Origin of the sequence: Streptomyces sp. NPDC001508 (assembly GCF_040298665.1) — a bacterium.
Taxonomy (GTDB): Bacteria; Actinomycetota; Actinomycetes; order Streptomycetales; family Streptomycetaceae; genus Streptomyces.
The window spans coordinates 1-49,105 of the sequence record NZ_JBEPAP010000045.1; the positions used below are offsets into that span (position 1 = coordinate 1).

The 49,105-nt window shown below is 73.0% G+C and carries 41 protein-coding genes and 3 pseudogenes; 13 read left to right on the plus strand and 31 right to left on the minus strand.

The window, feature by feature from the left end:
* The 14 genes and pseudogenes from ABT245_RS31350 to ABT245_RS31415 form a co-directional block, all read right to left on the minus strand.
* On the minus strand, window positions 1-456 hold a 456-nt coding region (locus ABT245_RS31350), incomplete at its 3' end, for a UbiA family prenyltransferase (RefSeq protein WP_351740187.1).
* A 578-nt stretch (window positions 457-1,034) separates the two neighbouring features.
* The gene (locus tag ABT245_RS31355) at window positions 1,035-2,195 is read right to left on the minus strand and encodes an inositol-3-phosphate synthase (protein WP_351740030.1); all 1,161 of its coding nucleotides are present in this window, start codon (window positions 2,193-2,195) and stop codon (window positions 1,035-1,037) included.
* Window positions 2,196-2,281: 86 nt separating this feature from the next.
* Window positions 2,282-3,610 carry a ThuA domain-containing protein gene (locus tag ABT245_RS31360; protein WP_351740032.1) on the minus strand — a complete coding sequence of 443 codons (1,329 nt, stop codon included), beginning with the start codon at window positions 3,608-3,610 and terminating at the stop codon, window positions 2,282-2,284.
* Between the two features lie 12 nt (window positions 3,611-3,622).
* Complete coding sequence (locus ABT245_RS31365; protein WP_351740035.1) at window positions 3,623-6,124, minus strand: PQQ-dependent sugar dehydrogenase; 2,502 nt, start codon at window positions 6,122-6,124, stop codon at window positions 3,623-3,625.
* 414 nt (window positions 6,125-6,538) lie between these two features.
* Window positions 6,539-7,537, minus strand: a complete 999-nt coding sequence (locus ABT245_RS31370; protein ID WP_351740038.1) for a sugar phosphate isomerase/epimerase family protein — start codon at window positions 7,535-7,537, stop codon at window positions 6,539-6,541.
* A 13-nt stretch (window positions 7,538-7,550) separates the two neighbouring features.
* Window positions 7,551-8,759, minus strand: coding sequence for a Gfo/Idh/MocA family protein (locus ABT245_RS31375; protein ID WP_351740040.1), 1,209 nt, complete (start codon window positions 8,757-8,759; stop codon window positions 7,551-7,553).
* 70 nt (window positions 8,760-8,829) lie between these two features.
* Entirely contained in the window at window positions 8,830-9,888 is a 1,059-nt protein-coding gene (locus ABT245_RS31380; RefSeq protein WP_351740042.1) for a substrate-binding domain-containing protein, read from the minus strand.
* Window positions 9,889-9,905: 17 nt separating this feature from the next.
* On the minus strand, window positions 9,906-10,925 hold the full coding sequence (locus tag ABT245_RS31385) for an ABC transporter permease (protein ID WP_351740044.1): 1,020 nt from the start codon (window positions 10,923-10,925) through the stop codon (window positions 9,906-9,908).
* Entirely contained in the window at window positions 10,922-12,439 is a 1,518-nt protein-coding gene (locus ABT245_RS31390; protein WP_351740046.1) for a sugar ABC transporter ATP-binding protein, read from the minus strand. The genes ABT245_RS31385 and ABT245_RS31390 overlap by 4 nt, the downstream gene beginning before the upstream one ends.
* Window positions 12,440-12,696: 257 nt before the next feature.
* On the minus strand, window positions 12,697-13,878 hold the full coding sequence (locus ABT245_RS31395) for an ROK family protein (RefSeq protein ID WP_351740049.1): 1,182 nt from the start codon (window positions 13,876-13,878) through the stop codon (window positions 12,697-12,699).
* Between the two features lie 621 nt (window positions 13,879-14,499).
* Window positions 14,500-15,198 (minus strand): annotated as a pseudogene (locus ABT245_RS31400) (GntR family transcriptional regulator).
* A 169-nt stretch (window positions 15,199-15,367) separates the two neighbouring features.
* Complete coding sequence (locus tag ABT245_RS31405) at window positions 15,368-16,315, minus strand: beta-ketoacyl-ACP synthase III (RefSeq protein ID WP_351740052.1); 948 nt, start codon at window positions 16,313-16,315, stop codon at window positions 15,368-15,370.
* A 137-nt stretch (window positions 16,316-16,452) separates the two neighbouring features.
* On the minus strand, window positions 16,453-16,581 hold the full coding sequence (locus tag ABT245_RS31410) for an MFS transporter small subunit (protein WP_351740054.1): 129 nt from the start codon (window positions 16,579-16,581) through the stop codon (window positions 16,453-16,455).
* Window positions 16,556-17,890, minus strand: a complete 1,335-nt coding sequence (locus ABT245_RS31415) for an OFA family MFS transporter (protein ID WP_351740056.1) — start codon at window positions 17,888-17,890, stop codon at window positions 16,556-16,558. The genes ABT245_RS31410 and ABT245_RS31415 overlap by 26 nt, the downstream gene beginning before the upstream one ends.
* A 113-nt stretch (window positions 17,891-18,003) precedes the next feature.
* Here ABT245_RS31415 and ABT245_RS31420 point away from each other — a divergent pair.
* Window positions 18,004-18,147: pseudogene (locus ABT245_RS31420) on the plus strand (2Fe-2S iron-sulfur cluster-binding protein); the annotation flags it as partial.
* 7 nt (window positions 18,148-18,154) lie between these two features.
* A complete protein-coding gene (gene fdhD / locus ABT245_RS31425; RefSeq protein ID WP_351740059.1) occupies window positions 18,155-19,042 on the plus strand; it encodes a formate dehydrogenase accessory sulfurtransferase FdhD in 888 nt (295 codons plus the stop codon).
* 124 nt (window positions 19,043-19,166) lie between these two features.
* Here the strand turns inward: fdhD and ABT245_RS31430 are convergent, their stop codons facing one another.
* Window positions 19,167-19,982, minus strand: coding sequence for a LysR family transcriptional regulator (locus ABT245_RS31430; protein WP_351740061.1), 816 nt, complete (start codon window positions 19,980-19,982; stop codon window positions 19,167-19,169).
* Window positions 19,983-20,161: 179 nt separating this feature from the next.
* On the opposite strand from ABT245_RS31430, the gene ABT245_RS31435 reads away from it, so the two are divergent.
* The gene (locus ABT245_RS31435; protein WP_351740063.1) at window positions 20,162-20,881 is read left to right on the plus strand and encodes an SDR family oxidoreductase; all 720 of its coding nucleotides are present in this window, start codon (window positions 20,162-20,164) and stop codon (window positions 20,879-20,881) included.
* 117 nt (window positions 20,882-20,998) lie between these two features.
* Here ABT245_RS31435 and ABT245_RS31440 read toward each other — a convergent pair whose 3' ends face one another.
* Entirely contained in the window at window positions 20,999-22,009 is a 1,011-nt protein-coding gene (locus ABT245_RS31440) for a bile acid:sodium symporter family protein (RefSeq protein WP_351740189.1), read from the minus strand.
* 181 nt (window positions 22,010-22,190) lie between these two features.
* Here ABT245_RS31440 and ABT245_RS31445 point away from each other — a divergent pair, with 181 nt between their 5' ends.
* The 3 genes from ABT245_RS31445 (at window position 22,191) to ABT245_RS31455 (ending at window position 26,371) form a co-directional block, all read left to right on the plus strand.
* Window positions 22,191-23,042 carry a LysR substrate-binding domain-containing protein gene (locus ABT245_RS31445; RefSeq protein WP_351740066.1) on the plus strand — a complete coding sequence of 284 codons (852 nt, stop codon included), beginning with the start codon at window positions 22,191-22,193 and terminating at the stop codon, window positions 23,040-23,042.
* A gap of 490 nt (window positions 23,043-23,532) precedes the next feature.
* Window positions 23,533-25,359 (plus strand): AMP-dependent synthetase/ligase, encoded by a 1,827-nt coding sequence (locus ABT245_RS31450; protein ID WP_351740068.1) that lies wholly within the window; start codon window positions 23,533-23,535, stop codon window positions 25,357-25,359.
* 175 nt (window positions 25,360-25,534) lie between these two features.
* Window positions 25,535-26,371 (plus strand): aldo/keto reductase, encoded by an 837-nt coding sequence (locus tag ABT245_RS31455; RefSeq protein WP_351740071.1) that lies wholly within the window; start codon window positions 25,535-25,537, stop codon window positions 26,369-26,371.
* A 272-nt stretch (window positions 26,372-26,643) separates the two neighbouring features.
* Here ABT245_RS31455 and ABT245_RS31460 read toward each other — a convergent pair whose 3' ends face one another.
* The 5 genes and pseudogenes from ABT245_RS31460 to ABT245_RS31480 form a co-directional block, all read right to left on the minus strand.
* A complete protein-coding gene (locus ABT245_RS31460) occupies window positions 26,644-27,255 on the minus strand; it encodes a hypothetical protein (RefSeq protein ID WP_351740073.1) in 612 nt (203 codons plus the stop codon).
* Window positions 27,256-27,490: 235 nt separating this feature from the next.
* Window positions 27,491-28,402 (minus strand): class I SAM-dependent methyltransferase, encoded by a 912-nt coding sequence (locus tag ABT245_RS31465; protein WP_351740075.1) that lies wholly within the window; start codon window positions 28,400-28,402, stop codon window positions 27,491-27,493.
* Between the two features lie 164 nt (window positions 28,403-28,566).
* Window positions 28,567-28,824 (minus strand): annotated as a pseudogene (locus ABT245_RS31470) (cellulose 1,4-beta-cellobiosidase); the annotation flags it as partial.
* Window positions 28,825-29,148: 324 nt separating this feature from the next.
* A complete protein-coding gene (locus ABT245_RS31475; protein WP_351740078.1) occupies window positions 29,149-29,898 on the minus strand; it encodes a class I SAM-dependent methyltransferase in 750 nt (249 codons plus the stop codon).
* 5 nt (window positions 29,899-29,903) lie between these two features.
* Window positions 29,904-30,209 (minus strand): 4a-hydroxytetrahydrobiopterin dehydratase, encoded by a 306-nt coding sequence (locus tag ABT245_RS31480; RefSeq protein WP_351740080.1) that lies wholly within the window; start codon window positions 30,207-30,209, stop codon window positions 29,904-29,906.
* Window positions 30,210-30,431: 222 nt separating this feature from the next.
* Here ABT245_RS31480 and ABT245_RS31485 point away from each other — a divergent pair, with 222 nt between their 5' ends.
* Complete coding sequence (locus tag ABT245_RS31485) at window positions 30,432-31,292, plus strand: Sco1979 family transcriptional regulator (RefSeq protein WP_351740083.1); 861 nt, start codon at window positions 30,432-30,434, stop codon at window positions 31,290-31,292.
* A 258-nt stretch (window positions 31,293-31,550) separates the two neighbouring features.
* Here ABT245_RS31485 and dnaK read toward each other — a convergent pair whose 3' ends face one another.
* The 4 genes from dnaK to ABT245_RS31505 form a co-directional block, all read right to left on the minus strand.
* On the minus strand, window positions 31,551-33,422 hold the full coding sequence (dnaK, locus tag ABT245_RS31490) for a molecular chaperone DnaK (protein ID WP_351740085.1): 1,872 nt from the start codon (window positions 33,420-33,422) through the stop codon (window positions 31,551-31,553).
* Window positions 33,423-33,556: 134 nt separating this feature from the next.
* Window positions 33,557-33,982 (minus strand): OsmC family protein, encoded by a 426-nt coding sequence (locus tag ABT245_RS31495; protein ID WP_351740087.1) that lies wholly within the window; start codon window positions 33,980-33,982, stop codon window positions 33,557-33,559.
* A gap of 440 nt (window positions 33,983-34,422) precedes the next feature.
* Window positions 34,423-36,501, minus strand: a complete 2,079-nt coding sequence (locus tag ABT245_RS31500) for an alkaline phosphatase family protein (protein WP_351740089.1) — start codon at window positions 36,499-36,501, stop codon at window positions 34,423-34,425.
* A gap of 109 nt (window positions 36,502-36,610) precedes the next feature.
* A complete protein-coding gene (locus ABT245_RS31505; RefSeq protein ID WP_351740092.1) occupies window positions 36,611-37,012 on the minus strand; it encodes a hypothetical protein in 402 nt (133 codons plus the stop codon).
* 84 nt (window positions 37,013-37,096) lie between these two features.
* Here ABT245_RS31505 and ABT245_RS31510 point away from each other — a divergent pair, with 84 nt between their 5' ends.
* A complete protein-coding gene (locus ABT245_RS31510; RefSeq protein ID WP_351740094.1) occupies window positions 37,097-37,870 on the plus strand; it encodes an MBL fold metallo-hydrolase in 774 nt (257 codons plus the stop codon).
* Window positions 37,867-38,517, plus strand: a complete 651-nt coding sequence (locus ABT245_RS31515) for a DedA family protein (protein ID WP_351740096.1) — start codon at window positions 37,867-37,869, stop codon at window positions 38,515-38,517. Before ABT245_RS31510 ends, ABT245_RS31515 begins: the two co-directional genes overlap by 4 nt.
* 89 nt (window positions 38,518-38,606) lie before the next feature.
* Here the strand turns inward: ABT245_RS31515 and ABT245_RS31520 are convergent, their stop codons facing one another.
* The 3 genes from ABT245_RS31520 to ABT245_RS31530 all read right to left on the minus strand — a co-directional run bounded on the left by ABT245_RS31520 (window position 38,607) and on the right by ABT245_RS31530 (window position 42,165).
* Window positions 38,607-39,671, minus strand: coding sequence for an MBL fold metallo-hydrolase (locus ABT245_RS31520; RefSeq protein WP_351740098.1), 1,065 nt, complete (start codon window positions 39,669-39,671; stop codon window positions 38,607-38,609).
* Window positions 39,668-40,915 carry an aminotransferase class I/II-fold pyridoxal phosphate-dependent enzyme gene (locus ABT245_RS31525; protein ID WP_351740101.1) on the minus strand — a complete coding sequence of 416 codons (1,248 nt, stop codon included), beginning with the start codon at window positions 40,913-40,915 and terminating at the stop codon, window positions 39,668-39,670. The genes ABT245_RS31520 and ABT245_RS31525 overlap by 4 nt, the downstream gene beginning before the upstream one ends.
* Before the next feature lie 200 nt (window positions 40,916-41,115).
* Window positions 41,116-42,165, minus strand: a complete 1,050-nt coding sequence (locus tag ABT245_RS31530; protein ID WP_351740104.1) for a hypothetical protein — start codon at window positions 42,163-42,165, stop codon at window positions 41,116-41,118.
* A 254-nt stretch (window positions 42,166-42,419) separates the two neighbouring features.
* On the opposite strand from ABT245_RS31530, the gene ABT245_RS31535 reads away from it, so the two are divergent.
* Window positions 42,420-42,803 (plus strand): DUF2795 domain-containing protein, encoded by a 384-nt coding sequence (locus ABT245_RS31535; RefSeq protein ID WP_351740106.1) that lies wholly within the window; start codon window positions 42,420-42,422, stop codon window positions 42,801-42,803.
* Between the two features lie 49 nt (window positions 42,804-42,852).
* Here ABT245_RS31535 and ABT245_RS31540 read toward each other — a convergent pair whose 3' ends face one another.
* From ABT245_RS31540 to ABT245_RS31550, 3 genes are all read right to left on the minus strand, one after another.
* Window positions 42,853-43,110, minus strand: coding sequence for a DUF6158 family protein (locus ABT245_RS31540; RefSeq protein WP_388714534.1), 258 nt, complete (start codon window positions 43,108-43,110; stop codon window positions 42,853-42,855).
* Window positions 43,111-43,225: 115 nt separating this feature from the next.
* Window positions 43,226-44,845 carry an ABC-F family ATP-binding cassette domain-containing protein gene (locus ABT245_RS31545; protein ID WP_351740112.1) on the minus strand — a complete coding sequence of 540 codons (1,620 nt, stop codon included), beginning with the start codon at window positions 44,843-44,845 and terminating at the stop codon, window positions 43,226-43,228.
* A gap of 537 nt (window positions 44,846-45,382) precedes the next feature.
* Complete coding sequence (locus ABT245_RS31550) at window positions 45,383-46,141, minus strand: histidine phosphatase family protein (RefSeq protein WP_351740115.1); 759 nt, start codon at window positions 46,139-46,141, stop codon at window positions 45,383-45,385.
* A gap of 80 nt (window positions 46,142-46,221) precedes the next feature.
* Between ABT245_RS31550 and ABT245_RS31555 the strand changes: the two genes are divergently transcribed.
* The 3 genes from ABT245_RS31555 to ABT245_RS31565 all read left to right on the plus strand — a co-directional run bounded on the left by ABT245_RS31555 (window position 46,222) and on the right by ABT245_RS31565 (window position 48,888).
* Window positions 46,222-47,745, plus strand: a complete 1,524-nt coding sequence (locus tag ABT245_RS31555; protein ID WP_351740118.1) for a bifunctional phosphatase PAP2/diacylglycerol kinase family protein — start codon at window positions 46,222-46,224, stop codon at window positions 47,743-47,745.
* Between the two features lie 108 nt (window positions 47,746-47,853).
* On the plus strand, window positions 47,854-48,675 hold the full coding sequence (locus ABT245_RS31560) for a class I SAM-dependent methyltransferase (RefSeq protein ID WP_351740121.1): 822 nt from the start codon (window positions 47,854-47,856) through the stop codon (window positions 48,673-48,675).
* Between the two features lie 42 nt (window positions 48,676-48,717).
* Window positions 48,718-48,888, plus strand: coding sequence for a hydrophobic protein (locus ABT245_RS31565; protein WP_351740123.1), 171 nt, complete (start codon window positions 48,718-48,720; stop codon window positions 48,886-48,888).
* Window positions 48,889-49,105: the final 217 nt, after the last annotated feature.

Consider the following 49,105-nt stretch of genomic DNA (forward strand, 5'->3'; position numbering starts at 1 on the left):
CATCGCCGCGGGGCCCGCCGGGGTGTGCTTGAGGACCAGGTCGTACGCCCAGACGGTGGCCGCGAGCGGGGTGGCGACGGTGAGCGCGGGCCGGCCGGCGCGGGCGGCCAGGGTCAGGCCCGCCGCGGTGCAGACACCGGCCGCTGCGAGGGCCGCGGCCGGCCGGATACGGCCGGACGGCAGCGGCCGGTGCGGGCGCTCGGCGGCGTCCTCGGCGCGGTCGGCCCAGTCGTTGAGGGCCATGCCAGCCTCGTACAGGCACAGGGAGGAGCCGATGGCCAGCAGGGTGTGGCGCCCGGGGCGCGCCGACACCGCGGCGGCCCCGGCCAGCACGTCACCGGGCACGGTGAACAGGGCGGGCAACCGCAGCAGTTCGGCCCAGGCCCGCAGCCGCGAATCCCGCCGACCGACACCGCCCCACAGCTGCGAATCCCACCGGCCGGCACCGCCCCACAGCCAGGAATCCCGCCGACCGGCATCGCCCCGCGGCCGGGACGGCGTGTCGGCCGCATGCCCCGTGCTGGGCTCCGCGCTGTCGTCGCTTGTGTGCGGCGGGGTGTGCCGGTGCGCCCGGTCCTCGTCGCCCGGCCCACTCCGCGCCGCCGAGCCACCGGCCCCCACCGCCGGGCCACCGGCCCGCACCACCAAGCCACCAAACCACGCCACCGGGCCACCAGCCCGCACCGCCAGGCCACCAGTCCGCGCCATCCGGCCACCGATCCGCACCACCGACCCACCGATCCACGCCGCCGACCCACCAGCCCGCACCACCGAGCCACCAGTCCGCGCCATCCGGCCACCGGCCCGCACCACCGAGCGACTGGCCCGCACCACCGACCCACCGATCCACGCCACCGACCCACCGATCCACGCCGCCGACCCACCGGCCCGCACCACCAAGCCACCGACCCACGCCACCAAGCCACCAGCCCGCACCACCGACCCACCGATCCACGCCGGCGCGTCACCAGTCCAGGCCGCCGGGCCGCCGGGTCGGGTCGTGGCGATGGGTCGGCGCGGCGACAGCACGCCCCTCAGCATCCGCGCACCTCCGCCGGTCCCCCGGCCGCCCCGGGCGACGGGTCCCGCAGTCGCTCCGCGAAGCGGCTGAGGGCCGTGTGCTGGTCGGCCAGGGACGACGGGGCATCGCCCAGGGGGTCCTTGAAGTAGAAGGCGAGGTCGGTCAGGGGGCCGGTGTGGCCGCGCTCGTGGGCGCGTGCGGTCAGCCGGGCCAGGTCGAGGACGAGCGGCGCGGCCAGCGCGGAGTCGCAGCCCTGCCAGATGGTCTGCAGGACCATGCGGGTGCCGAGGAAGCCGTCGAAGGCGACATGGTCCCAGGCGGTCTTCCAGTCGCCGAGGGCGGGCACGTCGTCGATGTGCACCTCGCCCTGCGGTGTGCCGCCGAGCGTGTCGGCGAGGACCCGTTCCTTGCCGGCGTTCTTGGCGGCGGCCGCCGCCGGGTCGGCGAGGGCGGCGCCGTCGCCGCCGCCCAGCAGGTTGGTGCCCGACCAGGCGCGGACCGCCAGTGCCCGCTGCGCGAACATCGGGCCGAGGACCGAACGGAGCAGGGTCTGCCCGGTCTTGCCGTCGCGGCCCGCGTACGGCAGACCGCTGTTCGCCGCCGCCTCGGCCAGCGCCGGATGGTGCAGACCGGTCGAAGGGGTGAAGTTCACGTACGGGCAGCCCGCCCGCAGGGCCGCCGCCGCGTACAGCGAACTGGGCGGCAGGGCATCACCGGTGGCGGTGGGTTCGGTGGATGCCACGTTCACGACGACGGCACGGTCGAGTCCGCCCCGCCGTACGAAGTCGGAGATGTCCGCGGCGAAGCCGGCGATCACCTCGTCGGGGTCCCGGGTGTCTGCCGGGGCCGGGCCGCCGGGCCTGATCTCGGCGTCGGCCGCTTCGAGTTCGCCCGCGACCGCGGCGGGCAGGCCGTGCGCCAGGACGCCGCCCGCCGCCAGTTGCTCGGCCCGCTTGGGCAGGGGGCAGTCGACCGTGTCGTGCCCGCCGAAGACGAGCGAGGCGAGGGGTGGCAGCCCGCAGTCGGCGAACAGAGGTGTCTCGGTGACCATTGCGGTGGGCGGATGCAGGCCGGCCGCGACGGCGGCGCAGCCCGCGACCACGGTGGTGGCGACGGAACCCCGGGCGCCGATCAGCCACACTCCCACGCGGTTTCGGGAAAGGGACGCGGACATGGGCAGCCTCCTTGTCGTGCGCGAACCCCGGCTAGGACGGGACGAAGACGGCGGGCGGGGGTCCGGCGTCCCCCGCCCGCCGCCGCTCACCTGCCCTGGGCGGGCAGTTCCTTGATCCGGATGTCGCGGAAGGACACCTGGTCGTCGGCTCCGTGGTTCTGGACGCCGACATGTCCGTCGCGCAGGCTCCGGGCCGGATCGGTGTTGGTGAAATCGTTGATCCTCACGCCGTTGAGCCAGATGCGGAGGCGCTCGCCCTCCACACGGATCTCGTACGTGTTCCACTCCCCCGGCGGGTTCAGCGCGCGGTCGCGCCTGTCCAGGTCGGCGGACTGGAAGCCGTAGACGGACCCGGTGGTCTTCTCGGGCGCGTCCGTGGCGTCGATCTGGATCTCATAGCCGTTGTTCACGGCCGACCAAGGGTCGTCGGAGGGCGGGAAGCCCACGAACACACCCGAGTTGTCGTCGCCGTCCAGCTTCCAGTCGAGCTTCAGGGAGTACGCCCCGAAGCTCTGGTCGGCGTACCAGAGCATCCCCATGCCGCCGGTCGAGGTCAGCGTGCCGTCCTCGGACAGGGTGAAGGAGCCCGGGCCCGCCTGGCGCCAGCCGTCCAGGGAGGTGCCGTCGAACAGCGGCCGGTAGCCGTTCTCCGGGCGGCAGTCGGCCTGGGTGTCGCCGATGGCCCAGCGGATGCCGCCCAGCAGGTGCTGCCGGAAGGCGGGTTCGGCGTAGGACTCCTTGGTGTGGCCGGCACCGGTGTAGAAGGCCCGGCCGCCCCGGTAGTCCTGGCACCAGGCGATCGGATGGTCGCCGTTCATGGTGCCGCCGCTGTACGACGACTCGTCGAGCGAGGCGAGGACATGGGCCCGTTCGCGCGGGTTGGAGCGGTAGTCGTACCACTCGTCGGTGCGCTCCCAGGTCCGTGCCAGGCCCGAGGTCGCCGGGTGGGCGCGGTCCTCCACGTCCACCGTGGCCGGCTGGATCGCCGGGTGCGACTGGAAGTAGGCGCCGGCCAGGCCGCCGTAGAACGCCCAGTCGTACTCGGTGTCGGCGGCGGCGTGGACGCCCACATAGCCGCCGCCCTGCCGGATGTAGCCCTCGAAGGCCCGCTGCTGGGTGCGGTCGAGGACGTCTCCCGTCGTGGACAGGAACACGACCGCGTCGTAGCGCCGCAGGTTCTTCGCGGTGAAGGCGCCGGCGTTCTCCGTGGCGTCGACGGCGAATCCGCCGTCCGCGCCGAGTGCCCTGACCGCCGCGATCCCTTCGGGGATCGAGTCATGCCGGAATCCGGCGGTCTTGGAGAAGACCAGCACCCGCTTGTCCTGTGCCGGGTGCGACGAGGCGGGTCCCGCCACGCAGCCGAGGAGGAGGGCCGCCCCGAGGACGGCGGTCGTCAGTCTGCCGGTCGAGCGCATCGCGGTCTCCTCTCAGCCCGTGGTGAAGACGAAGTCGTCGACGTCGAACAGGGCGCCGCCTCCGGTGCTCCCCTTGAAGACCAGGTAGAGCGTGGTGGTGCCCCTCGGTGCCTTCGACAGCGTGGCGGTGACGTCCTGGAAGGTGTCCCAGCCGCCGGTCACCGGCACGGTCGCCGTGCCGAGCAGCTTGCCCGTCGGGGAGCCCGTGCGGACCTCAAGGGTGCCGCCCGCGCCGCCGGAGGACACGCGTGCCGTGATCTGCTCGGCGTCGGACAGTACGTACGGCGTGAAGGAGATCCAGTCGCCGTTGTCGATGTCACCGACCGTCTTGCCGCCGTGCGCGCTGGTCTTGGTGATCACCGAGACGCCGGAGGAGTCACCGAAGTGCTCGGCCTGGCGGTGCCGGGGCTGCAGGACATTGCGGTCGTGCGAGGTGAGCGCGGCCTGGCCGCCGCCTCCGTTGTCGGTGTACTGGGCGTCGAACACGCCGAAGATGTTGGCGTTCTCGTCGTGGCCGCCGTCCGCGCTGGTCCGGATGGTGCCGGAGCAGCCGTTGGCGGAGGTCAGCGGGTGGCCGTGGGTGTCGTGGCCGAGGATGAAGTTGACCGTGACCTTGGAGCAGTCGAGCTTCCTGCCGTCCTCGGGGTCGGTGACCTTCACCTTGAACGGGACGGCGTCACCGAAGCTGAACAGCTGGCCGTCCTTCGGGAGTTGGAGGGTGATGGAGGGCGCGGTGTTGCCGACGACGATCTGCACGCTCGCGCTGCCGGTGCGTCCGCTCGGGTCCTTGGCGGTCACCGTGGCCGTGTAGGTGCCGTTCTTCTGGTAGGAGTGGCTCGGGCTCGCGCCGGTCGCGGTGGCGCCGTCGCCGAAGTCCCAGCTGTAGGTGAGCGCGTCGCCGTCCTGGTCGCTGCTGCCGGCCGAGGAGAACGTCACCTTCAGCGGTGCCCGTCCGGAGGTGCGGTTCGCCGCCGCCTGGGCCACCGGTGAGTGGCCGTCGGTGGCGTTCTCGATGCGGAACAGGCCGGAGTTGTCGTCGCCGCCGAACCAGGAGGTGCCGTAGTCGAGGACGTACAGCGCCCCGTCGGGTCCGAAGGCCATGTCCATCACCTGGGTGCCGGTCCAGGGCACGGGGTTGATGGACTGCACGGTGCCGTCCGCGTCGCTGGCGATGCGCCTGATCCAGCGGCGGCCGAACTCACCGGCGAAGAAGTCGCCGTCGTAGGCCTCCGGGAACTTCACGGGCGAGTCGAGCGCGGCATCGTAGTGGTAGACCGGTCCGCCCATGGGGGATTCGGATCCGTCGCCGAACTCGGGCACGGAGGGGCCGTCGTACGGGAGCCAGGCGGGCTGGGCCGGCGGCAGATCGATCAGGCCGGTGTTGTGCGGCGAGGTGTTCTTCGGTGCGGCGCAGTCGAAGGCGGCGCCGGACGTCTTGGTGGCGAAGTCGTACTCCTTGTACGCCTGGTTGTCGCCGATGCACAGCGGCCAGCCGTAGTTGCCGGGGCCGGTGATCCGGTCGAACTCGACCTGACCGGCGGGTCCGCGGTCGGGGTCGGCAAAGCCGGCGTCGGGCCCGTAGTCACCGACGTAGAGGATGCCGGTTTCCTTGTCGACGCTGAAGCGGAACGGGTTGCGGAAGCCCATCGCGTAGATCTCGGGGCGCGTCTTGGGGGTGCCGGGCGCGAAGAGGTTGCCGTCGGGGACGGAGTACGAGCCGTCGGCGTTCACCTTGATGCGCAGGATCTTGCCGCGCAGGTCGTTGGTGTTGCCGGCGGAACGGCGGGCGTCGAAGGCGGGGTTGCGGTCCGGTCGCTCGTCGAGGGGCGAGAAGCCGTCCGACTGGAACGGGTTGGTGTCGTCGCCGGTCGACAGGTAGAGGTTGCCGTCCTTGTCGAAGTCGATGTCGCCGCCGACGTGGCAGCACAGGCCGCGGGATGCCTGGACGTCGAGGATCTGCTTCTCGCTGGCCGTGTCGAGCGTGCCGTCCGGGTTCAGGACGAACCGGGAGAGCCGGTTGACGCCCTCGAAGGGGGCGAAGTCGGCGGCCGTGCCGGTCTCCGGGGCCTCGCCCGCGGGGGTGTCGAGCGGGGGCGCGTAGTAGAGGTAGATGAAACGGTTGTCGCTGAAGCCGGGGTCGACGCCGACGCCCTGGAGTCCCTCCTCGTCGTGCGAGTAGACGTCGAGCTTGCCGGCGATCTCGGTGTTGCCGGCGGCGTCGGTGAGGCGCAGCGTGCCGTCGCGCGAGGTGTGCAGCACGGAGCGGTCCGGCAGGACGGCGAGCGACATCGGCTCGCCGACCTCCGCCGCTCCCTTGGCGAGGGTGACCTGCTGGAAGTCCTCGGCCGCCGCGGCTGCCGGGTCGGCGACGGCTGCGCCGGCCTGCGGGGCGGTGAGACTGAGGGTGGCGCCCGCGAGCAGCGCCCCGCTCAGCAGGGCAACCGCCTTGCTGAATCGGCGTCGTCTGTGGGTCTCGTTTCCGCGGGTGCGGGTGGTGCGGTGGTTCCCGTGCACGAATGCCTCCAGAAAGGGGCTGGTTGTACGGGGCGGGTGCGGTACGCCGGGATGCGCCGTCATCCCGGAAGAACGGAGAAGTGACAGATGGTGGGCCGGTGCCCGCGCCCCTAGAAGGGACGCGAGGAACTGCGCGACCAGCCACAACGAAGCCGCAGACGACCGACCAGCGCCGGCCCCCACAAGGGACGCGAGGAACTGCGCGACCAGCCACAACGGCGCCGCGGACAACCGACCAGCGCCGGCCCCCACAAGGGACGCGAGGAACTGCGCGACCAGCCACAACGAAGCCGCAGACGACCGACCAGCGCCGGCCCCCACAAGGGACGCGAGGAACTGCGCGACCGGCCACAACGGCGCCGCGGACGACCGACGACACAACTCGGCCCGTCCAGCGGAGCGTCCCGCGGAGCGCTATTTACCGAACGCCGCGTCGAAGGAGGCCGCAGGCGGTTCGAAGTCGAAGGCCTTGAGGCGGGTCAGCGCCTCCGGGGCGCCCTGGAGCCGGTCCATGCCGGCGTCCTCCCACTCCACGGAGACGGGCCCCCGGTAGTCGATGGACCGCAGCATCCGGAAGACGTCCTCCCAGGGGACGTCGCCGTGCCCGGCGGACACGAAGTCCCAGCCGCGGCGCGGGTCGCCCCAGGGCAGATGGGAGCCGAGACGGCCGTTGCGGCCGTCGAGGCGCTTGCGGGCCTCCTTGCAGTCGACGTGGTAGATCCGGTCCCGGAAGTCCCACAGGAAGCCGACCGGGTCGAGGTCCTGCCAGACGAAGTGGGAGGGGTCGAAGTTGAGGCCGAAGGCGGGCCGGTTGCCGACGGCGGCCAGGGCGCGCTGGGTGGTCCAGTAGTCGTAGGCGATCTCGCTGGGATGGACCTCGTGCGCGAAGCGGACGCCCTCCGTGTCGAAGACGTCCAGGATGGGGTTCCAGCGGTCGGCGAAGTCCTGGTAGCCGCGGTCGATCATCGCCTCGGGCGCGGGCGGGAACATGGCGACCAGATGCCAGATGGCGGAGCCGGTGAAGCCGATGACGGTGTCCACGCCGAAGGCCGCCGCGGCGCGCGCGGTGTCGGCGATCTCGGCGGCGGCCCGCCGGCGTACGCCCTCCGCCTCGCCGTCGCCCCAGATCCGGGCGGGCAGGATCGCCTCGTGCCGCTCGTCGATGATGGCGTCGCAGACGGCCTGTCCGACCAGGTGGTTGGAGATGGCCCAGCACTTGAGGCCGTAGCCGTCGAGGAGTTGGTGCCGTGACTTCACGTAGGAGGGGTCGGCGAGGGCCTTGTCGACCTCGAAGTGGTCGCCCCAGCAGGCGAGTTCGAGTCCGTCGTAGCCGAAGTCGCGGGCGAGGCGGCAGACCTCCTCCAGGGGAAGGTCGGCCCACTGACCGGTGAAGAGCGTGAAACTGCGCGGCATTGGCGGGGCCTCCTCAGGCCGCGACGGGCGTGTAGACGGAGTTCTTCTCGGCGCTCTCCTCCACCGCGGCGAGCACACGCTGGACCTGTAGTCCGTCGGCGAAGGAGGGTTCGGGGGCGCTGCCCTCGGCGATGGCGAGCAGCAGATCGCGGGCCTGGTGGACGAAGCTGTGCTCGTAGCCGAGGCCGTGGCCCGGGGGCCACCAGCCCTCCAGGTAGGGGTGGTCGGGTTCGGTGACCAGGATGCGGCGGAAGCCGGCGTGCGTCCGGGGTTCGGTGCCGTCGTGGTAGGACAGCTCGTTCAGCCGCTCCAGGTCGAAGGCGAGCGAGCCGCGTTCGCCGTTGAGTTCGATGCGCAGCGCGTTCTTGCGTCCGGTCGCGTACCGGGTGGCCTCGAAGGAGGCCAGCGCGCCGGAGGCGAAGCGGCCGGTGAACAGGGCGGCGTCGTCGACGGTGACCTCTCCGGTGCCGGCGGCCGACACCGCGGCCAGGCCGCTGCTCGGGCCGGCGGGCAGCGGCCGCTGCCGTACGAAGGTCTCGGTGAGCGCGGAGACCCCGGCCAGCCGTTCGCCCGCCAGGTACTGGGCGAGGTCGACGATGTGCGCGCCGAGGTCGCCGAGCGAGCCGGATCCCGCGTGTTCCTTGCGCAGCCGCCAGGTGAGCGGGAACGCCGGGTCGACCAGCCAGTCCTGGAGGTAGCTGACCCGGACGTGCCGCAGGGTGCCGATCCGGCCGTCGGCGACCATGCGCCGGGCGAGCGCCGTGGCGGGCAGCCGCCGGTAGTTGAAGCCGACCATCGCCACCTGGCCGCGGGCCTTGGCCTGCTCGGCCGCGCGGGTCATCGCGGTGGCCTCCTCGACGGTGTTGGCGAGGGGCTTCTCGCACAGCACATGCTTGCCGGCGGCCAGGGCGGCGAGGGCGATCTCGGCGTGGCTGTCCCCGGGGGTGCAGATGTCGACGAGGTCGATGTCGTCCCGGGCGATCAGCGCACGCCAGTCGGTCTCGGCCGCCGCCCAGCCGTGCCGGTCCGCCGCCGCCCGGACCGCGGCGCCGTCCCGGCCGCAGATCGCGGCCAGGACCGGCCGTCGGGGCAGGTCGAAGACCCGGCCCACGGTGCGCCAGCCCTGGGAGTGGGCGGCGCCCATGAAGGCGTATCCGACCATGCCGACGCGGATCGGTGGCAGTGCCGCCTCCGGCCCGTCCGTCTGCTGCGGCTGTCCCATACGGAAGTCCTCCTGGTCCTCGTCATGTCCGGCGCCGCGGTGGCGCCGTGGGGGTGCGGGGCGGCACCGGTCAGCGGAAGCCCGTGGACATGTACTGGTCGACGTTGTCCTTGTCGACGACGGCCGAGTACAGCGTGATCGACGACGGGATCTCGTACTCGGCGAGACCGCCGATGCCCTTGCTCTGTCCGAGGGCGCGCGCCAGGTCGATCGCCGAGGCGGCCATGGTCGGCGGGTAGAGCACGGTCGCCTTCAGCACGCCGTTGTCCTGCTTGATGGCCTGGAAGGCGGAGAGCGCACCGGCCCCGCCGACCATCAGGAACTCGTCGCGGCCGGCCTGTTCGATGGCGCGCAGCGCGCCCACGCCCTGGTCGTCGTCGTGGTTCCAGACGGCGTCGATCTTCGACTGGGCCTGGAGCAGCTGGGACATCTTGGCCTGTCCCGACTCGACGGTGAAGTCGGCCGCCTGCCGGGCGACCTTCTTGATGTTCGGGTAGTTCTTGAGCGCGTCGTCGAAGCCCTGGGTGCGCTGCTTGGTCAGCTCCAGGTTGTCGATGCCGGCCAGTTCCACGACGCGGGCGTCCGACTTGTCCTTCAGCTTCTCGCCGATGTAGCTGCCCGCGTTGAAGCCCATGCCGTAGTTGTCGCCGCCGATCCAGCAGCGGTAGGCCTGCGGGGTGTTGAAGATCCGGTCCAGGTTGATCACCGGGATGCCGGCGCGCATCGCCTTCAGACCGACCTGGGTGAGGGCCTTGCCGTCGGCGGGCAGGATGACCAGCACGTCGACCTTCTTGTTGATCAGGGTCTCGATCTGGCCTATCTGCGCGGCGGTGTCGTTGGAGCCCTCGGTGATCTCCAGGGTGACGTCCGAGTACTTCTTGGCGCGGCCCTCGGCGTTCTCGTTGATCGCGTTGAGCCAGCCGTGGTCGGCCTGGGGTCCGGCGAACCCGATGGTGACCTGCTTGCCGGGCTTGTCGTCGGCGGCCGGCCGGTCGTTCGCGGCGGGCTTCTCGTCGTCGGCCCCGCCGTTCTCGGTGCTCTCGTTGCTCGTGCAAGCGGTGAGCAGGGCGCCGGCGGAGACCGCGGCGGTCCCGAAGAGCAGTCCTCTGCGGCTGGTGAGCTGTGACATGGCGGTGAACCCTTTCCTCAGGTCGTGCTCGCGGTACGGCGCTGGACCAGCACGGCGGCGACGATGATCGCGCCCTTGGCGATCTGCTGGACGTCGCTCTGCAGGTTGTTCAGGGCGAAGATGTTGGTGATCGTGGTGAAGATCAGGACACCGAGCACGGAGCCGGTGATGGTGCCGCGGCCCCCGCTGAGCAGGGTTCCACCGATGATCGCGGCCGCGATGGCGTCGAGTTCGTACAGATTGCCGTTGGTGTTCTGGCCCGAGCCGGACAGGATGATCAGCAGGAAGGCTGCGATGCCGCAGCACAGTCCGGACAGCAGATAGAGGTAGAGCCGCTGGCGGCGCACGTCGATGCCGGCGAGCCGGGCGGCCTCCGCGTTGCCGCCGACGGCGACCGTGCGGCGGCCGAAGGTGGTCCGGTTGAGCACGAGCCAGCCGATGATCGTCACGACCGCGAAGACCAGGACGAGCGGCGGGATGCCGAGCACATAGGAGTCGCGCTCGCCCAGTTCGAGGATGCCGTCGACGGTCACGATCTGCGTCTTGCCGTCGGTGATCTGCAGGGCGAGGCCGCGCGCCGAGGCCAGCATCGCGAGGGTGGCGATGAACGGGACCAAGCTGCCGTAGGCGATGAGTACGCCGTTGACCAGCCCGCAGCCCACGCCGACGAGCACCGCGGTGAACAGAATGCCGGCGAAGCCGAAGTCCTGGGTGGCCACCGTCGTCGCCCACACCGAGGCGAGGGCGACGATGGCGCCGACCGACAGGTCGATGCCGCCGGAGGTGATGACGAAGGTCATGCCGACCGTGACGACGCCGATCACCGAGGCCTGGGTGAGGACCAGTTGGAGGTTGCGGGTGTCGAGGAACTCGTCCGGTTTGGTGATGCCGCCGACCACGACGAGCGCGAGCAGCACGCCGAGCAGCGAGAGGGTGCGGACGTCGGCGCGGGCCACGAGGGAGCGCCAGGCGGGCAGGGGGCCGATCGGCTGCACCTTGTCGGTGCTGTCCCGCGGCGGGGAGGCGTGCTGCGTCATGACGCCGGGCTTCCTTCCATGACGAGGTCGAGTACGCGGTGTTCGTCCAGTTCGCGGGCGGGTGCCTCGTGTACGACGTGGCCCTCGCGCAGCACCAGCACACGGTCGGCGAGCCCCAGCACTTCGGGGACCTCGCTGGACACGAGGAGCACGGCGAGCCCTTCGTCGGCCAGCCGGCGCACGACCGCGTACAGCTCGGCGCGGGCGCCGACGTCGACGCCGCGGGTCGGCTCGTCGAGCAGCAGCACACGGCAGCCGCGCAGCAGCCAGCGGGCCAGGACGGCCTTCTGCTGGTTTCCACCGGAGAGGGTGCGCACGGGCACGGAGGGGTTGTCGGGGCGCAGCGACAGTTCGCGGGTCGCCGCGCGGGCCGCGCCCAGTTCGGCACGCCGGTCGAGCCAGCCGCCGCGCGAGAAGCGGGAGAGGGTGGAGACGGACACGTTCCGGGTGACGGACTCCTGCATGAGCAGGGCCTGCGCCTTGCGTTCCTCCGGGGCGAGACCGAGTCCGGCGCGGACCGCGGAGCGTACGCTGCCGGGCCGCAACGGGCTGCCGTCCACCAGGACTTGGCCGGTGCTGGGTTTGCGGGCGCCGTAGACGGTCTCCAGCACCTCGGAGCGGCCCGAGCCGACGAGTCCGGCGAGGCCGACGATCTCCCCGGCCCGTACGGTGAGGTCGAGCGGTGCGAACTCGCCCGCCCGGGACAGCCCGCGGACCTCCAGGACGGGGGCGCCGGCGGGCGCGGCGGCGGGCCGCTCGGGGAAGACGTACTCGACGTTGCGCCCCGTCATCAGCGCCACGACATCGCGAGTCGGTGTCGTCTTCGCGGGCAGTCCGCCCGCGACCGCGCGGCCGTCCTTGAGCACCGTCACCCGGTCGCCGATGCGCCGGATCTCCTCCAGGCGGTGCGAGATGTAGACGACCGCCACGCCGTCGGCGGTCAGGGCGGCGACGATGCGGAACAGGTTGTCCACCTCGTCCGGGTCGAGGGCGGCGGACGGCTCGTCCATGACGATGAGCCGTACGTCGTGGGAGAGCGCCCGGGCCATGGAGACGATCTGCTGCTGGGCCGCGGACAGTTCGCCGACGAGCTGGGCCGGGTCGATCTCCGGATGGCCGAGGCGCTTGAGGAGTCGGGCGGCCGAGGCGCGCGCGGCCTTGTGGCGTACGACGAATCCGGCGGCCGTCGGCTCATGGCCGAGGTGGACGTTCTCGGCCACCGACAGGTGCTCCACCAGGTCGAGTTCCTGGTAGATGGTGGCGATGCCGAGGCGCATGGCGGCGATGGGCGAGCGGAGCGTGACCGCCTCGCCGCGCCAGTCGATGGTGCCGCTGTCCGGCTGGTGGGCACCCGCCAGCACCTTGATCAGGGTGGATTTGCCGGCCCCGTTCTGGCCGAGCAGGCAGTGCACTTCACCGGCCTGGACGTCAAGGTCGACGCCGTCGAGGGCCCGGACGCCGGGGAACGACTTGGTGATGCCGGACATGCTGAGCAGCGGTGGTTCTGGTGCCATGTGGGTTCCCCTCGGCGGGCGTGCGGGGCCGGAGTCAGGGCGGGGTCACCTGCGTACGCAGGCGCGTGGGAGCAGGGCGGGGCAGCGCGGGGCGCCGTGCCGGGTGGTGCGCGGAAGAAGGTGCTGCGAAGAAGAGAGAGTGGTGCACGGAAGAGCGGGGTGCGCGGAAGAGCGGGGTGCGCGGAAGAGCGGGGTGCGCAAAAGAAGGTGCTGCGAAGAAGAGGGCGGTGCGGAGAAGAGGGTGGTGCGCGAGTCGGCTACGCGGGTGAGAACAGGTGGTCGCTGATCAGTCGGGCCGCGCCGATGACTCCGGCGTTCTGGCCCAACTCCCCTAGGACGATGGGCAGATTGCCGGTGGCCAGCGGCAGTGACTGGCGGTAGACCTGGGTGCGGATCGCGGCGAGCAGGGTGTGGCCGAGGCCGGTCACCCCACCGCCGATCACCACCAGGCCGGGGTTGAAGAAGGAGACGAGTCCGGCGATGACCTGACCGACGTGGTTGCCGCCCTCGCGGATCAGGCCGAGCGCGATGGCGTCGCCCGCGGCAGCAGCGGCGGCGACATCGACACCCGTCAGGGTGCCGTTCGCCGCGAGCCGCCCCGCGAGTTCCGCCGACAGACCCTGTTGGGCCGCTTCCAGTGCGTCGCGGGCGAGTGCCGCCCCGCTGAAGTGGGCTTCCAGGCAGCCCCGGTTGCCGCAGGCGCACGGCCGGCCGTCGGGCACCGCCTGGATGTGCCCGATGTCGCCCGCGCTGCCCGTCACCCCGCGGTGGACCTCACCGCCGGCGACGATGCCACAGCCGATGCCGGTACCGATCTTGACGCAGAGAAAGTCGCCCACGGAACGCGCGACGCCCGCGTGCCGCTCCCCCATCGCCATCAGGTTCACGTCGTTGTCGACCATGACCGGGCAGCCGAGTTCCTGGCTGAGCGCCTCCCGCACCGGGAAGCCGTCCCAGCCCGGCATGATCGGCGGGGCGACCGGGACGCCCTCGGGGAAGCGGACGGGGCCCGGAACGCCGATACCGGCGCCGTCGAAGCCCTCCGCGAGCCCCGAGGCCCGCAACTTCGCTGCCATGGCGAGGACTTGCTCGAAGACCGCGACGGGCCCCTCGCGTACGTCCATGGGCTGGTTGAGGTGTCCCAGCACCTCCAGTTCGGCGTTGGTGACGGCGACGTCGACCGAGGTCGCGCCGATGTCGACGCCGAGGAACCGGAGGTTGGGGGCGAGCCGGATGTTGTGGGACCGGCGTCCGCCGCGGGAGGCGGCGAGGCCGTCGGCGACCGCGAGCCCGGTCTCCAGCAGCCGGTCCACCTCCACGGCCAGCTTGGACCGCGAGAGGTCGATCTGCTCGCCCAGCTGTGCACGGGAGTTGGGGCCTTGGTCGCGCAACAGCTTGAGCAACCTGGCCTGATGGGCGTTCGCGGGTCGTGCGGTCATGCGTCTCACGAGCCCCTCCCCGCCTCAACTCGGCCATCCGGGTGTGTCTTTCGAGGGGAACGTAGCAGTCACCGCCGAAGCTGGGAAGAAGCTGTGCACTGATTCCCGCGAACTTTCTCCTCTCACAGGACAAAGACCCGCCGCCTCCGGCGAGGCAACCGTTACAAACCTCAAGAAACCCCTACAACAAAGCCCACCCCCGGCGCAGCCACCCCACCGGTGAAGCAAGCCCCATGACCAACGCACCGCCGCACCGCCGCACCGCCGCACCGCCGCACCGCCGCACCGGACCACCATGGCACCCGGGCTGACCGCTCGGAGCGGGTCGACCGGCCGGGGTCCGCCCGATGAAGTTCCACCAGCGCCACGGACCCGACCGGCCGGGCCGCGGCGGCCCGCACCCGAGCCGGGCTACGGGCGCCCGGGATCAGCCGGTCGGCAGGAGCCGCCATCGGTGCGCGGCCGGAGGCCCGCCGCAGCGCCGACTCAACCGGCCAACACCTCCGCGGGCCAGCCCGCACACCACACCCGCACCCCAGCCCCACCCTCACCCAACCGAACAAACCCGCCCGGCCTCGCGCAGCACCGCCCGTACACCGTGCGCGGAACCCCGTTGCCAGGTCAGGGTGTTGTGCGGGCCTGGTAGGAGTGCCGGGTGTGTTCCGTGTGTTCGCGCATCAGTTGCGTCGCGAGCGCTTCGTCGTGGCCGGCCACCGCCGCGATCAGGGCGCGGTGCTGCACCCAGGACTGCCGGGCGCGCCGGCGGGCCACCGGCGTGTAGTACCAGCGCACCCCCCGGTCGACCTGCCCGGCCGGCTCCGCGAGGACCGCGTTGCCCGCCAGCTCCGAGATCTTGGCGTGGAAGGCCGCGTTCAGCGCCACCGCACCGTCCACGTCGTCCGCGGCCACGGCCTTCTCCCCCTGCGCGCACAGTTCCTTGAGCACCGCGATCCCCGCGCTGCCCGCGTTCGCCGCGGCGAGCCGCGCCGCCTCCGCCTCCGCCTCCGCCTCCGCCTCCGCCTCCAGCAGCGTCCGCACGGTGGGCAGCTGATCGGCCTCGTCGTCCGTCGGCTCGTGCACGAACGCCCCCCTGGGCCGGCCGCAGATCCACCCAGCCCTCGGTGCTGAGCCGCTGCAACGCCTCCCGCACGGGTTGCCGGGAACACCCCGAGGTGCCCGGCGAGTTCGCTCTCGACGAGGTGCCGGCCGGGCCGCAGCGCGCGCGTGGTGATGAGTTCGAGCAGCGCCTCGTAGACACGGTCGCGCAGCGGGCCGGGCCGGCTTGGGCACGGCCCCCGGTGGCAGTCCGGTCGACAGCATCGCGGTCCCACTGGGCAGGGCCGTGCACGGCAGCCGATGGCTCGTGCGCGCTCCGAGCCCAGTATCGATTGTCGTTCGTCTACGGTCTACGACACGCCGATGCCCAAGGAAGCGGCAGTTGACCGCCTCGCATCGCGGGCAGCGACCCCGCACCGGCCCGCCCCGCGGCTCAGGGGCACCGCACGACCTGCCCGGCGTACGACAGGTTGCCGCCGAAGCCGAACAGCAGCACCGGGTCGCCGGCACCGACCTCGCCCCGCTCGACCAGCTTGGACAGCGCCAGCGGGATGCTGGCCGCGGAGGTGTTGCCGGACTCGGTGACGTCCCGGGCGACCACGGCACGCGCCGCGCCGATCTTCTCCGCGAGGGGTTCGATGATGCGCAGATTGGCCTGGTGCAGCACGACAGCGGCGAGGTCCTCGGGGGCGAGCCCGGCCTTCTCGCAGGCGCGGCGGGCCAGCGGCGGCAGCTGGGTGGTCGCCCAGCGGTAGACGCTCTGGCCCTCCTGGGCGAACCGCGGCGGCGTGCCCTCGATCCGCACGGCGTGCCCCATCTCCGGCACCGAGCCCCACAGCACCGGCCCGATCCCGGGCTCCTCCCCGGGCGCGCACGCCTCGACGACCGCGGCCCCCGCCCCGTCGCCGACCAGGACGCAGGTGGTGCGGTCGGTCCAGTCGGTCACCTCGGACATCTTGTCGGCGCCGATGACCAGCGCCCGGCTCGCGGCGCCCGCGCGGACGGTGTGGTCGGCGGTGGCCAGCGCATGGGTGAAGCCGGCGCACACCACGTTGATGTCCAGGGCGGCGGGCCGTGGAATGCCGAGCCGGGCGGCGACCCGGGCGGCGGTGTTCGGGGAGCGGTCGACGGCGGTGGAGGTGGCGACCACGACCAGGTCGATGGCGTCGGCGGCGAGGCCCGCCGCGGCGAGCGCCTTGGCGGCGGCCTCAGCGGCCAGCTCGTCCACGGGTTCCTCGGGTCCGGCGATGTGCCGGGTCCTGATGCCCACCCGGGACCGGATCCACTCGTCACTGGTGTCGACCAGGCCCGCCAGGTCCTCGTTGGTGAGTACCTTGGCGGGCTGGTAGTGGCCGACGGCGACGATGCGTGAGCCGTTCATCTGGGATCCCCCTTGTGGGCACGGGCAGCGGGATTCACCAGTGTGTTCAGTGACTCGCGGGTATGTCGGCAGGTAAGGCCACAGGATTCGGGCGCCCGTGTTGTCGGCTTCGGTCAGGACCTCGGACGCCCCGGCTGTCATCCCGTGAACAACTGCGTCGCCTTCTGGACCAGTTCGTACAGCCCGTAGCCGAGGGGCGCCCCCACCCACACCCAGGCGAAGGCGATCAGGCCACGGCGGCTAGGCGGACTGCTCTCGCCGGACATCGGCGGCCTCCTTCGGCGGCGCGGGCACATGGTGGCGGGCGTGGACGGGGCGGATGAGTTCGTTGGCGACGAAGCCGACGAGCAGCAGCCCGATCATGATGGCGAAGGACAGACCGTACAGGGCCGAGCCGTGCCGGCCGGCCTCCTCCTGCCGGTCGGCGATCCAGTTGACGATCAGCGGGCCGAGTACGCCCGCGGTGGACCAGGCGGTGAGCAGCCGGCCGTGGATGGCGCCCACCTGGTAGGTGCCGAACAGGTCCTTCAGATAGGCGGGAACGGTCGCGAATCCGCCGCCGTAGAAGGAGAGGATGACCAGCGCGCACACCACGAACAGCGGTTTCGCAGAGTCCCCGAACAGGGCGATCGTCAGGTACATCAGCGCGCCGACACCCAGGTAGACGCGGTAGATGTTCTTGCGTCCGATCAGGTCGGAGGTGGAGGACCAGCCGATGCGGCCCGCCATGTTGGCCGCGGACAGCAGCGCGACGAACCCGGCCGCGGCGGACGCCGCGACGGGCGCGCCGGAGTCCGCGAAGAAGTCGGTGATCATCGGCGCGGCCTTCTCCAGGATGCCGATGCCGGCGGTCACGTTGGTGCAGAGCACGACCCACAGGCACCAGAACTGCGGGGTGCGCACGGCGCTGCGGGCCGACACCCGGACGCCGTCGGCGGCGCTCGGCCGGCCGGCCGGCGCGGCGCGGTCGGTGCCGCGGGGCACCCGGACGAGGAACACGCCGAGCGCCATGAACACCGCGTACGACAGCCCGTGCACGAGGAAGGCGAGCGCGATCCCCGAGGGGCCGGTGCCGAAGGAGTCCAGCATCTGTGCCGACCAGGGTGAGGCGATCAGCGCGCCGCCGCCGAAGCCCATGATGGCGATGCCGGTGGCCATGCCGGGCCGGTCCGGGAACCACTTGATCAGGGTGGAGACGGGCGAGATGTAGCCGATGCCCAGGCCGATGCCGCCGACGAAGCCGTAGCCGAGGACGATCAGCCAGTACTGCTCGCTCCAGGCGCCGAGGGCGGAGATCAGGAAGCCCGAGGAGAAACAGCCGAGGGCCACGGTCATCGCCCAGCGCGGTCCGTTGCGTTCGACGAGGGTGCCGCCGAACGCGGCCGACAGCCCGAGCATCACGATCGCGAGCTGGAAGGGCAGCGCGCTCTGGGTGCCGTCGAGGTGGAGCGCGGATTCCAGGGACGGCTTGAACACGCTCCAGGCGTAGGCCTGGCCGATGGAGAGGTGGACGGAGAGCGCGGCGGGCGGGACGAGCCAGCGGCTCCACCCCGGCGGCGCGAGTGGGGGACTCATGATCGCGCACGATAGGGAGGCGCGGGGCGGTTGAGAAGGCGTCGGGTCGATCGTATGCGATGAGCGGTATGCGCCCTGCGATGAACGGTCGCCGGGCCCCTTGCCGGCCCCGTACTGGGGACGAGTCGGCGCAGACCGAGACGACGACGGTGTGCGCCCACCGCGGAGTAGGCTGCAATCCCACCCTGCACGTGCAGGACAATGAGATCTGTATCAAGGGCCGCTTCGGCTACCAGCACGTACAGAACCGGAGCTGATCGCGACATGGGACGAGTCACGGAACGACGCAAGGTGCTCCGGATCCGCGACGGGGCGGTCAGCACCCGGCCGGACACGCTCGTCGCCGAGGAGCCGCTGGAGATCAGACTCGACGGCAAGCCCCTCGCCATCACCATGCGCACGCCCGGCGACGACTTCGCGCTGGCCGCCGGGTTCCTGGTCAGCGAGGGCGTCCTGGCCGGCGCCGCCGATGTGCAGAACATCGTGTACTGCGGGGGGGCAACAGATGGGGGCACCTCCCTGTCCGAGCGCAGTCGAGGACGTGGGGGAGGCTGGAACACCTACAACGTGGTGGACGTGAAGACCGCGCCGGACGTCGTGCTGCCCGACATCACGCTGGAACGGAACGTGTACACGACCTCGTCGTGCGGGCTGTGCGGCAAGGCCAGCCTGGACGCGGTGCGTACGACGGCCCGCTGGCCGATAGCCGACACTCCCCCGGTCCGGGTGGGCCCCGAGCTGCTCGCGAGCCTCCCCGACCGGCTGCGCGCCGCCCAGCGGGTCTTCGACCGGACCGGGGGGCTGCACGCGGCGGCCCTGTTCTCCGAGGACGGGGAGCTGCTGGACGTACGGGAGGACGTGGGCCGGCACAACGCGGTCGACAAACTGGTCGGCCGCGCGCTGCAGAGCGGTTCCCTGCCGCTGTCCCGTTCGGTGCTGCTGGTCTCGGGCCGGGCCTCCTTCGAGCTGGCGCAGAAGGCCGTGATGGCGGGCATCCCGGTGCTGGCCGCGGTCTCGGCGCCGTCGTCGCTGGCGGTGGACCTGGCCGCCGAAACGGGACTGACCCTGGTGGGTTTCCTGCGGGGCAGCTCCATGAACGTCTACGCGGGGCAGGACCGCGTCGCCCTGCGGACCTCGGCCGCCCAGGGCTGACACCGTCTGACCACGGCCGTCCAGGGCTGACACCGTCTGACCGCGACATGACGGCGGCGCCACGACCGGCGGGGAGCGCCCCCTGTGCCGCGGGGGCCCCGCCGTGCCCCGCCGCCCGCTCGTCTCAGGCGCGCTCCCGCGCCGTCCGGGCGAACTCGGCGATCAGCGGTGAGCGCTGGCTCGCCGCCCAGGCGAGGAACACCTGGTCCGGCTCGGCGTCGCGCACGGGCACATACGCGATGTCGGGCCGTGAGTACTGCTCGGCGACCGACGCCGGCACGAGGGTGATGCCGGTGCCCGCCGCCACGCACTCGAACTTCTCCTCGACGGTGCGGATCGGCACGTCGTCGGGGAGCGGGTCGACGTAGCGCAGCCATCGCTCCCCCGCCAGGTCGGCGAGGGCGAGGTCCCGCTCGCCGGCGAGCCGGTGCTGCGCCGGCAGCATCGCCACCCGGTCCTCGGTGAACAGCGGCAGCAGGGTGAGACCCCGCTCGTGGATCGGCCGGCGCACATAGGCCAGGTCGACCGTGCCGTCCAGCAGCAGCCGTTCCTGGTCGTCCCATTCGACACGGCGGGCGTGCACCGCCACATCGGGGTGGGCGGCGCCGAAGGCGCGCAGCACGGGGGTGACCACCACGCCCGCCCGGAAGCCGACGACCAGCCGCCGCGGTCCGCGCGCGGCCTTGCGCACCCGGCGCCGGGTGGCGCCCGCAGCGGCCAGCAACTGACGTGCGTCGTCGAGGAGTTGGCGGCCCGCCGGGGTGAGGGTCACACCGTGGCTGTCCCGCTCGAAGAGGGTGGCGTCCAGGTCCTTCTCCAGGGCCCGGATCTGGCGGCTCAGCACGGGCTGGGTGATGTGCAGGCGCTCGGCCGCCCGCCCGAAGTGCAGCTGTTCGGCGACCGCCGTGAAGTAGCGGACCTTCCGCAGGTCGAGGTCCATGGCCGTCCCTTCCGCCGTCGCGGTGGCGATGCCCTCAGAGTATCGCCACGCCCGGAAGGGGTCTTGGACGGCGAGGGGCCCGCGGGCGGAGGCTGGAGCCGTCGGACCGGTACGGCACAGCGACGGAACCCAGCAACGGAACAACGGAACAACGGACAACGGCGGAAAGGGACAGGGGTATGAGTCTGCGAGGACAGCGGGTCGTGGTCGTCGGGGGTACGTCGGGCATCGGCTTCGCGGTCGCCGAGGCCGCGGCGCGGGACGGGGCCGCCGTCGTGGTCGCCTCCCGGCGGCAGGAGAGCGTGGACGCCGCGCTGCGGCGGCTGCCGTCCAGTGCCGAGGGCCAGCCGCTCGACGCGACGGACGAGACGGCGGTGCGCGCCTTCTTCGAGCGGATCGGCGCCTTCGACCACCTCGTCTACACGGCCGGGGAGTCCCTGCTCATGGCGGGTGTCGCGGAGGTGGACCTGGCTCAGGCCAGACGGTTCCTCGACACCCGGCTGTGGGGCGCGTACGCGGCCGTCAAGTACGCGGCGCCCGTGATCCGCGAGGGCGGTTCCGTGGTGCTGACCACCGGGACGGCGGGCCGTCGGCCGCTGCCGGGCACCAGCGTCGCGGCGAGCCTGTGCGGCGCGATGGAGTCGCTGACCCGGGCGCTGGCCCTGGAACTGGCCCCGCTCCGGGTGAACGTGGTCTCCCCCGGCGTGGTGCGTACCGAGCTGTGGCGGGAGATGTCCGAGGAGGACCGCGCCGGGTTGTTCGAGTCGAGCGCCGCCGCGCTGCCCGTCGGCCGGGTCGGCACCCCGCAGGACGTCGCCGAGGCGTATCTGTATCTGATGCGCGGCGGGTACAGCACCGGCTCGGTGGTGGTCGTGGACGGCGGCGGACTGCTCGTCTGAGTCACCGGCCGGCCGGGCCCGAGCCCGAAGGGGCGCGGGGAACCGTGCGACCGGCTGTGGCTGCCCCCTGACCGGGTGACCGGCCCTGCCGGGCGCACCTGAACCGGGCGGCGGGCGTCAGCGCGGACGTGTCCCCGTGCCGGCCGCGGCGGGCGTCGCCACGGCCGGTGCGGCGGTGGCCGCCTCCTCGGGGTCGCGCGCCCGGCGCTTGGCGATGACCGCGCAGACCATCAGCTGCATCTGGTGGAAGAGCATCAGGGGCAGCACCGCCAGGGAGGCGTGCGCGCCGAACAGGACGCTCGCCATGGGCAGCCCGGAGGCCAAAGACTTCTTGGAGCCGGCGAACTGGATCGTGATCCGGTCCCCGCGGGGGAACCGCAGCGCCTTGGCGCCGTACCAGGTCAGGGCGAGCATCACGGCGAGCAGGGCGGCCTCGACGGCGAGCAGCCCGGCCAGCCGGGCGGGACTGACCTGGTGCCAGATCCCCTGGACCATGCCCTCGCTGAACGCGGTGTAGACGACGAGCAGGATCGAGCCGCGGTCGACCAGTGCGAGCACCCTCTTGTGCCGGGCGATGAAGCCGCCCACCCACCGGCGCAGCAGCTGTCCGGCGAGGAACGGCACCAGCAACTGGAGCACGATCTTGATCAGTGAGTCGGCGGAGAACCCGCCGCCGCTGTTGCCGAGCAGCGCCGCCGCCAGCAGCGGGGTCAGCACGATGCCGACCAGCGAGGAGAAGGAGCCCGCGCAGATCGCGGCGGGCACATTGCCGCGGGCGATCGAGGTGAACGCGATGGACGACTGGACCGTCGACGGCACCAGGGTGAGAAACAGCAGGCCCTGGTAGAGGGGGTGGGTCAGCAGCACCGGCACCAGAGCGCGGGCGGCCAGGCCGAGCACCGGGAACAGCACGAAGGTGCAGGCCAGAACGGTGACATGGAGCCGCCAGTGGCGCAGCCCGTCAAGTGCCTCACGGGTGGACAGGCGGGCGCCGTACAGGAAGAAGAGGAAGGCGATCGCGGCCGTGGCGGCACCGGACGCCACGTCGGCGGCCGTGTCCCGGGCGGGCAGCAGCGCGGCGAGGCCCACCGTCCCGAGCAGGAGCAGGATGTACGGGTCGATGGGCATCCAGCTCGGCCAGTGCAGGCGTTTCACGGTGCTCCACTTGCTGTGCGTCAGGGTTCGTCGTGCGATGTGTCCGGGTGGTGCTGGGCCCGTGCGGCCCTTCTTCATCGTCCTCCTCGGACCGGTGATCGGGAATCAGGCATACGGTTCTCACTGTCATCACGTCACGCGATAGCCTGGGGGTGTGTACGACCCCTCCCAGCTGCGGACGTTTCTCGCCGTGGCCCAGACGCTCAGCTTCACACAGGCCGCCCGGCGGCTTGGCCTGCGCCAGTCCACCGTCAGTCAGCATGTGCGGCGGCTGGAGGGCGCCGCGGGGCGCCAGCTGTTCAGCCGTGACACCCACTCCGTGGAGCTGACCGAGGACGGCGAGGCCATGCTCGGGTTCGCGCGCCGGATCCTGGAGGTGCACGAGCAGGCGACGGCGTTCTTCACCGGCACACGGGTGCGCGGCCGGCTGCGGTTCGGCGCCTCGGAGGACTTCGTACTGACCCGGCTGCCGCAGATCCTGGAAGGCTTCCGGTACGACCATCCCGAGGTGGACCTGGAACTGACCGTCGAACTGTCCGGCACGCTGCACGAACAGCTGGCCGCGGGCAAGCTGGACCTGGTGCTGGCCAAGCGGCGGCCCGAGGACCCGCGCGGCGAACTCGTCTGGCACGACGACCTGGTGTGGATCGGCGCGGAGCGGCTCCGCCTGGACCCGGACCGCCCGGTGCCGCTCATCGTGTTCCCGCCGCCCGGCATCACCCGGGCGCTGGCCCTGGAGGCGCTGGAGCGGCAGGGCCGTCCGTGGCGCATCGTGTGCACCAGCGGCAGCCTCAACGGCCTCATCGCGGCGGCCCGCGCCGGGCTCGGCGTGATGGCGCACTCACGCGGGCTGGTGCCGCCCGGACTGTTCCGGGTGCCGGACCGGGCGGGCCTGCCGGAGCTGGGCGAGGTCGACTTCGTCCTGGTCCACGGCCAGCACCCGACGCCGGCCCGGAACGCGGCGCGGGCGCTGGCGGCGGCCATCCTCACGGGAGCGCTCCGCTAGGGCGGCCGGGATACGCGCGGCGGTTCATCCGCGACGCCGTCGTGGCAGGTCCCGCCCGCGTTCCCGGCCGTGCGCCGCCGCACCATGGGCGACCGCGACACCGTCGTGGCAGGTCCCGCCCGCGTTCCCGGCCGTGCGCCGCCGCGCCATGGGCGACCGCGACGCCGTCGTGGCCGGTCGCGTAGTTTCCCGCGCCCCAATCGGGTGCCATCGAGCCGCACATTGGTACAGCCCGCGCCCCGTGCGGGCCCCTCCGCGTGTGCTGTGGGGCGCAGTGGGTGGGGCGTACAGATTCGGTGGAGATTGCGGGCCGTAACTTACTGAACCGTAGGCAGTTCTGTCCGGACGTTCCCCGTGTGGGCGAAATTTTCGGCCGGCCGCCAGGTCGTATGCGGGGATTGGGCGGTTTTGCACCCCTGCCCGCCCCCTCCATGGGTGGGGTAGCTTTCACGGCGCTGTGCGGAGTGCCACCGAAGAGCGGGAGCGGGGTTTGCGCGAGTTCACCAACCCTCCGTCGGCGTCGGCACCACCGGTGGGCGGTCTGGCCGACGTCGTCTTCGAGCGTGCCGTCCGGGACCCGCTCCATCTCGCCCTCGGCCGCAAGGACGAGCAGGGCCAGTGGCGGGACGTGACCTCCGCCGAGTTCCGCGACGAGGTCCTGGCCCTCGCCAAGGGCCTGCTCGCGCGCGGCGTCCGCTTCGGTGACCGGGTCGCCATCGTGTCCCGTACCCGCTACGAGTGGACCCTCTTCGACTACGCGCTGTGGACCATCGGCGCGCAGGTGGTGCCGGTCTACCCCACCTCCTCGGCCGAGCAGTGCTTCTGGATGCTGTACGACGCCGAGGTGTCCGCGGCGGTCGTCGAGCACGAGGACCACGCCATGACGATCGCCACCGTCATCGGCCGGCTTCCGCAGCTGCGCCAGCTGTGGCAGCTGGACGCGGGCATCGTGCAGGAGCTGTACGACGCCGGCGCGCACCTCGACGACGAGATGGTGCACCGGCACCGCCGGGCCGTCACCCCGGACTCGGTCGCCACGATCATCTACACCTCGGGGACGACGGGCCGCCCCAAGGGCTGTCTCATCACGCACGGCAACTTCATGTTCGAGGCGGACACGGTCATCGAGCGCTGGGAGCCGGTGTTCCACTCCAGGAAGGGCGACGAGGCGGCGACCCTGCTGTTCCTGCCGCTCGCGCATGTCTTCGGACGGATGGTGGAGGTCGCCGCGATCCGCGGCGGGGTGCGCTTCGGGCACCAGCCGCAGCTCAACGCCGCCGCGCTGCTGCCCGATCTGCAGGCCTTCCGGCCGACGTTCATCCTCGCCGTGCCGTACATCTTCGAGAAGGTGTTCAACTCGGCCCGGCGCAAGGCGGAGAAGGAGGGCAAGGCCGGGGCGTTCGAGAAGGCCGTCGACGTCGCGGTGCGGTACGCGGACGCGGTGGAGGCGAAGGCCTGGGGCATCGGGCCCGGCCCCTCGGCGGGGCTGCGTATGCAGCACCAGTTCTTCGACAAGGTCGTCTACGCCAAGGTCCGTTCGGCCATGGGCGGCCGGCTCCGCAACGCGATGTCCGGTGGTTCGGCCATGGACCGCAGGCTCGGGCTGTTCTTCGCGGGCGCGGGCGTGCAGATCTACGAGGGCTACGGCCTCACGGAGTCGACGGCCGCCGCCACCGCCAACCCGCCCGAACGCACCCGGTACGGCAGCGTCGGCCAGGCCATCCCGGGTGTGACGGTGCACATCGCGGACGACGGGGAGATCTGGCTGCACGGCGCCAACGTCTTCCGGGGCTACCTCAACAACCAGAAGGCCACCGACGAGGCGCTGCACGACGGCTGGCTGGCCACCGGCGACCTGGGCGCCCTGGACGAGGACGGCTATCTGACCATCACCGGCCGCAAGAAGGAGATCCTGGTGACCTCCGGCGGCAAGAGCGTGTCCCCCGGAGTGCTGGAGGAGCGCGTCCGTGACCATCCGCTGGTCAACCAGTGCATCGTGGTCGGCAACGACCGCCCGTACGTCGCCGCGCTGGTCACCCTCGACCACGAGGCGATCGAGCACTGGCTGACCATGCGCGGCAAACCGCGGATGACGTCGGCCCAACTGGTCCGCGACCCCGATCTGGAGACCGAGGTGCGGCGCGCGGTGGTGGCCGCCAACACCCTGGTGTCGCAGGCGGAGTCGATCCGCACGTTCCGCATCCTGGCCCAGCCGTTCACCGAGGAACAGGGTCTGCTGACGCCGTCGTTGAAGCTGAAGCGCAAGGCGATCGAGAACGTGTACGCGAGCGAGGTGGAGGCCCTGTACCGCGCCTGACCGCGCCCCGAGCGACCGCGGACCACGGTCGGATCCGTGCATGGCCGGTCATTCTTCGCCACCGGAGTCGGCTCTCCGGTCAGTTCCGGCGTATTTCATGGTCAGGAATGCACGACGGGTGGTGATCGTTGACGATGGTGGTATCACCTGTCCGCAACCGAAGGATCAAGAGCTCGTGAGCAGCAAGGTCCCCCCGATCATCCTCAACAACGGCGTCGAGATGCCCCAGCTGGGCTTCGGCGTGTGGCAGGTGCCGGACGACGAGGCCGAGCAGGTCGTCGCCACGGCGCTCGAGGCCGGGTACCGCAGCATCGACACAGCGGCGATCTACGGCAACGAAGAGGGCACCGGCCGGGCGGTCGCCGCCTCCGGACTGCCCCGCGAGGACATCTTCGTCACCACCAAGCTCTGGAACGCCGACCAGGGGTACGACGCGACGCTGCGCGCTTTCGACGCCTCGTTGGAGAAGCTGGGCCTGGACTACCTCGACCTGTATCTGATCCACTGGCCGCTGCCGTCCCGCGGCGCGTCCACCGATTCCTACAAGGCCTTCGAGAAGCTGTACGCCGACGGCCGCGTCCGGGCCATCGGCGTCTCCAACTTCCTGCCCGGGCACCTGGAGCGGCTGATCGCCGAGACGTCGGTCATCCCCGCGGTCAACCAGATCGAACTCCACCCGCAGTTGCAGCAGCACGCGGCCCGTGAGTACCACGCGGAGCAGGGCATCGCCACCGAGGCGTGGTCGCCGCTCGGTCAGGGCAAGGGCCTGCTGGGGGTGCCGGCGATCGTGGCCGTCGCGCAGAAACACAACCGCACTCCGGCCCAGGTGGTGCTGCGCTGGCACATCCAGCTGGGCAGCATCGTGATCCCGAAGTCCGTGACGCCGTCCCGGATCAAAGAGAACATCGAGGTCTTCGACTTCAGCCTGGACGCCGAGGACCTCGCGGCGATCGGCGCGCTCAACGAGGACCGCAGGATTGGCCCGGACCCGGCGACGTTCGACGTCCGCTGAGCCCCCCGAACCGAACGTTCCGTACGCCCCGCGACGCACTCACCGCGCCGCGGGGCCCACGGGTGCCGCGGGGCCCACGGGTGCCGCAGGACGCGCGGGTGCCACAGTACGTACGCGTGCCGCGGAACGCGGGGTGCCGCACGACGCACGCGTGCCGCACGACGTATGCGGGCCGCAGGACGCGCGGGTGCCACAGGACGCGCGGGTGCCACAGGACGCGCGGGTGCCGCAGGACGCACGGGTGTCGCAGGGCGACGCGGGCCGCGGGGCGGTCAGTCGCGCCGCACGTCCGCGTGCACGACCTCGAACTCCTCCAGCGCGGTCACGGCCGCATGCGCCTTGGCCACGCCCTCGTGCCGGGCGACCGCATGGCCCGACCGGGACGCGGCCAGCGCGTCGCGGTCGACGAACAGCGTGCCGACCATGCCTCGTCCACGCTCCCGGTCCACGAACAGGGACGCGCCGGCGACACCACGTGCCGCTTCGAGCCGCGGCATCAGCGATGCCCGGAAGACATCGGTGAGCAGGTCCGTGTCGGCGGGGTCGAACTCCAGCCTGGTGACACGCAGTCCGCCGCCCACCCGGGGGTGCTGGAGCACATGGAGGGCCGCCACCTCGTAGTTGTCGACCGTCACGGTGCCCGCGAACGGCTCCAGGAGCGCGGCCCGCTTCACGCGCATCACCTCGTCGCTGTTGTGCCGGTCGGCCGCGGAGACCCACCAGCTGGCCGAGAGCAGCTTGCCGAGTTCCCGGTCCACGAAGACGCCCGCCCCGCGGTAGCCGGGGCGATCCGCGAGCAGATCCCGCCCCACCGTGTTGAGGGCGCGAATGGCCGCGTCCGTCTTCGTGGGGTCTCCGGTCGCGTACACCGTGCGAACGAACATGACGCCTCACCTCCACGGAAAGCCAGGCAATGGCGCGGGAATCCCCCACCCGAGCATCCGGACATATCCGCTGGACCCAGTCTTGACCGCAGGACCAACCACCGCAAACGGCACGGGCGACACACGGTCGCACCAAGGAGAGCCGCCTTGGAGACCTGGTAAGGAAACTTTCCTGACAGAAGGCGGTGCAGCCGTGGACGGGCGGCGGCATATCGCGGCGCGTTCAGCGGAGCGTTCAGGTGGGGCGGACGGCCGTGTAGACCGTCTGGGCGGACAGGACGAACACGTCCGGGCGGCGGTGGACGCTCGCGGGGTCGGACGGGTCGAGCAGCCGGTCGAGGGTGGCGCGGTCGTCGGCGTCGATGCTGTCGGCGACGACGTCACGCAGCCGGCCGAGTCTCCCGGCGGCGTGGGCGCGTGCCTGGTCGGAGGCCGGTGCGGGCAGGTCGAGCAGGAAGCTGCGGGTGTGGGTGTGCTTCAGGCCCGCCGCCGTCAGCAGGGCCGGCCAGTCCTCGGTCTCGGCGACGCTGCCCGGCAGTTCGGTCCGCATCCGGGTGAACCACTCCTCCTGCACCGCGTCGAGCCTGGCCTGTAGTCCGGGCCGGCCGATGCCGATGTCCCGCGGCAGGAACCGGCTGGACAGGCCGCCCTCCAGCAGGGCCAGCGTGCCGCCCGGTGCCAGCCGGGCGGCGAAGGCGGCGAGCGCGGCACGCTGGTCGGCGAGGTGGTGCAGGCTGCGGCCGGCCCACAACAGATCGGCCGGGTAGGGCACTTCGTCGAGCACGCCGGGCAGTTCGCCGGCCAGGGTGTCGAGGCGGTCGGCGAGGCCCTGCCGGGCGGCCCGGGCGCGGGCCCGTGCCAAGAGTGGCTCCGATCCGTCCACCGCGAGCACCCGGGTTCCTGGGAACGCCTCGGCGAACAGGCACGACACCACGCCGGGGCCGCTGCCCACGTCGACGATCAGCCCGGGCGCGGGCACCTTGTGGGCGAGCCAGGCCATGATCTGCTCGTACACCGGTGCGGACAGTTCGGCCTGGGTCTCCAGCATCGTTGCCAGCTGGGACCAGTCGGGGTCGGTCACCTGGTGCCCGTGCCCCTGCCCGTGGGGGCGCGGGTGGCCGTGGTGGTCGTGGGGTCGGTGCGCCATGCTGGTCAGCCTCTCGTCCGGATGCGGCCAGCCTGCCCCGACGTACCGTGCGGGACCAGTCCTGTTGCCGGTGCGGCAAAAAGCCGGGGCGGTGCCGCGTGGGCGGGGGCGCGTGCCGTCGGACCGGTCGCCTGAGGGAACCGGCCCGACGGGCCGTCAGCACATCACGACAGCGGCGGGCAGGCGTTCCGCATCGGCTGCTGGAACTGGGCGGAGAACCTGTGCCCGGGCAGCGGCGCGTTCGGCAGGGTGCCCGACATGTTGTTGCCGTTGCGGGCGTTGCCCGGGTGCGTCGGGTCACACATGCGGTCGAGGCCCTTGCCCTCGTCGTACGGGATGGCACTGCTGGAGCCGTCGGACTCCCCCGGGCACACGTAGGCGTCGCCCCCGCCCGCCGGGCTCACCCGCGGCCGCTCGCCGAGCCGATGCCGGGGCTGTCGCCGCTGTTCCGCCAGCGCTGCCAGGTCTGGGTGAGGGTGGGGGTGGTTCACGTGGTGTCTCCCGGAACGGGCGGGCGGACGCGCGGATTCCCCTCAGTCGTCGCTGTCCGCAAGGAAGTTGCCGGGCCTCTTGGCCAACCGGGCACCGCCGGGAACGCCCGTCGACACGTTCGCGTCGGCCCGTCGGCCTGCAAGTCCACGGCCGGTCACGGCAGTTCGCGAGGTGTGCGGGGGCGAACGCGAGGGGTGTCCTGGCCGCAATCCGCTGCGCGCCGCGCACCGTCATGGGCGGGGTGGCGGCCCTGCTCACCCCGCCCGTGGCCTGGTGAAGGCACGGACCGTGAAGCGGGGGTCGGGGCGTGGACGGTCCTGTTCCGGCAGGCGGGCGAGGGCGGCGGCGAATCGTTCGGTGCGCGGGTCGCCGGGCGGGAGCAGGGTGAACCAGCCGCGGCGCAGGTCGGCGATAGTGCCGCGGGGGCTGCGGCCCTGGCCGACACCGGGGAAAGCGGCCTGCCCCGCGGGCCGCAGGCCGTGCTCGGCGGCGTGTGCGGCCACCGCCTCGGCGGCGTCCCGGGCCGTGCGGCGCGGGCGCGCGGCGAGCACGGCGTCGATGTCGCTGCCGACGTCGTGCGCGGCGGCCTTGTCGACGGTGGTGACATAGACCCCGCCGGGCCGCAGCACACGGGCGCACTCGGCGACGACGCGGCGCGCGTCGGCGACGTCCGGCATCAGATGCAGCAGCCAGATGCTGGTGACCGCGTCGAAGGTGCCGTCGGGAAACGGCAGCCGGCTCGCGTCGGCCAGCAGGATGCGGCCGGGCAGCCGGGCGGCGGCCATCCGGGCCATGCCGCGGGTCAGATCGGCGCCGACGACCTGCAGTTCCGGCCGGGCCGCCGCGATCCGCCGGGTGACCGTTCCGGTCCCGCAGCCCACGTCTAGCAGTCGGCCCGCATCCGCCGGCACCATGCCGAGCACCGTGTCGGCCGCCGCCCGCGCCCTTGGCTCGCCGCCGCGCGACGCGTCGTAGTCGACGGCTTCCTTCTCGTAGTCGAGCACATGGTTCAGTGTGCCCCGTGAGCCGGGGCGAGGTCCTCCACCCGGCGGGCGAGTGCGAAGTCCTTAGCGGTGACGGCGCCGCCCGCGCTGTGTGTGTGCACGCTCAGTGACACCGAGTGGTAGCCGAGGGTCAGGTCTGAGTGGTGGTCCAGCTCCTCCTGGACCTGGGCGATGTGCACGACCATCGCGGCGGCGGCGACATGCGAGCCGAGCCGGTAGGAACGGGTGATGCGGTCCCCCTCCAGCGACCAGCCGGGCAACTCGGCCAGCCGGACCTCGATCTCCTGCTGCGACAGCGCTTCGACAGTCATGTCCCGGCTCCCTTCATGACGGTCCTACGGTTGCGGCCCCCCGGCCCCCCGTTTCAGCCTCCCACGTCCCCAGCCCGCACACCTGCGCCACCGGTCATACACACCCGCTTTCCCAGGCGGGTCGACCGGGGGTGTGACACTTCCGTCGCGACGGACCGGTGTGCGCGGCGGCGCCGCGTGGCACACTGCTCGCACATATCGGCGCGCAGGGGAGGACGTGGGGTGAGCGAGCGGCGGCCCGCGCCCACCGTGGGCCAGGTGGTGCTCGGCAAGCGGCTCCAGGAACTGCGGGAGGCGGCCGGCCTCGGCCGGGAACAGGCCGCCCGGGTGCTGCGGGTGGCGCCGGCGACCGTACGGCGCATGGAAATGGCCGAGGTCGCCCTGAAGATCCCCTATGTGCAGGTGCTCCTCACCACGTACGGCGTGCCCGAACAGGAGGCCGCCACGTTCGTCCGGCTGGCCGAGGAGGCCAACCGGCCGGGCTGGTGGCAGCGGTTCCACGACGTGCTGCCGGACTGGTTCAGCATGTATGTCAGCCTGGAGGGCGCCGCCCGCATCATCCGCTCCTACGAACCGCACTTCGTGCCCGGCCTGCTGCAGACCGAGGGGTACGCGCGCGCCGTGATGGAGGCCGGGACGGTCGGCCACACCGGGCGGGACACCATCGAGCGCCATGTCTCCCTGCGGATGACCCGGCAGCGGCTGCTGGAGCGGGACGACCCTCCCCATCTGTGGGTGATCATGGACGAGACGGCGCTGCTGCGGCCGGTGGGGCCCGCCGAGGTGATGCGCGAGCAACTGGACAAGCTGCTGGAGTACTGCGCCCGGGACCGGGTCACGCTCCAGCTCGCCGAGTTCGCGTCCGGCCCGCACCCGGGGACGTACGCGCCCTTCACCCTGTTCCGGTTCGCCGAGCCCGAACTGCCCGACATGGTGTTCACCGAGTATCTGACCGGAGCCCTCTACCTGGACTCCCGCAAGGAGGTCTCGCTGCACCTGGAGGTCCTCGACCACATGACGGCGCACGCCGCGACCGCCCAGCGCACCGAGAAGATCCTGCGGGACTACCGCGAGAACCTCTGAGCCGGCCGGGGGGGGGCCGCGCCGCCGCCCGGTCCGAGGGGCCCGCGCCGCCGCCCGGTCGGGCGACCGGCCTCACGGAAGGCAGCCCCGCGGGTCCGCCCCGTACGGGCGCCGTGAACGGGTGCGCTTCCTAGTCCCGCCCTAGGTTTCAGCCGTACGTCGTCCCTTGCAGCCAGGACCCAGCCGGGACCCCCGGCAGCTGGCGCGGGCCGAGCGCCGGGGCCGGGAGCGCCTGGGAAGTCGGCGGAACCCGGCGGGCTAGGCGGCGCCGCCCTTGGTGTCGCGTTCGTCGTCGACGATCTCCGCGTCGACCACGTCCTCCTCGTCCGCCGGACCGGTGCGGCCCGTGCTCTGCGTGCTCTCCGTGTGGGTCTGCTGCCCGGCCTGCGCGTACATCGACTGGCCCATCCGCTGGCTGACCGAGGCCAGTTTGTCCACCGCGGCGCGCAGGGCGGCCGTGTCGGCGTTCTGTTCCAGCAGGGCCTTCAGCTCCGCCGTCGCCGTCTCCACCTCCCCCCTGGTGTCGGCGGGCACCCGGTCCTGGTTGTCCCGGATGAACTTCTCCGTCTGGTAGACGAGTTGTTCGGCCTGGTTGCGGGTCTCGGCGGCCTCGCGGCGCCTGCGGTCCTCCTCGGCGTACTGCTCGGCCTCCCGCATCATGCGGTCGATGTCGTCCTTGGGCAGGGCGGAGCCGCCGGTCACGGTCATCTTCTGCTCGCGTCCGGTGGCCAGGTCCTTCGCCGACACATGCATGATGCCGTTGGCGTCGATGTCGAAGGCCACCTCGATCTGCGGCACTCCGCGCGGGGCGGGCGGCAGTCCGGTCAGGTCGAAGACACCCAGCTTCTTGTTGTACGCGGCGATCTCCCGCTCGCCCTGGTAGACCTGGATGCCCACCGAGGGCTGGTTGTCGGCGGCCGTCGTGAAGATCTCCGAACGGCGCGTCGGGATGGTCGTGTTGCGTTCGATGAGCTTCGTCATGATGCCGCCCTTGGTCTCGATGCCGAGGGACAGCGGGGTCACGTCCAGCAGGAGCACGTCCTTGACGTCGCCGCGGATCACCCCGGCCTGGAGGGCGGCGCCGACCGCCACCACCTCGTCGGGGTTGACGCCCTTGTGCGGGTCCTTGCCGGTGAGTTCCCTGACCAGGTCCGTGACGGCGGGCATCCGGGTGGAGCCGCCGACCAGGATGACGTGGTGGATGGCGGAGAGCTTCACCCCGGCGTCCTTGACCGCCTGGTGGAAGGGGGTCTTGCAGCGGTCGAGCAGATCGGCGGTGAGTTCCTGGAACTGGGCGCGGGTCAGCTTCTCCTCCAGGTGCAGCGGGCCCGCGGCGGACGCCGTGATGTACGGCAGGTTGATGCTGGTCTCGGAGGAGGACGACAGTTCGATCTTGGCCTTCTCGGCGCCCTCACGCAGCCGTTGCAACGCCATCTTGTCGGCCGCGAGATCGATGCCGTTCTGCGCCTTGAACTTCTTGACCAGGTACTCGACGATCCGCTGGTCCCAGTCGTCGCCGCCGAGTTGGGTGTCCCCGTTGGTGGCCTTCACCTCGATGACGCCGTCGCCGATCTCCAGGAGGGAGACGTCGAAGGTGCCGCCGCCGAGGTCGAAGACGAGGACGGTCTGCTCCTCGCCGCGGTCGAGGCCGTAGGCGAGGGCGGCGGCCGTCGGCTCGTTGATGATCCGCAGCACCTTCAGGCCGGCGATCTCCCCGGCCTCCTTGGTCGCCTGCCGCTGTGCGTCGTCGAAGTACGCCGGCACGGTGATCACCGCGTCCGTGACGTCCTCGCCGAGATAGGACTCGGCGTCCCGCTTCAGCTTCTGCAGCACCCGCGCCGACAGCTCCTGGGCCCGGTAGCGGGTGCCGTCGACGGAGCCGCTGTCCGGGAAGCGCCAGCCAGCGTCGCCCATGTGCCGCTTCACGGAGCGCGCGGTGCGCTCCACGTTCGTCACGGCCTGCCGTTTGGCGACCTCGCCGACCAGCACCTCGCCGTTCTTGGCGAACGCCACGACCGACGGTGTGGTCCTCGCCCCCTCGGCGTTGGCCACGACGGTGGGCTCACCGCCTTCCAGGACGGCCACCACCGAGTTCGTCGTACCGAGATCGATTCCGACCGCGCGTGCCATCTCCGTCCCCTTCCGCCCGGGCGTGCCCCGAATCCAGCACAAAACTTGAGTGCGCTGTTGTCAATGCCGGGTACCCCGGAAACGGGCGGTGCCGCGCCCCCGGGTGGGGACGCGGCACCGTGGCACGCCGTGGGTCAGGCGAGCTTCGCCGACAGCGTGATGGTCGTGCCGGCCAGCGCCTGGCTGACGGGGCAGTTCTTCTTGGCGTCCTCGGCGGCGGCGACGAAGGCGTCGTTGTCGAGACCGGGGACCGTGCCCTCGACGGTCAGGTGGATGCCGGTGATGCCCTCACCCGGCTGGAAGGTCACATCCGCCGAGGTGAGGAGCTTGGTGGGCGGGGTGCCGGCGCCGGCCAGGCCGTGCGACAGCGCCATGGAGAAGCAGCTGGAGTGGGCGGCGGCGATCAGCTCCTCCGGGCTGGTCCTGCCGTTCGCCTGCTCGGCGCGCGACGGCCACGACACCGGCTGCTCGCCGATGCCGGAGGAGTCGAAGGTGACGACGCCGTTGCCCTCAAGCAGGTTGCCTTCCCAGACGGTGTGTGCGGTGCGTGTGGTAGCCACGGTTGTTCCTTTCGCGTGTGGTCCTGGTGAGGGGCGCCCCCTTCCCGGCGCGGGCCGGGGGAGAGTTCCGGTCCCATCCGATCACATTCACGCCCGACGCACGTCGAAGACCCTGCCACACAAGATGAACACCGACCGGCGACCTCGACTCTCCGCGCTCACCGACCGGTTCAGGGACGGGGATGATCCCCGGCGCGGGCTGCCCGGAGGGCTCGTGCCCCGGCAGCCCCGGCGTTGCTGTTGGGGAGCGGTGCCCGGGTGGGCCGGGTCCCCGGCGCGGACTACCCGGATGCCGCGCCCCCGGCAGCCCCGGGGTGGGGGCAGCGTCCGGGTAGGTCGGGTCCCGGCCCGCCATCCGGACGCCTCGTGCCCGGCAGCCCCCGGCGTCGATGGTGGGGCCGTGTCCGGGTGGGGGCGGATGGTGTGGTGGGGCGCGGGGGTCAGGCGGCTTTTCGGTCGGACTCTGCCGTGGGGAGGGGGACCTGGGGGCCGTTGGACTCGTGCAGCCAGCGGCGCAGCACCTGGTGGAGGCGTTCCGCGCCGACCAGGGCGCGACCGTCGCCGGCCGGCGCGGACAGCGCGAGGGGCGACAGCAGGAACGGCCGGGCCTGGGCGCCGCCGAGCCCGCCGTGCGAGCCGATCTGCTCCTCGAAGGCGAGGACTTCGCCGTCGGCCGGATCATACGCGGAGTTGACCATGATGTCGGCGGTGTGCGGAAAGCCGTGGGTGCGCCGCACGGCGTCCGCGGCGCCGGGCCCGAACCGGGCGAGCGGGCCGGGCTCCTCGTCGAGCCGGTCGAGCGGGATCTGCGCACCGTACGCGCCGAGGACCACCCCGCCGTGCTCCGCGCTGCGCACCAGCAGGAAGCCGATGCCCGGGTGGTTGGCGAGCGTGCCGAGCAGGGCGGGGTGGCGGGCGTCGATCTCCTCCTTGGTCATGCGGTGCGGCACGTCCGGGAAGGAGACCAGGCCGAGGTTGCCGGAGGCGAGCACGATCGGCTCGGAGCGGCGGCGCGCGGGCCCGTGCCGCTCGCCGCCCTCCTCGACCGGCCGGCGCAGGGCCGCACGCACGGCCGCGCGCGCCTCCGCGCCGCTGTGGGTATGTTCCGCGCGGCGCGGCACGTGCAGCCCGCACCCGGCCCGGACCAGATCGCCGAGGGTGAGGCCGTAGCGGGCGCGGAAGGTCTCGCCGGGGCTCTGGCCGTGGTCGGACAGGACGACGATCCGGTAGGGGCGCGGCGCGTGCTCGGCGACCTTCGCGATCAGCGCGAGCGAGCGGTCCAGGCGGTGCAGCACCTTCGCGGCGTCCTGGCTGTGCGGCCCGGAGTGGTGGGCCACCTCGTCGTAGGCGACCAGGTCGGCGTAGACGGCGGTGCGGCCGACGAGCATGTCGCCCACTACCGCGGCGACCACGACGTCCCGCTCGACCACGGTGGCGAAGGCGCGCACGAACGGGTACAGCCCGCCGCGTCCCACGCGTGGCCGCTGCTTGCGGATCCGGGCCCGGGTGGACTGGCCGATCTCGCGGCCGACCTCCGCGCCGAAGGACAGCGCGGTGCGTACGGCGTTGGCCGGGTCGGAGAAGTAGGCGAAGTAACCGGCCCGGGAGCGGTTCTCCCGGCCGCGGCGGCGGGCCGCGATGGACAGCACCAGGGCCTGTTCGTCGGCGCCGCCGCTGAACAGGTTGCCGCGGCTCGCGCCGTCCACGCCGAGCAGTCCGCGGTCGCCGGTGCGTTCGACGGCGCGCCGCTGGAGTTCGGCGGCGCTGGTCGGCCGGTTGCAGACCACCACCTCGCCGTGGTCCTTCTCGTACCAGCGGAAGGCGGGGACGTCGAAGGTACTGCCGTGCAGGATGCCGAGCTGGCTGGCGCCGGTCTGGCTGGACCAGTCGGTGTGCCAGGGGGTGAGCCGGTGGGTGGGGGCCTGCCCGTCGCCCGCGCCCAGCCAGCGGCCGACGGTCGGCATCAGCCCGTTGCCCACGGCCGCGGTCAGCACGTCGTGGCCGACGCCGTCGAGCTGTACGAAGACGGTGCCGGGACTCGCCGCGCACGGCGGCCGGGAACGGCGGCGGTCGGCGAGCCGGTAGAGGCGGCGCCGGTAGGCGTCGTCGTCCCGGACGGCCAGCGCGGCTCCGGTGGCGGAGGCGACGGCGGACATCACGGCGGCCACGATGACGGCGGTCTCGGGGGCCACCGCGCCCCGGCCGGTGGGGTTGATGCGCAGCGCGACCAGCAGCAGCGAACCGTTGAGGAAGAAGACGAGCAGCCCGATCACGAGCGCGGGCACGAGCAGCAGCAGCCGGACGAGAACGGGCCAGACGACCGCGGACAGCACGCCGAAGGCGCCCGCGCCGAGCGCGGCGGTGATGGCGATGCGGGTGGCGCTGTCGCCGTCGGCCGACTGGAGCTGGAAGTCGGGCAGGATCCCGGCGAGCACCAGCATGGTGAGCGTGGAGACCGCCCACACCGTGGCGCTCCGCCCGACCTGACTGGCTATCCGCCGCCACTGCCCGCCACGCACTCCCCGTACACCTCACGTCCCGGCCCGTCGCCGGCGCGGGCCTTTCCGCCCCACCTTGTCATACGGCAGATCCATGCGGCGTGCGGCCGGGTACGGCGCGACGCTGCGGTCATCCGCCGTCATACCCGGCGGTGGGCATGGACAGCCGGCGGTGCACCCGGGCCTTCATCTGCGCGTCGTAGCGCGGTTCGGCCCGGCCCACGGTCTCGACGCGCACCCCGCGCCGCGCGCACTCCGCGGTGAACTGCTCGACCGAGGACAGTGCGCTCTCCAGCACCCGGCGGCTCGGCGCCACGAACACGTCCACCCCGCGCCGCACCCCGTCCCACAGCACCTCGTGGTCGGGCCTGAGCCCGCGCACCAGCAGTTCCCTGGCGACGACGTATCCGTGCTCGGCGGCCCAGCGCGCGCACATCGCGTGCTGGCTGCGGGAGTCCACGAGGAAGGGATCCTCCTCCAGTTCCTCCAGCGGCGTCAGACTCGCGATCGCCGTGACCCGAACCGGTCCCATGAAGCCCCCCTCACCTCCGGGTTTCCCCGCCGACCCTACTCCTGCCCGTAGGCTTCGGGGAGTCGCACGAAGGAGGCGAAGAAGGTGCCGGTGGAGGTCACCTGGTGGGGTCACGCCACCTGCACGATCGAGGATTCGAACACACGTGTACTAACCGATCCTCTGTTCGCGCGCCGGCTCGCGCATCTGCGGCGCCGCCGGGGCGCACTGCCGCCGCCGGGCGCCCACCGCGCGGACGTGGCACTCGTCTCGCATCTGCACGCCGACCATCTGCACCTCGCCTCGCTGGCCCGGCTCGCCCCGGGCACGCTCCTGCTCGTGCCCCGCGGCGCGCCCCGCGCGGTCCCCGGACTGCGCCGGCTCGACGGGCCGCGGGTCACCGAGGTGGCGCCCGGTGACGAGATCGCGGTCGGCGGCCTCGTCGTGCGCGCGGTGCCCGCGCGGCACGACGGCCGGCGGCTGCCGGTCGGCCCGCACCGCTCCCCCGCGCTCGGCTACGTCGTCGAGGGCGAGGCCCGCACCTACTTCGCCGGGGACACCGGGCTGTTCGACTCGATGGCCGATGAGGTCGGCCCCGTGGACATAGCCCTGCTGCCGGTGGGCGGCTGGGGGCCGTACCTCGGCGAGGGGCATCTGGACGCCGGGCGGGCCGCGCGGGCGCTGGCCGGTCTCGCCCCGCGCAGCGCGGTGCCGGTGCACTACGGGACGTACTGGCCGATCGGCATGGACGCCGTGCGCCCCCATGAGTTCCATGCGCCGGGCGATGAGTTCGTGCGCCTCGCGGCCGAGTTCGCGCCCGAGGTGGCGGTGCACAAGCTGGGGCACGGGGAGAGCGTACGGCTGGAGGTCGCGAGGTGAGCTGGCTTGCCGCCGCGACGACGAACGTGCCGCCGGAGTCCACCCAGCAGGCGATCGGCTATCCGACGCTGTTCCTGCTGGTGCTGATCGGCGCCCTGGTGCCGGTGGTGCCGACCGGGGCGCTGGTGAGTTCGGCGGCCGTGGTGGCCTTCCACCAGACGGCGCCGTTCGCGCTGGCGCTGGTCTTCGCGACGGCGTCGGCTGCCGCGTACCTGGGGGATGTGGCGCTGTACTGGCTGGGGCGGCGCGGGATGGGTTCGAAGAACGGTTCGCGCTGGCTGGAGGCGATCCGGGCGCGGGCCCCCGAGGACCGGCTGGCCCAGGCTCAGGAGAAGCTGGCCGACCACGGGGTGACGGTGCTCGTGCTGTCCCGGCTGGTGCCGGCGGGCCGCATACCGGTGATGCTGGCCTGTCTGATGGCGCAGTGGCCGCTGCGCCGCTTCGCCCGCGGCAATGCGCCGGCCTGTCTGGCCTGGGCGGTGACGTACCAGCTGATCGGCATCCTGGGCGGCTCGCTGTTCAACGAGCCCTGGGAGGGCGTGGTCGCGGCGGTCGCGCTGACCGTGGCGATCAGCGCGGCGCCGGGTGTATGGCGCCGGGTACGCGGAACGCCCCGGCCCGAGGCGGACACCCGCGGCCCCGTGTAATCCTCCGGCCGGGTCCGGGGCGCCGTGCCCGCGCGGCGGCCCGTGCCCGCGCGTCCGCCCCCGCGGCGCGCGTTCCCCCGGGTGGGCGGTCAGGTGAGTACCCGGGAGCCGCCCACCGGGAGGTCCCACAGGTCCTCGCGGTTCAGGCCCGCCTGCCGCCACTGCGCGCGTACCCGGGTGAGCGGTTCGAGGACGGGCTCGGCGGAGAGCACGAACGTGCCCCAGTGCATGGGGGCCATGCGGCGGGCGCCCAGGTCCTGGGCCGCGCGCACCGCCTCCTCCGGGTCGCAGTGCACATCGCTGAGCCACCAGCGCGGGTCGTAGGCGCCGATGGGGAGCAGGGCGAGGTCGATGCCCGGGTAGCGGCGGCCGATCCGGGAGAACCAGTGGCCGTAGCCGGTGTCGCCCGCGAAGTAGACCCGCTGTCCGTCGGGGTCGGTGAGCACCCAGCCGCCCCACAGGCTGCGGCAGGTGTCGGTCAGGCGCCGCTTGGACCAGTGGTGGGCCGGCACGAAGTCGAAGCGGACACCGGACAGTTCCGCCGCCTCCCACCAGTCCAGCTCGGTCACGGTGGTGAACCGGCGGCGCCGGAACCAGCGGCCGAGCCCCGCCGGCACGAACACCGGGGTGGCGCGCGGGAGCCGGCGCAGCGTCGGGGCGTCCAGGTGGTCGTAGTGGTTGTGGCTGATCACCACGGCGTCGATCCGCGGCAGTGCGTGCCAGTCGACGCCCACCGGGGTGATGCGGGCCGGGGTGCCGAGGATACGGCGGGACCACACGGGGTCGGTGAGGACGGTCAGGCCGCCGATCCGGACCACCCAACTGGCGTGCCCCGCCCAGCTGACGGCGACCGTGCGGGCGTCGACGCGGGGCAGCGGGGCCGGTGCGTAGGGCAGCCGCGGGATGTCCTTCAGGCCGTCGGGAGCGGGCCGTACGGAGCCCTCGCGGGCGAAGCGGGCGAGGGCCTTGAGGCCGGGCAGGGGCGCGGTGAGCCGGTCGTGGAAGGTGCGTGGCCAGATCCGGGGCTCGCCCAGCGGGCGAGGTTCGGCGAGCGGCGGGAACGGGGGCGTGAAAACGGCCGGCGCGGTGGCGCCGGCCTTCCTGCTCGTCGTGGTCGTGATGGCTGACCCGGACTGCGGCGTCTGCTGCGTCATCGAGGAGGCTCCCATCGCTGAGCGTCGTCGCGGAGATCGTCGAAGACCGACTTCAAGGAGATCAACGCGCGTTGCACGTGTGGCAGTTCCAACGGCGCGGGTGACATGAGGCATTCCGTGCGTTCCTCGTCCGTGCCGGCCAGCAGCGGCCCGGTGGACAGCCGTACCCGCAGCGCCCCGAGGTCGTCGCCGAACCGGTGGCCGCCGGGCGCGGGCATGCCGAGCCGGGCGGTGAGGAAGTCCTCCAGTTCCTGTGCGTCGCCGACACCGTGCGCGCCCAGCGCATGGCGCAGCGGGCCGAGATCGACGTACAGGTGGCGTCCGGCCTGCGGCGGGCGGGCCACGGCGCCCGCCGCGACCACGGCGGCGTGCGCGGCGGCGGCCACGCGCGCGTGCAGGCGTACGGCGGCGGCGCGACGTACGGCGACCGGCTCCGGCTCGTCCAGCGCGTACGCGGCGGCGGCCGCGACCGGGCCGGCGACGGTGGCGCCGAGCGCGGTGAGCACGTCGAGCACGCGCGCGTGCAGTGCCTGCCCCGCCTGGCCGTCCGGGAAGCGGGCGACGGCGGCGGGCCAGCCCGGCGGCAGCAGGGCGCCCGCCAGGTCGGTGACGACGGTGACCCGGTCCGGCATCATCTCGGCCGGGCTGAGCAGCACGGTCCCGCGCGGGCCGTGCAGCGTGTCGCGCCAGGTCTCGTCGCTGATCAGGTGCAGTCCCTCGCCCTGTGCCGCCTCGACCGCCTCGTGCACCAGTTCGGGCGGGGCGACGGTGGCGGTCGGGTCGTCGGCGACGGAGAGCACGAGCAGCCGGGGGTCCCCGCCCTCCGCGCGAACCCGGCGGACCGTCTCCAGCAGGGCGGCCGAGTCCGGGACGCCGCCGCACTCGGCCGGCGTCGCCACATGGAACGCGGGCCGGCCCAGCAGGCGCGCGTACGGCGCCCACCAGGCGGCGCAGGGCCGCGGCACCAGCACGTCGCCCCCGAGCGCGGCGGTCAGCGCGAGCAGCAGGGACGGCGCTCCGGGCGCGGCGGCGACGCGGTCACGGCCGGCCGGCAGGCCGCGCCGCGTCCAGTAGCCGTCGGCCGCGTCGCGGAGCGCGGGCGCACCGCCGACCGGCTCTCCGGCGGCGTGGCGGGTGTGGGCGGCGAGCACGTCGGCGAGCGCGGGCAGGACGGGCAGCCCGTCGCCCGGCAGGGCCGGCCCGTACCGGACGGGGCCGTGGCCCTCGGGGTCCGTCCGCCGCATCTCCGCCTCCCCGCAGTCCGTGGTGCCGTGTGCTGCCGTCTGGTGCCGTGTGATGTCCGCAGCGGTCCGGTCCGTGCTCCTCTCCGACGTGCCCCCGGCCTCCGACGTGCCTCGGCGTCCGACGTGCCGCCTACGCTTGCCTCCGTCTACCCCGTCTTCCCCGTCATGTTCGCGTCGAGTCCGGTAGTTCGCGCGGGGCGTCAGCCGTCCGTGTCGGCTCTGCGGCGCCACAGCCGGTGCGCGGCCGCGCCGAACGCGCCCGCGATCAGCACGGAGCCGGCGGCCAGGGCCGGGACGGAATCGGTGAAGGCACCCCCTTCCCCCGCGTCTACGCCGTGCTGGGCGTCGGCCGGTTCGCAGGGGGCGCCTCCCCGCGGTTCGGTGCAGGTACGCCCGTCACCGCACGGCTCGGCGGCCCCGCACGCGTGCGTGCCGCCGTCGTGAGTCGTGCCGTCGTGCGTGCCAGCGCCGGGAGGGTCGGCGGGGTGCGTGCCACCCCCGTGTGTGTCCGTTCCGTGACCATCCGTGCCATGACCGTCTGTGCCATGACCGTCCGTGCCGGGCGGGTCTGTGCCGGGCGGGTCTGTGCCGGGCGGGTCTGTGCCGGGCGGGTCCGAGTACGGCGGGTCGGAACGCAGCGGATCCGTGTACGGCGACTCCGTACCGCGTGCGTCGGGCCGGCCCGTGCCGGAGATCCCGGCATCAGGGAGCCCGGCATCAGGACTCCCGGCGTCAGGGAGTCCGGCGTCGGGGAGTCCGGCGTCGGGGAGTCCGGCGTCGGGGACGCCTGGCCCGTCCCTGCCGGTGACACCGCTGCCGGTCCCGTCCCTGCCGGTGACGCCACTGCCGGTCCCGTCCGTACCTGCCCCGTCCCTGCCGGGGGCCTCGCCGGTCCGCTCGGGGCGGGCCGCGCCCTCCCGGGGCATGCCGGGCGCCGTGCTCGGCGCCCGCTGCCGCGTGCCGCTCTCGTCCGGGCAGTCCGCGCGGGGCGCCCCCGGCTCGTCCGGACCGGCCGCGGCGCGCATCCCCGTCGTGATGGGCGCGCTGTCGCGGGTGCCGGGGGTGCCGAGGATGTCCGGGGCGGCCCCGTCGGTGGACGCGGGGCACGGCACCGACACGGTGACCGTGTCACCGGGCCGGACGGGCCCCGGAGCGACCTCGGCGGCGGGAGCCGCGGACACGGCCGAGGGGGTGCCCGCGGCGAAGCCGGTCAGGGCGGCCACGGCGAGGACGCGGGCGGTGCGGCGCATGAGCTGGCTCCTTGGAAGCGACGGCTGCGGGAGCACGGCGGCCGGCTCCCGGCGGACGGAGCACGACGGTCGTGCCCCCACAGCCATCACAGCCCGCCGGGCGGCGCCCCGCGCGCGGCCGGACCCCATTAGCGGGATACGGGCCGCCGGGCGGGTGACGGCGCCGGTCGGCGCCGGTTCGGCCCCGAAACCGTGTGTCGGCCGTCGGTCCCCGGGTACGCGGTGCGCACCCCTTGAAAGACCTGGAGGGAGACATGCAGCGAGGCAGTGACCGTCTCAACGTCCACCGGGACGACGAGATGAAGCACGAGCTGAAGGGCCTGCTCAGGTCCGGGCACCCCACCCGCAGCGAGGAGTGGTACGACCCGGAGCCCACCGCCGAGGACGACCCGCAGATCTGGCGCGGCCCCGTGGTGCCGGGAAGGGGCCGCGGGACGTCGCTGGAGTCGGTGCGGCTGGAACTGGCCCGGCTCCTCGGGCGCGGCCTGTTCCCGGCCGGCCCGCGCGAGCTGTCGAACGCCCTGCGTCACGGGCGTGCGCCCGACGACCTGATCGAGGCGGTACGGCGGCTGCCGCGATCGGCACGTTACGCCAACGTCCAGGAGCTGGCCGAGGCGCTGACCGGCGAACGGCGCTGACGCGTCGTCACCCGCCGCGAGCGGTGCGCGCCGACTTGTGCCGCGCCGCTCAGGTGGCGGGGGTGCCGGGGGTCACCGTGCCCCCGCAGCCCCGCTCGCGCGCGCCCTCACGGGTGCGTCCCGCGGCGATGAGCCGGCGCGGGTTGCGGCGCAGATACTCGCCCTCGAGTTGCGCCATGCGCTCGTTGTGGGCGCGCAACGCGTCGTTCGATCCGTACAGCAGCGTGTCGTGGCGCGTGCGGTGGATCGTCTCCAGCTCCTTCATGAGCTGCTGGTCGTCCAGACGGTCCGCGTCGACTCCGGTCATGGTGTGCCCCGCTCGTCGTGTCTCACGTTCCTGAATCCACTGTACGAACATCCGGCCGGGCCGCCAGGGCTGACCTAGGGCAGACTGCGCCAGCACGGCGCTTGCGGCGAAGCGCTCAGCGGGCCCGTTGCACCCGCCGCTCGTCCCAGACCGGCTCCGGGGTCTCGCGTACCCGGCCGTCGCTGCCGAAGACCAGGTAGCGGTCGAAGGAGCGGGCGAACCAGCGGTCGTGGGTGACCGCCAGGACGGTGCCGTCGAAGGCCTCCAGGCCCTCCTGGAGCGCCTCGGCCGACTCCAGGTCGAGGTTGTCGGTGGGCTCGTCCAGCAGCAGCGCGGTGGCACCGGCCAGTTCCAGCAGCAGGATCTGGAACCGGGCCTGCTGGCCGCCGGAGAGCCGGTCGAAGGACTGCTCGGCCTGGTTCGTCAGCTCGTAGCGGCGCAGCCGGGACATGGCGGCGCCCCGGTCCTGGGAGTGTTCCTTCCACAGGATGTCCAGCAGGGAGCGGCCGGTCAGCTCCGGGTGTGCGTGGGTCTGGGCGAAGTGCCCGGGCACCACCCGAGCGCCCAGCTTCCACTCCCCGGTGTGCGCGACCTCGTCGCCGGCGAGCAGGCGCAGGAAGTGCGACTTGCCGGAACCGTTGGAGCCGAGCACGGCGACCCGTTCGCCGTAGAAGACCTCCAGGTCGAAGGGGTGCATCAGGCCGGTCAGCTCAAGTCCCGCGCAGGTCACGGCCCGTACGCCGGTACGGCCGCCCTTGAGCCGCATCCGGATGTCCTGCTCGCGCGGCGGCTCGGGCGGCGGCCCGGCCTCCTCGAACTTGCGCAGCCGGGTCTGGGCGGCCTGGTAGCGGGAGGCCAACTCATGGCTGATGCTGGCCGCCTGACGCAGATTCAGCACGAGTTTCTTCAGCTGTGCGTGTTTCTCGTCCCAGCGTCTGCGCAACTCCTCGAAGCGGGCGAAGCGTTCGCGCCGGGCCTCGTGGTAGGTGGCGAAGCCGCCGCCGTGCACCCAGGCGTCGGCGCCCGCCGGACCGGGTTCGACGGAGACGATCTTCTCGGCGGCGCGGGCGAGCAGTTCGCGGTCGTGGGAGACGAACAGGACCGTCTTGCGGGTCTCCCGCAGCCTCTCCTCCAGCCAGCGCTTGCCGGGCACGTCGAGGTAGTTGTCGGGCTCGTCGAGCAGCAGCACCTCGTCGGTGCCGCGCAGCAGCGCCTCCAGCACGAGCCGTTTCTGCTCGCCCCCGGACAGGGTGCGCACCTGCCGCCACTGGGCGCGTTCGTAGGGCACGCCGAGGGCGGCCGTGGTGCACATGTCCCACAGCGTCTCGGCCTCGTAGCCTCGCGCCTCGGCCCAGTCGGCGAGTGCCTGCGCGTACTGGAGCTGGGCTGCCTCGTCGTCGACGGTCATGAGCGCGTGCTCGGCCTCGTCGACGGCCCGCGCCGCCTCGCGGATGCGCGGCGGGGCGACGGACACCAGCAGGTCGCGTACGGTCGTCTCGTCCCGTACGGACCCCACGAACTGGCGCATCACGCCGAGGCCGCCGGTCACGGTGACGGTGCCCGCGTGCGGTTTCAGCTCGCCGGAGATCAGCCGGAGCAGGGTGGTCTTGCCCGCGCCGTTGGGGCCGGCCAGGGCGACGACGGCGCCCTCGCCGACCCGGAAGGACACGTCGCCGAGCAGCGCCCTCCCGTCGGGGAGGTGGTATTCGAGGTGCGCGGCTTCCAGATGTCCCATGGGGAGGAATTCTGCGGGCCGCCCCGGACCTGCGGCAAACCCTTATCGCGCGGCACCCCTACCACCCGGACCGGCTGACACGGCGGCCCCGGCCGACACGGCGGCCCCGGGCGGCACGACGGCCCGGCTAGCTCGGCGACCCCGGCAGCTCGACGGTCCCGACCGGCGCGGCAGCCCCGGGGGACGACGGCCCCGGCAGGCACGGCCTACGCCCCCGCCAGGCTCGACGGCCCCAAGCGGCTCGACGACCCCGGCTAGCGCGACGGTCCCGGGCGGCACGACGGCCCCGCTGCCACGGCCCCGGCCGGCACGGCGGCCCCGGCGGCTCGACGGTCCCGACTTGGCGCGGCAGCCCCGGGCGGCACGAAGGACCGGGCGGGCACGGCGACCCCGGCTAGCGCGACGGCCCCGAGCAGCTCGATCGGCCCCGGGCAAGTACGGCAGCCCCGGCTAGCGCGACGGTCACGAATGCCACGCCGACCCCGCGGGCGCGGCGACCTCGAGCGGCACGACGGCCCCGGCCGGCACGGCGGCCCGCTAGCTCGGCGACCCCAGCCGGCTCGGCGACCCCGGCGGCACGACGCTCTCGACCGGCGCGGCGGACCCGGGCGGCGCGGTGGTTCCGGAGGGCGCGGTGGTTCCGGGCTGCGTCGGCTGTGGTCGGCCGGTCGGTCCGCTCGCCCCGGCGGGCAGCACCAGCGCGCCCTCCCAGGACAGCACTTTCCAGCCGTCGTCCGGAGAGCCCTCCAGGACCACCACACCGGTGTTCTCCAGCGGGTGGGCGGCGACGAAGGGCACGTCCACGTTGTGGGCGCGGGCCGCGGTCCACATGCGGATCGCGGCGCCGTGGCTGACCATGGCGACCGTCGCGGCGCCGTCGGCGGCGGCCTCCGCGACCACCGCGTCGAACCGGGCCAGCGCCTCGGCTCCGGTCTCCGCGCCGGGCATGCGCAGCTCGGTGTCGCCGCCGGCCCAGGCGAACACCGTGGTCATGTACACCAGGCCCTGCTCGCTGTCGCCGGGAAGCATCTCCAGGTCGCCGGCGGACAGCTCACGGATGCCGTCCCGGACCCGGACGCCGAGGCCGCGGGCGGCGGCCAGCGGGGCGGCCGTCAGCTGGGTGCGGACCAGGGTGGAGGCGTAGACCGCCTCGATGTCCTCGTCGGCGAGCGCCTCGGGCAGGGCGGCGGCCTGTCCCTGCCCGAGGGGGGTGAGTCCCGGACCCGGCACGGCGGTGTCGAGCAGTCCCCCGACATTGGAGGGAGTCTGGCCGTGCCGGACCAGAAGCAGACGCATGCGGTGTTCCTCTCGGTTCCTCTCGCCCGATCGCACCGCCGACGGGCGGAAAACGACCGCTTCAGGGTACCCGCACCCGCATGAGCCCAGATGTCGACCTCACCGTTCCAAGGCCGGGCAGGACCGCCGTGTCGGCGTGGTTGCTCGACCTCGACCGCCGGCTGTTCGAGTCCGCCGCCGAGTCGCACTGGCCCGGCGCCCAGCGGATACTGCCGCGGCTGAGCCGGAGCGCGAACCACGGGGTGCTGTGGTGCGCGACGGCGGCGGCCGTGGCGGCGAGCCGTACCCCGCGGGCCCGGCGGGCCGCGGTCCGTGGCATCGCCTCGCTGGGGCTGGCCTCGCTGGCCATCAACACGATCGGCAAGCGCTCGGTGCGCCGCCCCCGTCCGCTGCTCGACCCGGTCCCGCTGGTGCGGCGGCTGAACCGGCAGCCGATCACCACGTCGTTCCCGTCCGGCCACGCCGCGTCGGCCGCCGCCTTCGCGGCCGGCGTCGCCCTGGAGTCCCCGGCCTGGGGCGCCGCCGTCGCCCCGCTGGCGTTCTCGGTCGCCGTGTCCCGGGTCTACACCGGTGTCCACTTCCCGAGCGACGTCCTCGCGGGTGCCGCGCTCGGCGCCGGGGCCGCGTTCGCCGTGCGGGGCCTGGTGCCGACCCGGGCCCAGCTCACCCCGCCCGCCCGGCCGCGTGCCGAGGTTCCGGCGCTGCCCGAGGGCGACGGCCTGGTGCTGGTCGCCAACGCCGGGGCGAGCACCGCGGACCGGGTGCGGGCGCTGCGCGACGCGCTGCCGCAGGCGGACGTCGTGATGTGCGAACCGGCGGACATCGAGGAGGAGTTGGCGAAGGCGGCGGCGCGGGCCCGGGTGCTCGGGGTGTGCGGCGGCGACGGCACGGTGAACGCGGCCGCCACCGCGGCCCTGCGGCACGGTCTGCCGCTGGCGGTGCTGCCGGGCGGGACGCTCAACCACTTCGCCTACGACCTGGGCGTGGAGGACGTGCGGGATCTCGCCGGTGCGGTCCGGCGGGGCGAGGCGGTGCGGGTGGACGTGGGCCGCTTCACCGCGGGCGAGCGGGCCGGCATCTTCCTCAACACGCTGAGCCTCGGCGTCTATCCGGAGCTGGTGCGGGAGCGGGACCGCTGGTCGCACCGGATCGGCGGCTGGCCGGCCGGGCTGCTCGCGGCCGTGCGGGTGCTGCGCGCGGACCGGCATCCGGTGACGGCCGAGATCGGCGGGCGCAGCCGCCCGTTGTGGCTGGTGTTCGCGGGGAACTGCCTGTACCACCGCAGGGGGCTGGCGTCAGGGCGCCGGCTCGACCTGGCGGACGGGCTGCTCGACGTCCGCGTGGTGCCGGGCGGCCGGCTGCCCGCCCTGCGGCTGCTCACCGCCGCCCTCGCCGGTCCGCTGACCCGCTCCTCGGCCCATGCGGCGGTGAAGGCCGGCCGGCTGCGGCTGGGCGGGGTCATGCCGGGCACGCTCCTCGCCTACGACGGCGAGGTGACCGAGGCGCGGGGCGGGCTGACGGTGGAGAAGCTGCCGCAAGCCCTGGCCGTCTACCGCCCGGCGCGCCGGCGCCGCTCGTCCCGCCCGCCCACGTCGTCCATATGATGAAACGCTGGTCTCATTATTCGGTTGGCGCGCGTACGGTGACGCGTACTGCGGACCGGGCCTGGCCCGGTGCGCCGGTACGAAGCGACGACGCGAAGGGGCAGAGCCATGCCGAAACCGCGGGAGACCGCCGTCTACACCCATGGGCACCACACATCGGTGCTGCGTTCGCACACCTGGCGGACCGCGGCCAACTCCGCGGCCTATCTGCTCGGTTCGATCAAGCCCCATATGAAGATCCTGGACATCGGCTGCGGCCCGGGGACGATCACCGCCGACCTGGCCGCGCTGGTCCCCGACGGGCATGTCACCGGCGTCGACCGGGCGCCGGATGTGCTGGACCTGGCCCGGGCCGCGGCCGCCGAACGCGGCCTGGGCAACATCGACTTCGCGGTGGCCGACGTACACGCGCTGGACTACCCGGACGACACGTTCTGCGTGGTCCACGCCCACCAGGTGCTGCAGCACGTCGGTGACCCGGTGCGGGCGCTGCGCGAGATGCACCGGGTCACCGCGCCCGGCGGGTTCATCGCCGTCCGCGACTCGGACTACGCGGCGATGACCTGGTATCCCGAACTGCCGGGCCTGGACGACTGGCTGGACCTGTACCGCCGGGTGGCCCGCGCCAACGGCGGCGAGCCGGACGCCGGGCGGCGCCTGAAGTCCTGGGCGCTGGCCGCGGGACTGCGGGACATCACGGCCACCTCCGCCACCTGGACGTTCAGCACGCCGCAGGAACGGGCGTGGTGGAGCGGGCTGTGGGCGGAGCGGACCGTCGCCTCGGCGTACGCCGAGCGGGCCGTCCAGGGCGGTCACGCGACCGAGGCCCAACTGCGCGCCGTGGCCGAGGCGTGGCGGGAGTGGGGAGAGCGCGAGGACGGCTGGTTCACGGCGCTGCACGCAGAAATCCTCTGCCGCAAGGAAGCCTGATCGGCGGATTTCGGGAAACCCGAAGAGCAGGAGGTTCGAATTATGGTTCCCGTTCTGCTCGTACTGCTTCTGGCCCTGATCCTGTTCGGCGCCGGATTCGCGGTGAAACTGCTCTGGTGGATCGCCCTGGCGGTGCTGGTCGTCTGGCTGCTGGGGTTCCTGGTCCGCGGCACGACCGCCGCGGGAGGCCGCGGCCGCTGGTATCGATGGTGAAACAAAATTACCGCCGGAATTCTGGTGCGCCACCGTGGTGAATTCCACGGAGGCGCAATCCGTCGGAGGAATTCGCAATCGTTCAGAGGAATTCCAGGACGCTCACAGGTAAGGCGCTGCCGAGCCGGGGGCCGGGGCCGAAGCCCCCGCCCCCCCCGCCGGGGCGCCCCCCCCCGCCCCCCCCCGGGCGCGCGTGACATGGGGGGGGGGGCAGCCC

Excerpts from the sequence above, each read along its gene's own strand:
- ABT245_RS31355 (WP_351740030.1), bottom strand. The coding sequence starts at position 2,195 with ATGTCCGCGTCCCTTTCCCGAAACCGCGTGGGAGTGTGGCTGATCGGC.
- fdhD (WP_351740059.1), top strand. The coding sequence starts at position 18,155 with ATGGGACGAGTCACGGAACGACGCAAGGTGCTCCGGATCCGCGACGGG.
- ABT245_RS31415 (WP_351740056.1), bottom strand. The coding sequence starts at position 17,890 with ATGAGTCCCCCACTCGCGCCGCCGGGGTGGAGCCGCTGGCTCGTCCCG.
- ABT245_RS31395 (WP_351740049.1), bottom strand. The coding sequence starts at position 13,878 with ATGACCGCACGACCCGCGAACGCCCATCAGGCCAGGTTGCTCAAGCTG.
- ABT245_RS31525 (WP_351740101.1), bottom strand. The coding sequence starts at position 40,915 with ATGCGGCGGACGGACCCCGAGGGCCACGGCCCCGTCCGGTACGGGCCG.
- ABT245_RS31565 (WP_351740123.1), top strand. The coding sequence starts at position 48,718 with ATGGTTCCCGTTCTGCTCGTACTGCTTCTGGCCCTGATCCTGTTCGGC.
- ABT245_RS31410 (WP_351740054.1), bottom strand. The coding sequence starts at position 16,581 with ATGTCCGGCGAGAGCAGTCCGCCTAGCCGCCGTGGCCTGATCGCCTTC.
- ABT245_RS31520 (WP_351740098.1), bottom strand. The coding sequence starts at position 39,671 with ATGACGCAGCAGACGCCGCAGTCCGGGTCAGCCATCACGACCACGACG.
- ABT245_RS31430 (WP_351740061.1), bottom strand. The coding sequence starts at position 19,982 with ATGGACCTCGACCTGCGGAAGGTCCGCTACTTCACGGCGGTCGCCGAA.
- ABT245_RS31370 (WP_351740038.1), bottom strand. The coding sequence starts at position 7,537 with ATGCCGCGCAGTTTCACGCTCTTCACCGGTCAGTGGGCCGACCTTCCC.
- ABT245_RS31530 (WP_351740104.1), bottom strand. The coding sequence starts at position 42,165 with ATGCGCCGCACCGCCCGCGTCCTCGCCGTGGCCGCCCTGACCGGCTTC.
- ABT245_RS31460 (WP_351740073.1), bottom strand. The coding sequence starts at position 27,255 with ATGTTCGTTCGCACGGTGTACGCGACCGGAGACCCCACGAAGACGGAC.
- ABT245_RS31385 (WP_351740044.1), bottom strand. The coding sequence starts at position 10,925 with ATGACGCAGCACGCCTCCCCGCCGCGGGACAGCACCGACAAGGTGCAG.
- ABT245_RS31540 (WP_388714534.1), bottom strand. The coding sequence starts at position 43,110 with ATGACCGGAGTCGACGCGGACCGTCTGGACGACCAGCAGCTCATGAAG.
- ABT245_RS31390 (WP_351740046.1), bottom strand. The coding sequence starts at position 12,439 with ATGGCACCAGAACCACCGCTGCTCAGCATGTCCGGCATCACCAAGTCG.
- ABT245_RS31360 (WP_351740032.1), bottom strand. The coding sequence starts at position 3,610 with ATGCGCTCGACCGGCAGACTGACGACCGCCGTCCTCGGGGCGGCCCTC.
- ABT245_RS31545 (WP_351740112.1), bottom strand. The coding sequence starts at position 44,845 with ATGGGACATCTGGAAGCCGCGCACCTCGAATACCACCTCCCCGACGGG.
- ABT245_RS31555 (WP_351740118.1), top strand. The coding sequence starts at position 46,222 with ATGAGCCCAGATGTCGACCTCACCGTTCCAAGGCCGGGCAGGACCGCC.
- ABT245_RS31550 (WP_351740115.1), bottom strand. The coding sequence starts at position 46,141 with ATGCGTCTGCTTCTGGTCCGGCACGGCCAGACTCCCTCCAATGTCGGG.
- ABT245_RS31480 (WP_351740080.1), bottom strand. The coding sequence starts at position 30,209 with ATGACTGTCGAAGCGCTGTCGCAGCAGGAGATCGAGGTCCGGCTGGCC.
- ABT245_RS31405 (WP_351740052.1), bottom strand. The coding sequence starts at position 16,315 with ATGAACGGCTCACGCATCGTCGCCGTCGGCCACTACCAGCCCGCCAAG.
- ABT245_RS31505 (WP_351740092.1), bottom strand. The coding sequence starts at position 37,012 with ATGGGACCGGTTCGGGTCACGGCGATCGCGAGTCTGACGCCGCTGGAG.
- ABT245_RS31435 (WP_351740063.1), top strand. The coding sequence starts at position 20,162 with ATGAGTCTGCGAGGACAGCGGGTCGTGGTCGTCGGGGGTACGTCGGGC.
- ABT245_RS31560 (WP_351740121.1), top strand. The coding sequence starts at position 47,854 with ATGCCGAAACCGCGGGAGACCGCCGTCTACACCCATGGGCACCACACA.
- ABT245_RS31440 (WP_351740189.1), bottom strand. The coding sequence starts at position 22,009 with ATGCCCATCGACCCGTACATCCTGCTCCTGCTCGGGACGGTGGGCCTC.
- ABT245_RS31375 (WP_351740040.1), bottom strand. The coding sequence starts at position 8,759 with ATGGGACAGCCGCAGCAGACGGACGGGCCGGAGGCGGCACTGCCACCG.
- ABT245_RS31465 (WP_351740075.1), bottom strand. The coding sequence starts at position 28,402 with ATGGCGCACCGACCCCACGACCACCACGGCCACCCGCGCCCCCACGGG.
- ABT245_RS31535 (WP_351740106.1), top strand. The coding sequence starts at position 42,420 with ATGCAGCGAGGCAGTGACCGTCTCAACGTCCACCGGGACGACGAGATG.
- ABT245_RS31380 (WP_351740042.1), bottom strand. The coding sequence starts at position 9,888 with ATGTCACAGCTCACCAGCCGCAGAGGACTGCTCTTCGGGACCGCCGCG.
- dnaK (WP_351740085.1), bottom strand. The coding sequence starts at position 33,422 with ATGGCACGCGCGGTCGGAATCGATCTCGGTACGACGAACTCGGTGGTG.